This window comes from Amycolatopsis sp. NPDC028719, assembly GCF_055565395.1.
The window spans coordinates 984,731-1,032,697 of sequence record NZ_JBVHUL010000002.1 but is presented as its reverse complement, the minus strand read 5'-3'; the positions used below and the strand labels follow the sequence as shown (position 1 = coordinate 1,032,697).

Here is a 47,967-nt window from a genome sequence, read left to right as displayed (position 1 = left end):
CCCCACCCGCCCTCTTCCCCCCCCCCACACAAACCAACCCCCCCCCCCCCCCCCCCCCCCCCCCCCCCCCCCCCCCCGGTGCCGACCTACGGAACGGGCGCCGCGGTCGCCCGGGCAACCGCTTCCTCGCGGTCGGCGGGCAGGAGGTACCCGGCCCGCAGCGCCCGGTCCGCCGCGGCGGTGAACTTCGCGACGTACGTGGCGTGGTCGGGGTAGAGCTGCCGGATCCGCGCAGGTGACAACGGTGTCGTCGTGCCCAGCAGCAGGCAGGCGCCTGCCACGTTGCCGCCGCTGTTGTTCGGCGCGTACGCGGCCACCGGCACGTCGAGGTCGGGCAGCCGGACCCCGCCGAGGGCGTTCTGGTCGGCGTCACGGCGGATGAACAGGCCCAGCAGCAAGGAGATCGGCGTCGCGGCCGGCGGGGCCGCGCCACCGCGGGCCCAGCGGTCCAGGTACGCGAACGCGGCGTTCTCCGCGTACCGGAACGTCATGCTGTTCACCGGCTTGTCGCACGTCGTGGGCGCGCCGCCGTTGATCGACCCGTCCCGCGCGTTCGCCGCGTTGTAGAGGTCCAGTCCGTACTGGTCGGCGTGTGCCGTGCCCGCGACTTCCCAGGTTCGCACCCGGGCGGTGTCCTGCCGGACCGAAGCCGACGCGACGACGTCCGTCTCCGACTGCAGGACGAACACCGGAATGGCCAGATCGGTGCGGATGTGAGCGGTGAGCGGTCCGACGACGCCCTCGCCGATCGGGGCCGCCAGGGCCGCCCGGCCGTGGACCATGAGGCCGTCGTAGATTCCCCGCACCGGTTGAACAGCGTTCGCATAGGTTGTCAGCCGCAACGCGGACTGTGAGTGCCCGGTGCCGAGCACGACCGCCGGCGCCCGGCCGCCCAGCAGCTCCGGATGCGTCCGGACCGCCTGTGCGGCCTGCGAAAACACGTCGTACGAGAGCGCGTCGGAGCCGAGGTCCACCGCGCCGTACCGGCCGGGGTCGAGGTTCTTCAGCTTGTCGGCCCCGGCTTTCTGGGTCGTCACCCCGACGTAGGCGTAGCCCTCACGCAGGAAGTGCTCGTACGATTGGGAGAAGTCGACCGGGATGTCGACGCCGAAGCTCACGTTCAGCCATTCGACCACCACGGTGCCGGTGAACCGCGCCGGGTCGCCCGGCCGCACCACGATCATCCTTGTGGTGTAGGCGTTTCCGGTGCTCGCGACGCGGGTGTCCCAGCGGCCGTCGTCGGTCCACAGACCGTCCTGGGCGTAGGTGTCGGCCTGCCCGGACAGAAGATACTCCTGCTCGACGTACCCGCGGCCGGCGAGATCGAGGATGCCTTGGGCGCCGCTGACCGGCCGGCCTTTGCCGGCGTTCGCGGGCACTTCCGTCACCGTCGGTGCGGGGGCGGCCTCGGCCACCGCGGTGACCGAAAAGGCCGTGAGCAGCAAGGTCAGCAGAAGACACCGGACTCTGCGCATGGGGGAGACCTTCCTGGTGGCGGACGTCGACCGTCCACATCGGACACGGATGCGGTGGCCACCGCCCTTCGTCTCTACCCGCCGCGCGACGCCGCGGCAACGACGGGCCCCGGGGGCGGGACGAAACCCGGCCGGAGTGCTCAGTCACCTGACAAGACGCGGGTGCGGGATACTCACCGCGGAAGAAAATGGGCTTTCCGCGCCGAAACCTTGCGCCCGGCCCGTCGTTGGACGACTATCGCGTGACGTTCTGCACGTGCAAGCGCACGGGCAAAGGGGGAGGTGCGGGTGACCGAGGTGGCGCCGGCGGTGGCCGGGACGACGGACGTCCCGAGCGACGCGGCCTTGATCCAGGCGGTGCGCGGTGGGGACCTCGCCGCGTACGGCCAGCTCTACGACCGGCACCTGGCCGCGGCCCGGCGAGTGGCGGCCGCGATCGCGGCGGACGCGGCGGAGCGGGACGACCTCATCGCCGAAGGATTCACCCGAGTACTGCGGATTCTGCGCTCGGGCGAGGGACCGGACGAGGAATTCCGGCCTTACCTCCTGACCACCATCCGGAACACGATGATCAGCTGGCGCCGGCGCGATTCGGCGGTTTCGCTGGTCGCCGAGGTACCGGACGTCCTGCCGAGCGAGGGCAGCGACGAGCCGGTGGACAGCCGGCTGCGCGGCACCGTCGCCGCGGGCGCGTTCGCGAGCCTGCCCGAGCGGTGGCGGACGGTGCTGTGGCGGACCGAGATCGAGGGCGAGTCGCCGTCCCGGATCGCCGAAGACCTCGGGATGACGCCGAACGGCGTCGCCGCACTGGCCTACCGCGCCCGGGAAGGGCTGCGGCAGGCCTACCTGGACCAGCACGTCCCGGAGGCCCGGCGGCGCACCTGCCGGGTCGTCTCGGGCCAGCTGGCCCGCTGGGTGCGTGACGGTGTCGGGGACCACAAGGCGCACCGGATCACGACGCACCTCGACCGCTGCCCGGACTGCCGGAAGCTGGCCACCGGTCTCCGGGAACTCAACGAAGAACTGCCCGCCGCCGTCGCCCCGCTCATCCTGGGCATCCCGGTGGTGACGCACTGGCTGACCACCACCGGGTCCCTCGCTTCGTCCGGGGCGGCCGCGAGCACCGGCGCTTCCGCGCTCTCGTGGGCCACGGCGGCGAAGGTGGCCGTCGCGAGCGCGGCGCTGGTCACGACGGTGACCATCGGCGCGAGCACCTCCGACGTGGCACCGCCGCCCCCGGCGACCGGCGCCGACGGCTCGGCTTCGCAGCCGGTGGACCCGCCGTCCGCCGCGGGCGTTCCGGCCGGCAGCGACCAGCGGTCGACTTCCGACGCGCAGCTCACCTCGGTGCCGCCCACCGCGCCCGGCGAGACGGCGGCCGCGGAAGAGCCCGGGGTCGCCCAGGGCACCGGTACGGCCGCGGACGACAAGCAAGCGGCGAAAGAGTCGAAACAAGCCTCGAAGGAAGCCGCGAAGGAGTCGAAGGAAGCGGCGAAAGAGTCGAAGAAAGCGGAAAAGGAGTCGAAGAAGGCGGAGAAGACCAAGCAGCCCGGAGAATGACCCGGCCCCGTGGCGGGGCCGGGTCACCCGGTCAGCAGGGCTGCAGCAGCCAGCAGAGCCGGTACTTCGCCTGGTAGGTCGCGGAAGCCGCCGGAGCGACGATGTTCTGCGTCCGCGCCCCGCCGTGCGCCCAGCTCGTGAAGGCGTACTTCAGGTTGAGCGGTGGCAGGTTCTGCGGGCTGTCCGCGCTGATCGAGTTGGTCGAACCGGCGATCACCGTCCGCGAGAACGGCGTGCGCTGCTGCGTCCCGCCGACGGTGAGCAGCGCCTGGTTCGGGCTCGACGTGAAGTTCAGCGTCACCGTCTTCGGTTGCAGGTCCACGGTCTTCGAGCCGGTCCGGCCGGTCGAATCCGTCGCCGTCAAGGTGAGCTGCAGGTACGACGGGTACTCGTGGTCCGGCGCGACGAACGTGCCCGCGGCGACGCCCGGGAAGTCCTGGACGTTGTGCGTGTGGCAGGTGCCGTTGGCCGCGCAGTGCCGGATCGCGAGCCGCCACGACAGGGCCGAGGGCGGCAGGGTGCCGTCCTGGGCGTCGACCGCCCGGCCGGAGAACGCCACGGTCTGGCCCACCGCCCAGGTCAGCGACGCGGCGGGAGCGTCGATGACCGGCACCGGGTCGAGCCCGGCGGGCGTCCCGACCGTCACCCGGACCGTCGTGGTGGCCGCCGCGCCGTGGGAGTCCGTCACCCGCAGCCCGGCGTCGACCGCGGCGGCCGTGGTGTACGTCCAGGTCGGATCGGGAGCCGCGGAGTCGTCGTACGCGCCGTCGGCGTCGAGGTCCCAGGCGTAGGAGAGCGCGTCACCGGCGTCCGGATCGGTGGATCCGGTGCCGTCGAACCGGACGGTCAGCGGAGCCGGGCCGCTCGACGGCGTCGCCGTGGCCGCGGCGACCGGCGGGCGGTTGGTGCCGCCCGGGTAGCTCACGCGACGCAGTTCCCCGGCGCCCAGCGCCACGTAGAAGACGTCGCCACCGGGTCCGGTCAGCACCTGCACGGGCGTGTTCGCGCCGGTCACGAACGGGACCAGGAGACTTGGGCTGGGCTGGCCGTTCGCCGTCTGCATCGCCCAGATGCACCCGCGTGAGGAGTCGGCGAAGAACAGCGCGCCGGCGTACGCGGCGGGGTAGTTGCTGCCCGACTCGAAGGCGATCCCGCTGATCGACGAGCCGCCGGTGGGACACGGGTCGCTCGCCACGACCTTGGCGTTGTGGTTGTAGGCGTAGAACGGCGCGGTCTGCCCGCCGGCGGTGTACAGCGATTCGCAGCGGTCGAGGTTCGCGCCGTCGTAACCCGCTTGCCGCGCGGAACCTTCGAAGCAGGGCCAGCCGAAGTTCTCCGCCACCGCGTCTCCGGCGTTCGCGACGCGGTTGATCTCCTCCCAGGTGTTCCAGCCGACGTCCCCGGCCCACAGCTCGCCGGTCCCGGGCCGGAACCCGAACCGGAACTGGTTGCGCGCGCCGTAGGCGATCACGCGCCGGGCGTTGGCGTCGGAGCTGCTCGCGAACGGGTTGCCGGGCAGGCCTTCGCCGGTGTCGGGGTCGAGGCGCAGGAGCGTGCCGTTGAGCAGCACCGGCTGCCCGGCCGCGCGGCGCGGGGACTGCGACCGCAGCGCGCCGCCTTCGGCGTTCGGCGGGGCGAGGTTGGTGCCGGCCGGGGAAGGCGGGTCGGCGCAGGGGTTTCCGACCTGGCCGTAGTCGGCGAAGTTGAAGCTGGCGCCGTCCCCGCCGCCCGCGTAGAGCGCACCGTCCGGGCCGAAGGCCAGCGAGCCCACCGAGTGGCTCGGGTACTGCTGGCACCAGCCGGTCACCAGGGGTTTCTCGCTGACGGCGGTGCCGGCCGGGCCCATGGTGAGCTGGGAGATCCGGCCGGTGACGACGCAGCCCTGGTCGGTCGCGCCGGGCGGCGTCGGGCAGGTGTCGCCCCAGCGCGGCGCGGTGCCGCCGGGCAGGGCGTCGAGGGTGTAGGAGACGTAGACGTACGGCCGGGCGGGGAACGCGGGGTCGACGGCCAGGCCGAGCAGGCCGCGGTCCCAGAAGTCCTGGGTCGGGGTCCGCAGGTCCGCGAACACGGTCGCGGTCGGGTCGGCGAGGGAGTCGAAGACCTTGACCAGGCCGCTCTTCTCGGCGATGAAAACCCGGCCGTCGGGGGCGAACGCGGCGGCGGTCGGCGAGGTCAGGCCCCCGATCGCGACGGTGTCGGCGAACCCGGTGGGCACGGCGGCGGCTGCAGGTGTGGCGACGGCCAGTGCGCCGGCGAGCGGCACGACGACCGCCATGGCCAAGGCACGTCTGGATCTTCGGGAGAGCAGGGGACGACGGAAAGGCAACATGGGAACTCCTGGTGCGCGGGGACCGGGACCGCCCCGTATGGCGCCGGAAGTCCGATAGTTGTTACATCCGGACGGAAAGTGCACACGAACCGCTCAGTGGTGGCCGGGTGCCGGTGGTGGCGGTGGGGCGGGCGTCATGAACGAGTCGTTCACCGTGTCTGACGAGGTGAAAGGGTCGTTCATGACCTTCGCCGCGGCGGCCCGCCCGACTCGCGCCGCTCAGTGGCGGCCGAGCCATTCCGCGAGCAGAGCACGCTCGGTGGCGGTGAGCTTCGCGGTACCGCCGGACATGCTCTCCGGACAGCCACCGCTGCCGGGGCCTGGGCCGGTTGTGCGGGCCCGAACTCGACGCAGTGAATGACTCATTCCTGGCGCCGGACGCCAGGAATGAGTCATTCACTGCGTCGAGTGGCGTCCGGTGGCGGGTGGATGACATGAAAGGGTCGTTCATGTCGTCCGGCGAGGTGAACGACTCGTTCATGAGGTCGCCGTGGCGACCCCACCCGACCTGTGCCGCTCAGTCGCGGCCGAGCCACTCGGCGAGCAGGGCGCGCTCGGCGGCGGTGAGCTTCGCGATCTCCGCCGGGGTAGCGAGCGTTGCCGCCGCGGGAACTGGAGGGGCCGTCAGCTCTGCCAGCTCTGCCAGCTCTGCCGGCGCAGCGGGCCGAGCCGCGGGGGTCGCCGGCTCTGCCAGGGCTGCTGGGGGTGTGGGCGGGGCCGCCGGGGCAGGCGAGGCAGCTGCCGGGGCCGGCGTGTCGGTGAGGATTCGGTCCAGTACCGCCTCGAACATCGCCTCGGCGAGGCCGGGATCTCGCTCCTCCGGAGGGCGGGCCAGCAACGTGAGCACAGTGCCGGTCCCGGCGGCGTGGATGAGCTCGACCGCGAGGGGCTCGGGCACACGAAGCCGGCCGGTCTCCGCGATGCGGTGCACCCGGGCGCGCAGGACCGCCAGGCCCGCCTCGGCCGCCGGGGAGGTCCGGCCCGGCGTCACGAGCAGGCCGAACAGGGAAGCGTTGGCCAAGCCGAAGCCGATGTGCGCGTCCCAGCCGGTGCGCAGGTCCGCGACCGGGTCGCCGACCCGCGTGGCCGCCTTGCCGGTGACATACGTCGTGAAGACGTGCTCGGCGACGGCGTCGAGCAGCGCGTCCTTGTCCTCGAAGAACCGGTAGAGAGCCGGGGCCTGCACGCCGGCGGCCTGCGCGACCGCGCGGATCGTGAGCGCGGCCGCGCCTTCGGTGTCGAGGAGCCGTGCGGCGGTCTCGAGGATGTGCGCCCGCGTCTCGCTTCGGCTCTTCACCATGATTCCGATGATATCGCACTCTTGCTAGCGGTGGTGCTAACGTGGTTAATATCAACGTTAGTCAACGAGAGGACTTATCATGATCGTGATCACCGGGGGAAGCGGCAAGCTCGGCTCCCAGGTCGTCGAGCAGCTGCTGCGGCGTGTCCCGGCCGCGGAGGTCGGCGTCAGCGTCCGCGAACCCGTGAAGGCGAGTGCGCTGGCCGAACGTGGCGTCCGCGTGCGACGCGGGGACTTCGCCGACCCGGACTCGCTCGCCGACGCGTTCGAAGGCGCTACGCAGGTCCTCGTCGTCTCGACGGACGAGACCGGCGAAGCCGCGCTGCGGCACCACGCCGTGGCGATCGATGCCGCGCGGGACGCCGGTGCCAAGCGCGTGCTCTACACGAGCCACCAGGCCGCGGCCGACGACTCGCTCTTCGCGCCGATGCCCGACCACGCCGCGACCGAACGCCACCTGGCGGCGGCCGGCACCGCGTTCACCGCGCTGCGCAACGGTTTCTACGCCGGCACCGTCCCGCTGCTGCTCGGCCGGGCGCGGGAAACCGGCGAGCTGGTCGCGCCGGCCGACGGGCCCGTGTCGTGGACCGCGCACGCCGATCTCGCCGAAGCTGCGGCCGTCATCCTCGCCGGCGAGGGCCGGTTCGACGGGCCGACGCCGCCCCTGACCGCCCCGGTCGCGCTCGACCTCGAGGACGTCGCCGGCCTCCTCGGCGAGCTCACCGGGCGCACGATCCGCCGGGTGGTCGCCGACGACGACGAGTGGGTGGCGAGCCTGACCGGGCACGGCGTCCCGGCGGGTCAGGCCGCGATGCTCCTCGGCATGTTCCGCGCCGCGCGGTGCGGCGAGTTCGCCGCCACCGGCTCCGACCTCGAAGAACTCATCGAACGGCCGGCGACACCGCTGCGGGCGATCCTCGGCTGATCACTATGAACGGGGTGTATAAACTCCGGCTATACACCCCGTGTACTGTCGCCGCATGTCGATCGGACACACCCTGCTCGGCCTGCTGGAAACCGGCCCCCGGCACGGCTACGACCTCAAGCGCGCCTACGACGACCGGTTCGGGCACGACCGCCGCGTCCACTACGGCCAGGTCTATTCGACGCTGGCCCGGCTGCTCAAGCAGGGACTCGTCGAGACCGACGGCATCGAGGCCGGCGGCGGCCCGGAGCGCAAGCGGTACGCGATCACCGAGGCCGGGGTCGCCGACGTCGGCACCTGGCTGGCGACCCCGGAGAAGCCGGAGGCGTACCTGCAGAACACGCTCTACACCAAGATCGTGCTCGCCCTGCTCTCCGGCCGTCCGGCCGCCGACGTCCTCGACGTCCAGTGCTCGGCGCACCTCGGCGCCATGCGCGAGCTGACCCGCCGCAAGACCGGCGGCGACCTCGTCGACCAGCTGGTCTGCGACCACGCGCTGTTCCACCTGGAGGCCGACCTCCGCTGGCTGGAGCTGACCGCGGCCCGGCTCGACCAGCTGGCGAAGGAGATCGCGTGAGCACGCCGGACGTTCTGCTGGAGGCCGACGGGGTCCGGAAGGCGTTCGGGGCCACCGACGCGCTGACGTCGGCGAGCCTGCGGGTGCGCGCGGGGGAGGTCGTCGCCCTGATGGGCCCGTCCGGGGCGGGCAAGTCGACGCTGCTGCACTGCCTGGCCGGGATCGTCCGGCCGGACGAGGGCACCGTCCGCTACCGGGGCGCCGACCTCACCCTGTTGACCGACCGCGCGCGCTCGGCGTTGCGCCGCACCGACTTCGGCTTCGTCTTCCAGTTCGGCCGGCTCGTGCCGGAGCTGACCTGCCAGGAGAACATCGCCCTGCCGCTGCGGTTGCACGGCGAGCGGGGCCGGGTGGCGGCGCGGCGGGCCCGCGAAATGCTGGGGGAGCTCGGTCTCGCCGAGGTGGCGGGCAAGCGGCCGGGCGAGGTGTCGGGCGGGCAGGGCCAGCGGGTGGCGGTGGCTCGCGCGCTGGTGACCGGGCCGCGCGTCGTCTTCGCCGACGAGCCGACCGGTGCCCTGGACTCGCTCAACGGCGAGCAGGTCATGCAGCTGCTGACGACGGCGGCTCGGGAGCGGGACGCGGCGGTCGTGCTGGTGACGCACGAACCCCGGGTCGCGGCGTACTCCGACCGCGAGGTCGTCGTGCGCGACGGCCGGACGCGGGAGCTCGAGGTGACCCGGTGATCCGGCGCTGGGCCGCGGACCTCGCACTCGGGATGCGCCTCGCGCTGGGCGGCGGCGGGGCGCGGACCGCCCTGGTGCGGCTCACGCTGACGGCCGTCGGCGTCGGCCTCGGCGTCGCCGTCCTGCTCACCGCGACGTCGGTGCCGAACCTGCTCGCCGCCCGGGACGACCGGGCGAGCGCGCGGCTCCCCGCCCTCGGGGCGTCCGCCGAAGGCACCGACCCGGTCCACGTGGCCGGCCGGAACGACGAGTTCCGCGGTCGTGGCCTGCAGGGCTACCTCGTGCAGGCCACCGGGCCGCGTCCGCCCGCCGCGCCGGGTGTCGGCCGGCTGCCGGGGCCGGGGGAGGCGGTGCTTTCCCCGGCGCTGGCGGACTTGCTGCGGTCGCCCGGAAGCGAGCTGCTGCGGTCGCGGTTCTCCCAGCGGGTGATCGGCACCATCGGCGACGCCGGGTTGACCGGCCCGAACGAGCTCTTCTTCTACGTCGGCTCCGACACCGTCGCGCAGCAGCCGGACTCCGAACCGGTGAGCCGCTTCGGGTTCGCGGCCTCCCACCGCCCGCTGTCCGCGCTCGAACTGCTGCTGGTGGTGGTCGGCGCGACGACGTGCCTCGTGCCGGTGTTTGTCTTCGTCGTCACCAGCACCCGGCTCGCGGCGGCGGCGCGGGACCGGCGGCTCGCCGCGCTGCGGCTGGTCGGCGCGGACCGCGGCCAGGTGCACCGGATCGCGGCCGGGGAGACACTGCTCGGCTCGCTCGCCGGCCTGCTCGCCGGCCTCGCCTTGTTCCAGCTCATCCGCTTACTGGTCCCGGGAATCACCGTGGACGCTTTCCGTGGGGGCCTCTTCGGCGGCGACGTCGTCCCCGACTGGCGGCTCGGTGTGCCGGCTCTGCTGGCGCTGCCGGTGCTGGCGTGCGCGGCGGCCGTGTTCGCGCTGCGGCCGGTCGTCATCGAGCCGCTGGGCGTGGAGCGGCGGGGGACGCGGACCCCGCGGAAGCTGGCGTGGCGCCTGTTCCCGGCGGTCACGGGCGGTGTGCTGCTGCTGACCGGGCTCGGCGGCGACGGTGCCGACAATCCCTCCGTGACCGTCGGGGTGGTCCTGGTCCTCGCGGCCGTCCCCCTCGTGCTGCCGTGGGTGGTCGAGCGGGTCGCGGGGCTGCTCGGCGGCGGTTCGCCGGCCTGGCTGCTGGCCGTCCGCCGCCTCCAGCTGGACAGCGCGACGGCGGCGCGCCTGGTCAGCGGCGTCGCCGTGGTGCTGGCCGGATCCATTGCGCTGCAAGGCGTCTACGCCCGCACCGAGCTCGAACGCCCCGCGTCGCAGGACATCCGGGTGCTCGCGAGCTACTACGCCACGAGCGTCGCCGACGGCGAGGCGTTCACCGCCGCCTTCCACGCTCTGCCCGGGCTGGGGGGCGTGCCGGTGCGGACCGGCGTCATGCTGGAGACCGCGTCGGGAGAGCGGACCTCGGCCGTCGTCGAGAGCTGTGCGCGGCTGCGCGGCGCGATCGCGGACTGCCGTGACGGCGACGTCTACGCCGCGGCGACCGGGAGCGGCTACGTGCCCGAGCAAGGGGATCACGTGTGGTTCTCCGAGATCCGGCGGGCCCACCGGTCCGACCTTCCACAGTGGACGATTCCGGCGGTGCACCGGGTGCCGGTGGAGGGGGAGGAGCTGATCGTCACCCCGGCCGCGCTCGCAACGGCGTCGGGCGTCGGGCTGACGGTGTCCGCGACGCTGCCCGGCGCCGATCCGGACCTGGTGGAACGCGTCCGGAACGTGGTGGGCTGGAACGGATCCGTGGCCTCGCTCGGCACCGGGCGGGACGGCACCTCGGCGCTGATCACCCGGGTGCTGTCGGTCGGTTCGGTGCTGGTGCTGCTGTTCGTCGCGGGCAGCCTGCTGGTCGCCGCGTGGGAGCAGCTGCGGGAACGGCGGCGCAGCCTCGCCACGCTCGCGGCGAACGGCGTCGGACGCGGTGTGCTCGCCCGGTCACTGGTGTGGCAGCTGGCGATCCCGGTGGCGGTCGCGGTGCTCGTCGCCGTGCCGGCCGGGCTCGTCCTCGACTGGCTGGTGCTCACGTTCGTGGTACACCGCCCGATGACGGCGGACCTGCCGTCGATCGCGCTGCTGACGGCGACCGCGATCGCCGCGGTCCTGCTCGTCACCGCCTTGACACTGCCCGCGTTGTGGCGGACGACGAACCTGGAGAATCTGCGCGAAGAATGACCGGGTAAGGCGGCGGCTCCGGTTGTTTCCGGAGCCGCCGCGCGGAAAGCCCGCCCAGTGAGCCGGATTCGCCCGAAAAGGCGCCCTTTTCGCCGTTGTGCCGTAATCCTCCTTCCGCGATCGTGGACACGCCGATATCCGCCGCCCCACGATTTCGAGGCAAGCCGATGCGCACCATGTATGACGCCGTCACCGCGCGGAACATCCTCAAGAAGGACGGCCGGCCCGTGCTCGTGGCCGGGTACATCGACCGGATCAAGCTCGCGCCGTGGACCGCCGCCGACTGGGCGCTCTTCCCGGACGCCCTGAAGGTGCGGATCGTCAAGAAGGCGTCGACCAACGACGGGCATGTCCTGGACGTCGAGCCCGGCGACGCCACGCCGGAGGAGGCGCCGGGCTGGGCCCGGCGGCGGCGGGCGTCGGGGTTCGCGTACCCGGTCATCTACTGCAACCGGTCGACCTGGCCGAAGGTGAAGGCGGCGTTCAAGGCGCAGCGCGTCGAGCCGCCGTTGTACTGGATCGCCACGGCCACCGGCAAACGCGAAATCCCCGAAGGCGCGATCGCCGCGCAGTACCTGCTGGACGTCGCGCCCGGCATCGACATCTCCGTCGTGGCCGACTTCTGGCCCGGCGTGGACTCGCCGGGATCCGGAAAACCGACCGTCGAACCGGAAGTGGAACTCATGGAACGCATCACCGTCACCCCGCCCAACGCCGGGCAGAACACGGTCCGGCTGAACCTGTCCGGCAGTGCCGGCGCCGCCTTGGTCGTCCGGCCGCGGATCAACGGCCAAGGCGTGTCGAAGCCGATGTGGGTCGGCAACATCTTCGCGTGGGGCTCGGACAAGACGGGGGTCGGGCACAACCCCAAGTCCGACCCGAACTACGACGACCGGCTGACGTCCCACCGCCGCTTCGCCCTGCCGGGCGCGGTGTGGGCCGATCTCGAGTACAGCGCCGCGGAGCCGTTCGAGATCGACGTCGTCGGCTGAGCGGCGCTCAGGCGTTCAGCCAGTCGCTGCAGACGAACACCGGCTTCTTCGCGCAGACGCGGAAGATGCTCACCGGGTTGGCCGACGTGCCCGGAACCTTGGCGCTGCACCCGGAACTGCTGCCGTTGGCGTCGTCCACGTAGCCGCCTCCGCCGCTGCGGAGCAGGAACTGCGCGCGGAAGCCGTAGCCGTCACCGGCGGTGTCGCAGGCGTAGATGCGGGTGTGGCCGTTGGTCACGCCGCCGTAGCCGCAGCGGAACTGGCCCTGGTACTGGCAGCCGTAGACCTCGGCGACGGCGTCGTGCGCCGACGCCGCGGGGGCGAAGCCGACGGTTCCGGCGAGGGCGAGAAACGCCGCGGCGGCGACGGTGGGCAGTTTCCGGTTCGGCACGGTACCTCCAGGTGTCTGTGGTGCGCGGTCCACTCCGGACACCCGGAACCGGTTGGGCCCGGCGGGGGATGTCACCTGATCGGCGCAACGGCCGACCCGTGCCGGGCATCGGCACGCGGACCCAAAGGGTCGGCTCACGTACCTGGAGAGCCGACCGTCCGGGTACGGCGCTCGACCCGCTCCGTGACCGTCTTGCTGCTCTCCGTGCTGTGTTGACACGCTTGCTACCCGGGTGTCAGTATCGGGATTAATCCGATTGGAAACGTTTCCAAGCTCGCCTTCCGTAGTTGGAAACGTTTCCAAGAACGCACAACGAGGTAGCCGATGACGTCAACACGGGCCACGCTGCTCCAGGTCGCCGAGCGCGCCGGGGTTTCCCTGGCCTCGACCTCGCGGGCGCTGCACGGCTCCGGAGCCAGCCCGGCGATGGTCGAGCGGGTGCGCGCCGCCGCCGCCGAGCTCGGGTACAGCGCCGATGCCATCGGGCGGTCGCTGCGGCTCAAGAAGACCTTCCAGGTCGCCTTTGCCGTGGCCGACATCGGGAACCCGGTCTACGTCGAGATGATGCGGGCCATCCACGAAGTCCTCGCGCCGCACGGCTACCGGGTCGTCGTGATGAGCACCGGGGACACCGCGACGTCGACCACCGAGCTCGTGCGCAGCCTCAACAGCGGGTTCGTCGACGGCATGATCGTCAGCCCGCTGCGCACCGACGACCGGCTGATCCGCGAAATCCAGCAGGCCCCCGTCCCGGTCGTGGTGATCGGGCGCGCGCTGGACGACCGGGGCATCAGCTCGGTCTCCACCGACTCCGCGGGCGGCATCGGCGCGGCCGTCCGTCACCTGCACGCCCTCGGCCGCCGCCGGATCGGGTTCCTCAACGGCCCCCTCGACACCACGCCCGGCGCCGCGCGCCAGCGGGGGTTCGACGCCGTGGCCGCGGAAATCACCGCGGAGCGCGTCGACCAGGAGGTCGCCGGGGACTTCACCGTCACCGCCGGGCTGGCGGCCGCCCGCCGGCTGCTCGCCCGCGGCGCGCTCGACGCGCTCGTCGCCGCCAACGACCTGCTCGCCATCGGCGCCATCCGGGCCGTGCGGGAACTGGGCCTCTCGGTGCCGGAGGACGTCGCCGTCACCGGAATGGACGACACGGAGCTCGGCCGGGTCTTCCAGCCCAGCCTCACCAGCGTCTCCCTCGGCTCGACCGAACGCGGGCGCGCGGCGGCCCGGATCATGCTCCAGCTCGCCGACGACCCGGACCACGCGGCGCGGCAGGTCGCCGTCGGCCCGGAGCTGAGGGTGCGCGAATCGACCGGGGGTGCGCGATGACCGCCACGCTGACCCGCCCGGCGCCCCCGAGCGGGAAGAAGAAAAGGCCCGCCCTGGCGCAAAGCCGGCGCCGCGAGGCGATCGCGCTGGTGCTGCCGTCGCTGATCCCGATCCTCGTGCTGAGCGTCGCGCCGCTGGTCGTCGGGATCTTCCTGGCCTTCACCGACGCGCGGCTCGTGCGCCACCCGGACTACGGGTTCGCCGGCGTCGACAACTTCACGAAGCTCGCCGGCAACGACCTGTTCTGGGACTCGCTGCGGATCGGCATGATCTGGACCGTCGGCGTCACGGTGCTCCAGCTGGCCGCCGCGATGGGCCTGGCGCTGCTGCTCAACTCGGGCCTGCGGCTGCAGGGCCTGACGCGGGTGCTCGCGCTCGTGCCGTGGGCGATGCCGCCGGTCGTCGTCGCGATCATGTGGCAGATGATCTACTCGGCCAACGGCGGCCCGCTCAACGCCTTCCTCGGCAGCGTCGGCCTGCCCAGCGACATCAACTGGCTCGGCGACTTCTCGGTCGCGCTGCCCGCGGTGATCGTCGTGGGCGTCTGGGTCGGCATGCCGCAGACGACGGTGACGCTGCTGGCCGGGCTGCAGCAGATCCCCGCCGAACTGCAGGAAGCCGCCGCGGTCGACGGCGCGGGCGCGTGGCGGCGGTTCACCGCGGTGACCTGGCCGAGCCTGCGCCCGATCGTCACGTCGATCACGTCGCTGAACTTCATCTGGAACTTCAACTCGTTCTCGCTGGTCTACGTCCTCACCGCGGGCGGCCCGGGCGGCAAGACGATGGTCCCGGTGCTGTTCATCTACCTGGAGGCCTTCAAGAACCGCGAGATCGGCTACGCCGCCGCGATGGGCCTCGTGCTCGTCGTCGTGGTCGTCCTGATCCTCGCCGTCTACCTGCGGTCGCAGTTCCGCGACGACCGCGCCGTGAAGGGGCGCTGATGCGAAGCCTGGTGCGCCCGGCCCAGTACGTGGCCCTCGCGCTGTACATCCTGTTCCTCGGTTTCCCGTTGCTGTGGCTGATTTCCGCGTCGGTGAAGTCGTCCGGTGAGCTCAATTCCCTGACGGTCAGCCTGCTGCCGACCGAATGGCACTGGGACAACTACACCGAAGCCCTGGAAAAGCAGGGCCTGGTCCGCTCCGCCGCCAACAGCCTGATCGTCGCGCTCGCCTCGACCGCGCTGTCGGTCGTGATCGCCGTGCCCGCGTCCTACGTGCTCGCGCGGCTCAAGGGCAAGGTGCGCGCGGCCGGCGTCGGCTGGATCCTGGTCAGCCAGGTGTTCCCGGTCGTGCTCATCATCCTGCCGCTGTACCTCATCCTGCGGACGCTCGGCCTGGCCGACAACCTCGCCGGCCTGACGCTCGTGCACACGACGTACATGCTGCCGTTCGCGCTCTGGATGCTGCAGGGGTACGTCGCCGCGATCCCGGTGGAACTGGAAGAGGCCGGGGCGGTGGACGGCGCGAACCGGCTGACCGTGCTGCGCACGATCGTCTTCCCGCTGCTGGCCCCGGGCGTCGCCGCGACGGCGATGTTCAGCTTCGTCTCGTCGTGGAACGAGTTCTTCTTCGCGCTGGTCCTGCTGCAGTCGCCGGAGAACTACACGCTGCCCATCACGCTCAACATGTTCGTCGGCGGGGAGGGCAAGGTCGCCCTCGGCCCGCTCGCCGCCGGCGCCGTGCTCGCCGCCATCCCCAGCATCGTCTTCTTCAGCATCCTGCGGAGGAAGCTCACCAGCGGCCTGATGGCCGGGGCGGTGAAGGGATGACCCGCCAACCCCACACAGAAATCGCTCGAAAGGTCGGTCGATGAAGACACGACGCATGCTTGCCGCCACCCTCCTGTCGGTCGCCGGCCTGCTGCTCACCGCGTGCGGAAGCGGCAGCGGCGGGAACGGCGGGGACGGCCCCGTCACCCTCACCTTCCAGTCCCTGTCCGACCAGCCCGCCGCCATCGCCGCGACGCAGAAGATCGTCGGGGACTGGAACAAGGCTCATCCGGACGTGCAGGTCAAGGTCGTCCAGGCGGGCTGGGACGGCGTCTACGACAAGCTGATCACCCAGTTCAACGCGGGCACGGCGCCGGACATCGTGCACTACGAGGCGGCCGGCATCGCGCCCTTCGCCACCGACGGCTACCTCGCGGACCTGACGCAGTACCTGCCGGAGCAGAAGCGCGCGGACATCCCGAAGGGCGTCCTGGACTCGGTGACGGTCGACGGCAAGGTGATCGCCGCACCCACCGAGCTGCAGTCCTATGTGGTCTTCGCGAACAAGACCCAGCTGCAGCAGGCGGGCGTCACGATCCCGGCCGGCGCCACGATGAGCTGGGACCAGCTGCGCGACATCGCCAGGGCGACCACGAAGGACGGCAAGTTCGGCCTCGGCTGGGGCCTGTCGAGCCCGACGGCGGCGTTCGTCGCGCTGGCCCCCGGGTTCGGCGGCAAGTACTTCGAGGGCACTGGTGACAACGCGAAGCTGAGCGTCGGCCAGGGTGAGCAGGCGCTGCCGCAGCTCGTCGACGCCATGGCGCACCAGGACCACTCGATCCTGCCGGTCACGCTGACGCAGTCGGGCACCAAGGCGCTCGCGCCGTTCTACGCCGGCCAGGTCGCGATGACGGTCCAGGGTTCCTACCAGGCGGCCAACATCGCGAAGGACGCGCCGAAGGGGTTCGACTGGGTCGTCCTCCCGCCGCTGGCCGGTTCGGCCGGGCCGGCGCAGGCCGCCAACCCGCAGACGCTGTCGGTGAACAAGGACTCCGGCCACGTCAAGGAAGCCGCGGAGTTCGTCGACTTCTTCACCAGCACCGACAACCTCGCCGCCATCAACGAGGCCGACGCGCTGATCCCGCCGACGACGTCGGCGCGGCAGGCGCTCACGACCAAGCTCGGGGGGAAGAACGGCTGGAACGAGATCCTCGCCTCCGGCCAGTACCTCACCTCGGCGCCGTACCTGTTCGCCGGCAAGTACGCGCAGTGGAAGGACACCGTCGCGACCCCGGCGTACCAGCAGTTCCTCGGACAGAAGATCGACGCCGCCGGCCTCGCGAAGCAGCTCGAGGACGGCTGGAAGAGCGTCAGCAAATGACAGGAGCGGATTCTTGACCTGGCTGGAAGACCGGGCCGTCGCGGTGATCACCGGCGCGGCCGTCGGGGACGCCCTCGGCGGTGCCACCGAAGGGTGGACGCCCGAACAGATCGAAGAACGGCACGGCGGCCGGGTGACCGGCGTCGTCGGGCCGTGGTACCCGGACTGGCGGACGGCACGCCCCATCGCGCCGTACCACAAGGGCGACGGGCACATCACCGACGACACGCTCATGACGCGGGCGCTCGTCGAGGTGTACGCGAAGCGCCGCGCGCACCTCGACGCGTACGCGATGGCCGAGGACCTGGTGCCGCTCATGATCGGAGAGCCGCGCTGGGTGCCGGAGCTGGAGTCGACCGCGCTGCTGCTGCAGCGGGTCTTCCTGGCCGAGAAGTGGATCGTCGCGAGACTCCACTACGGACACGTCGATCCGCGTGAAGCGGGTGTGGGCAACGTGGTCAACTGCGGCGCGGCGATGTACATCGCGCCGGTCGGCGTCGTCAACGCGGGTGACCCGCGGGCGGCGTACGCCGAGGCGATCGACCTCACCGGCGCGCACCAGTCGAGCTACGGCCGCGAGGCGGCGGGCGTGCTGGCCGCGATGGTGGCGGCCGCCGTCGCCCCGGGCGCGTCGCTCGACGACGTCGTCGCGGCGGCCCTCGACGTCGCCCACGACGGGACCGCGGCGGCGCTGCGGGCCGTCGTCACGGAGTTCGGTGGCCGGACCGACCCCCCGGCCAGCGACGACGAAGAGCGGGCGCTCGCCGCGCTCGTCCGGGAGACGGTCGCGCCGTTCGACTCGGTGGGACCGCACTACCGGGAGATGTCGATGGACGCGAGGCGGCCTTCGCGGACGAAGTCCATCGAGGAGCTGCCCGCCGCGCTGGCGTTCGTCCTCGCGCACCGGGGCGACTTCCGCGGGGCGGTGCTCGCCGCCGTGAACTACGGCCGGGACGCCGACTCGATCGCCGTGATGGCGGCCGCGGTGTGCGCCGGCCTCGGCGGGACCGCCGTCGTGCCCGCCGAGTGGGTCGACGAGATCGGCGACGCGAGCCGGATGGACCTGCGCGAGACCGGGCACCTGCTGGCCTCGGCGGCCGCGGACATCCTCAAGGCCGACCGCGAGCGGGCCGCGGCCCGCGCCGCCTTCCTCGGGGAGCCGGTGTGAGACTGACCTGGGCGCAGCCCGAGGACCTGCTCCCGCACGAGCTGGTGCAGTCTCTCGCGGAGGGCAAGGACGTCTCCGCGGTGCGGGAGCGGTGGGTCACGGCGGGTGGTTCCGCGACGCCCGCCGTGAGCGGCGCGGGTCCCGCGATGCCTTCGCTGCGGCCGCTCGCACGGGAGCTGCTGGACGAGCTGGACGCGCCGGTCGCGGAGCCGTCGTGGAACTCGCTGGACCTGCCTGCGCCGCCTTCGCTGCCTCGCGGATCCCGTGGGCGTGAGCTGGCCGCGTGGACCGGCCGGGCCGCCGGGTGCCTGCTGGGCAAGCCCGTGGAGAAGATCCCGCGGGAGGGCATCGAGGAGATCCTCCGGGCGACCGGCCGCTGGCCGCTCACCGGGTGGTTCACGGCGGTCGGGCTGCCTTCCGACGTGGCCGCGCGGTGGCCGTGGAACCGCCGCTCGGCGCCGACGTCGCTGGAAGAGAACATCGACGGGATGCCCGAGGACGACGACCTCAACTACCCGATGCTCGCGTTGTCCCTGCTGGAGACCCACGGCCGGGAGTTCACCACCGAGGACGTCGCGCAGCTGTGGCTGGACAACCTGCCGGCCGGGCGGGTGTTCACGGCGGAACGTGCGGCGTACCGGAACCTTCTCGACGCCCGCCCGGACACCGCGACCTACCGGAACCCGTTCCGGGAGTGGATCGGCGCGTTGATCCGCGCGGACGTGTTCGGCTGGGTGTCGCCGGGCGACGTGGTTTCGGCGGCGCGGCTGGCGTGGACGGACGCCCGGCTCAGCCACACGCGCAACGGCGTGTACGGCGCGATGTGGGCGGCGGCGCTCGCCTCGGCGGCGATGGTGTGCGACACCGTGGACGAGGTCCTGGACGCCGCGTCGGCGGTGGTCCCGCCTTCGAGCGAGCTGGCTTCGGCGGTCCGCCTCGGCCGTTCGGCGGCATCGGAAGGAGACGTCCGAAGTGGACTCGACCGGCTGCACGCGGCTTACGGGCACCTGCACTGGGTGCACGTGTTGAACAACGCCTCGGTGATCGCGTATGCGCTGGCGAAGGGCGGGGGAGAGTTCGGGCCCAGCGTCTCGATCGCGGTGACGGCGGGCTGGGACACGGACTCGGCGGCCGCGACGGTCGGGGGAGTGGTGGGCGCTCTGCACGGCGTCGACGAGTATTGGGCCAAGCCCCTGGACGGCCGCATCGCGACCTCGTTGCCCGGCGGGGAACGACGGATCGCGGACCTCGCGGCCCGGACAGCGGCGCTCGCGGAGGGACGGGCATGACCGGGCGAGTCGTCGTGGTGGGCTCGGCGAACGTCGACCTCGCCGTGGACGTTCCCCGGCCGCCGAAAGCCGGGGAGACCGTTCTCGGGGGCCGGCTTCGCCGCAGTCCCGGTGGGAAGGGCGCGAACCAGGCCGTCGCCGCCGCCCTCGCCGGAGGTGCCGACACCACCTTCGTCGGCGCCCTCGGTGAAGACGAAGCCGCCGACCTCCTCCTCGTTTCCCTCGGGAGCGCCGGGGTCCGGACCGACCTGGTCGACCGGGCCGACGCGCCCACCGGGACCGCCTTCATCACCGTCGCCCCCGACGGCGAGAACACCATCGTCGTCGCGCCCGGCGCGAACGAGCACGTGAAAGTCGGCGCCGCCCAGGCCGAACGGATCGCCGACGCCGACGTCGTGCTGGCCCAGCTGGAAATCCCCCTCGACGTCGTGGCGGCCGCCGCCGCGGCCCGGAACGCGAACGCCCTGATGATCCTCAACGCCGCGCCCTCGCGGGAGCTGCCGGATTCGCTGTGGGAAGTCCTCGACCTGCTCGTCGTCAACGAGCACGAAGCCGCCGACCTCGCGGGCGAGCCCGAGAAGCTGCTCGAGCGGGTACCCGCCGTCGTGGTCACCCTCGGCGGCGAAGGCTGTGTAATCCTCCGCAGAGGCCACGAACCCCTGCGAATTCCCGGCTTCCCGGTCGACGTCGTCGACACCACCGGCGCCGGCGACACCTTCTGCGGCGTGCTCGCGGCGGCGCTGGCCCAGGGCGAAGACCTCCCCGAAGCCGTAGGACGAGCGGCCGCGGCCGGCGCGCTCGCCGTCACCCGGCCCGGCGCCCAGGCCGCCGTCCCCACCCAAGACGAGGTCGCAGGAATGACGTCATGACCTATCAGTTCGACCCGCTCGTCCCGCGGCCGATCGACCGGCCCACCGAGGTGCGCGGCCCGCTGTCCGAACTGGACGACGCGAAGGTCTTCGCCGCACCCGCCCGTCCCCGGGATCGCCCCGCGTGGCGGGCGAAACTGCACGAATGGCGCGAGGACGCGCGAAGCCGGCACGCCTACACCGGCAAGGGCTACGAGCGCCCGGGAGCGGCCTGGGCGCAGACCTGCCGCACGGTCGCCCAGGTGTGGCTCTGGGACGAGCTGCTCTACTCCTTCGACGAGCACCGGTTCACCCCGGAGCGCTTCCTCGCCGACGCCCACCAACGCTTCGGCGGCCTCGACGCCGTCGTCCTCTGGCACGCCTACCCGGTGATCGGCCTCGACGACCGCAACCAGTGGGACTTCTACCGCGACGTCCCCGGGCTCACCGAGCTGATCGACACCCTGCACGACCGCGGCCTGCACGTCTTCGTCGACTACAACCCCTGGGACGCCGGCACCCGCCGCGGCGAGGACGACCTCACCGAACTCGCCTCCCTGGTCGCCGACCTGCAAGCCGACGGCGTCTTCCTCGACACGCTCAAGAAGGCCGAGCCGGACTTCGTCGACCGGCTCGAAGCGGCCCGGCCCGGCATCGTCCTCGAAGGCGAGTCCAAGCTGCCGGTCGAGCGGATCGAGGACCACGCGGCGTCGTGGGCCCAGTTCTTCGCCGACTCGCCCGTGCCCGGCGTCCTGCGCGCCCACTGGTACGAGCGCCGGCACATGCAGCACCACGTCCGCCGCTGGCACCGCGACCACAGCGAGGAACTGCAGTCGGCGTGGCTCAACGGCGTCGGCGTCATGGTGTGGGAGGTGGTCTTCGGCGTGTGGGTCGGCTGGTCGCCCCGCGACGCCGCGACCGTCCGCCGGATGGTCACCCTCCAGCGTGCGGCCGAAGACCTGCTGCTCGACGGCGAGTGGACCCCCCTGGCCGAGCTGCCACCCGAGGCCGAGGCGGCCGGCGTCTACGCGTCCCGATGGGAACTCGACGGCAGGACACTGTGGACTCTCGTCAACCGCGGTGACCACGACTACCACGGCCCGCTGCCCGGTACCGACCTCCTGGGTGGCGTACCGGCGCGGGGGATCGGCGCCGCGGTGGAGGGGTGGCTGCCGGATCTTCCGGAGCTGCCGCACGATCCGGACTCCCGCTTTCCCCACCGGCTCGCGACCCGGGTGAGTCCACAAAGGACCAGTGGCGAGCCTGACGAAGACGCCGTCGTCGTCCCGGCCGGGCCGTACGTGCTGACCGTGCGGTACCGCGCCCGCGAAACCGGGATGTACCAGGGCGCGCCCTATGTGGACGAATGGAAGCCGCTGCCGCCCCGCCTGCACGACGCGCGCACACTGCAGCGCGAGGGCGAACTGGCCACGGCCGTCGCGGTCGGCGCCACCGAGGTGACCAACGCGCAGTTCGCGGAGTTCCTCGCCGCCACGGGCTACGAGCCGAAGCTCGAGCACCGGTTCCTCGCGCACCCGGGAGCCCCGGACGAGCCGGTCACCTACGTCGACCTGGACGACGCCCGCGCGTACTGCGCGTGGCGCGGCGGCCGCCTGCCGACCGAGGACGAATGGCAGCTGGCCGGCGAGCGCCTCGAGCGTGGCACCCCGGCCGTGTGGAACTGGACCGAGAGCGAACACTCCGACGGACGGACGCGCTTCGTGATGCTCAAGGGCGGCAGCGACTACGCGGCCGAAGGCTCCGAATGGTACGTCGAAGGCGGCGTGAAAGCCCCGGACTACACCGTGAAGCTCCTGCTGCCCGGGCTGGGCCTCGCACGCAGCGCGACCGTCGGCTTCCGCTGCGCCTGGGAGGTGACGACGTGACCGTCTCCCGCGACCGGTCGACCGGCGCGCTCGCCGGGTTGCGCGTCGTCGACGCGTCCACGCTCTTCGCCGGTCCGATGGCCGCGATGCACCTCGGGGACATGGGCGCCGAGGTGATCAAGGTCGAGCACCCGCGCAAACCCGACCCCTCGCGCACCCACGGAGCCGCGAAGGACAGCGTCAACCTGTGGTGGAAGACGCTGGGGCGCAACAAGCGCACGATCACCGCCGACCTCGGCAGCGAAGGCGGCCGCGAGGTGTTCCTCGCCCTGGCCGCCACGGCGGACGTCGTCATCGAGAACTTCCGCCCCGGCACGCTCGAACGCTGGCGCCTCGGGTACGACGAGCTGGCGAGCCGGAACCCCGGACTCGTGCTGGCCCGCGTCACCGGCTTCGGGCAGCTCGGCCCCTACCGGAGCCGGCCGGGCTTCGGCACGCTCGCCGAGGCGATGAGCGGGTTCGCGGCGACCACCGGCGAACCGGACGGGCCGCCGACGCTCCCGCCGTTCGGGCTCGCCGACGGGGTCGCGTCACTGGCCACGGCGTACGCGATCATGGTCGCGCTCGCGTCGCGCGGGACCACCGGGCACGGGCAGGTCGTCGACACCGCGATCATCGAGCCGATGCTGGCCATGCTCGGCCCGCAGATCACCCGCTGGGACCAGCTGCGGACCGTCCAGCCGCGCACCGGCAACCGGTCGACGAACAACGCGCCGCGCAACACGTATCGCACGGCCGACGGCCAGTGGGTCGCCGTGTCCACTTCGGCGCAGTCGATCGCCGAGCGCGTGGTCCGCATGGTCGGGCGGCCGGACCTGGCCGAGGAGCCGTGGTTCGCCACCGGCGCCGACCGGGCCCGCCACGCCGACGAGCTCGACGAAGCCGTCGGCAAGTGGATCGGGCAGCGCACGCGCGACGAGGTCGTCGCCGCGTTCGAAGAAGCGCAAGCCGCCGTCGCGCCCATCTACGACGCCGCCGACATCGTCGAGGACCCGCAGTTCCGCGCGCTCGGCACGATCCACGAGATCGAGGACGCCGACCTCGGCCCGATGCTCATGCAGGGCCCGCTGTTCCGGCTGTCCGGCCACGACGGCGTCATCGGCTTCACCGGCCGGCCGCACGGTGCCGACACCGACGCCGTGCTGGCGGAACTCGGGTTCTCGCCCGAGCGGGTGGCCGAGCTGCGCGAGCGGGGTGCGGTGTGAGCCCGCCGCTGACGTTCCTCTACACGCCCGCCGACCGGCCGGACCGGGTCCGCAAGGCCCTGGCGTCCGAGGCGGACGTCGTGCTCGTCGACCTCGAGGACGCGGTCGCCCCGGCGCGCAAGGACGAAGCTCGCGAGAATGTGCTGGAGCTGCTCGCCGCGGTGGCCAGGCCGGTGCAGGTGCGCGTCAACCACCCGAGCACGCCGTGGCACGACGCCGACCTCGCCGCGCTCGCCCGGCTGCCGCTCCCGGTGGGCGCGCGGCTGCCGAAGGTCGAAGCGCCGGCGGAGATCCAGGCCGCCGAGGCCGTACTGCCGGGCCGGGCGCTGCACCCGCTGATCGAGTCGGCGCTCGGGGTGGAACGGGCCCTGGACATCGCGACGGCGTCGCCGCGGATCGCGTCGATCGGGCTCGGCGAGGCCGACCTGCGCTCGGACCTCGGCGTCGCCGACGACGCCGGGCTCACGTGGGCGCGCAGCCGCGTGATCGTGGCGGCCCGGGCGGCCCGGCTCGCGCCGCCCGCGATGTCCGCCTACGCGAACGTCCGTGACCTCGACGGGCTCGCGGCGTCGTGCCGGGCGGGCCGCGCCCTCGGCTTCCGCGGCCGGACCGCGATCCACCCGGTGCAGCTCGAGACGATCCGGACCGCGTTCCTGCCGACGCGTGAGGAGGTGTCGCGGGCACGCGAGGTCATCTCCCGGGTCGCCGGCGCGACGGCCGCCGGCGTCGGCGCGATCGCGTTGCCCGATGGCACCTTCCTCGACGTGGCCATGGTCGAGCAGGCGCGGACGGTGCTTTCGCTGGTGGACTGATACAAGCGCCGTACAACCGGTGTACGGATCTTGGATCCGCCTCTGGCGCAATGGCGCCATGCGAACTCCGAAAGTGCTCCTCCTCGCGCTGGCCGTGGTGGCCGGCGCGCTGGCGCTGCCCGGGACGGCCAGTGCCGCCTACAGCGACCCGCTGACGACCACGACCAAGCAGAACCTGGTCTGGCACGCGACGCCGGCCGCCGCGTTGACGGCGCTGGACGACGCGCTGCCGAACGTCAGCCTCAACACCGTCGTCAACGACCCCAGCTACGCGATGACCGGCTGCACCAGCGCGGAGAAGGCCGCGCTGCCCAAGGCCCCGGCCGCCACGAAGTCGTTGTGCTGGGACTCCGAACGCGCGGGCAGCACCACCTGGGTCCCCCAGGGCATCACGACCTCCGGGGACGCCGACGACGACGGCATGTGGGGCGCGGACAAGGTCATCCTCTCCGGCTGGCACGGCACCGACGCGCTCGGCCGGTACAACGACGCGCGGATCCAGGCCGTCAACTACAACGACCCCGCCGCGGCCGCCCACCGGATGATGTACCTGGCCGTGCCGAACAGCACCGGCAGCAGCTTCTCCGCGGCGAAGGCCCACCTGGGCGGCATGGCCTGGCTGGGCGACAAGATCTACGTGACCGCCGTCGGGAACACCTCGACCGCGATCCGGGTGTTCAGCACCAAGCACATCCTGCAGCTGACCGACACGACGTCGAACGCGATCGGCAAGACGTCCGGCGGGTACGCGGCCTACACGTACAAGTACGCGATGATGCAGATCGGCTACTACACCTACGCGGGCGGCACGTGCAGCATGGCGTCCGACACGGGCGTGCCGTGCTTCTCGTCGCTCTCGCTGGACCGCAGCACGAGCCCGGCCAGCATCGTGACGACCGAGTACTTCTCCGACCAGAGCCTGCACGGCCGGCTCTACCGCTTCCCGATGGGCACCGACTACCTGCTGACCGGGACCGCGACCGAAGCGTTCCGCAGCTCCGTCGGCAACATGCAGGGCGTCCTGTCCCACGACGGCAAGTGGTACGTGGCCCACAGCTCGGCCACGATCAACGGCCAGCTCTGGGCCCAGACGACCGCGGCGAGCACCTCGGCGACCTGCGGTTCGACGTCCGCGTGCTGGGCGGTCCACCCGGAGGCGCTGACGTACGACTGGTCGACGGGCCTGGTCTGGTCGCAGTCGGAGTGGTCGACGGCCGACTGCCAGGCGCAGAACCAGACCTGCGGTCGCTCGGTGTTCGCGGTGCCGCTGTCTTCGCTGGGCTAACCGGTGAGCAGGGCCGCTCCGAGCGCCGTGATCAGGTAGAGCACCTGGCGCCCGGAGCGTTCCCGTTCGACCAGCCCGTTCTCCCGCAGGACGGCCAGGTGCTGCGACACCGCGCTGGGCGTCACGCCGAGGGCGCGGGCCAGCTCGGTCGTGCCGGCGGGGGAACGCAGCGCCTCGAGGAGCCCGGCTCGCGCGCGGCCGAGCAGCCGGACCGTGCCGCCCGCCGGGGGCCGGGTGCCCGCCGTCCACAGGACGCCGCGCCCGCGGGCCGGGTAGCGGACCGTCGTCTGCGTGGACGTGTTCCGCTTGATCAGGACGTGCGGGCCGCCGAGCACGACCGGGATGAGGACGAGGCCGCCGGGACCCCGGTTCACCGGGCGATCGCCGGTGAGGAACAGCTTTCCGGCGCGCCAGCGCAGATCCGGGTGCAGGCCGGCGAACAGCCGTTCCGCGCCGCCCGCGGCCAGCGTCCGCGCGCGATGGGCGACGTCGGCGTCGAGGACGGCCCGGATCCTGGGCCAGTGCGGGGCGAGCAGCCGGTCGTGCGCCCGGAGCAGTTCCCCGGCGATCGCCTTCAGCCCGGCCGCCGGCCGCGCGGCGAGCTCGGCGACGGTCCCGCGGAGGCCGGCGCCGAACACGCGCCCGAGGCTGGTCCGGACCTGGCGCGCGGTCGTCCGCCGCAGCGCGGCCAGGTCGTCCTCGATGGACGGACCGGCGCCGCGCGGCGCCGGTACCAGGAACTCCGGCCAGTTGGGCCGGTCGTTCACGATGAGCGGCCACGTCCACGGGAGGTCCAGCGGCTCGCGGGCCAGCTCGTCCTCCGCCCAGCGCAGCCACGGCAGGGCGCTCGCCTGCCGCTCGCGCCCGCCCAGCTGCTGCAGGCACGCGACCGTCTCCGACAGCGGGGAGATCGCGAAGCGGGTCGCCGCGAGCTCCGCGACGCCGAGTTCGATCGTCAGGGCCATGGCTCCGAGTATGTAGCCCGGAGCTAAATGCTGTCCGCGAAGCCGCGGTGGGCCAAAGGATCGGGTCATGATCGGACCGGACTTCCGGCGGCTCCTGTGGGCGACCGGCATCGACAACCTCGGCACCGGCGCGTTCACCGCGGCGGTGCCCCTGCTGACCGTCACGGTCACCCACGACCCGCGGCTCGTTTCGCTGGTCTCGGCCGCGGCCTACCTGCCGTGGCTGCTGCTGTCGCTCCCCGCCGGCGCGCTGGCCGACCGCCACGACCGGGCCGGCCTGATGTGGCGCGCGCAGGCGGCACAGGCCGTGCTGGTCGCCGTGACCGCCGTCCTGGCCACCTGCGGGGCGATCGGCATCCCGGCCCTCGTCGTCACGGCGTTCGGGGTCGGCGCGGGCGACGTCGTCTTCGGGACCGCGGCCCAGGCGATCGTGCCGGAGCTGGTCGCGGCGCCGCTGCTGCCCCGCGCCAACGGCCGCCAGCAGGCGATCACCACGGTCACCGGGCAGTTCGCCGGCCCACCGCTGGGCAGCCTGCTGTTCGGCGTCGCGGCGTCGCTCCCGTTCGGGCTCGACGCCGTCTCGTTCGCGGTGTCGGCCGTCCTGGTGGCGACGCTGCCCCGGCGGGCCGGTGGTGCCCGGACGCGCTCGGCGATCCGGGACGGCCTGGCGTGGCTCCTGCGGCACCGGCTGCTGCGCACGCTCGCGATCCTGGTGGGCGTCAACGCCTTCTGCGGCCAGCTCGCCTACGCGACCCTGGTCCTGCTCGCCACCCAGGTCGTGCACCTCGGCGCGCGCGGCTACGGCCTGCTGCTCGCCGGGGCCGCGCTGGGCAGCGTGTTCGGTGGGCTGGTCAACGCGCGGGTGGTGGCCCGGATCGGGCCGCGGGCGGCAGTGCTGACGGCGCTGGCGGTGAACATCGGCGCGTTCGCGGGCATCGGCCTGAGCCGCGACGCCGTGGTGCTCGGCACGTTCCTCGCCGTCAACGGGTTCGCGACGACCTTGTGGAACATCGTCACCGTCGGTCTGCGGCAGCGGTTCGTGCCGGCCGCGCTCCTCGGCCGGGTTTCCAGCGCGTACCGGCTGCTCGGCTGGGGCCTGATCCCGCTCGGGACCCTGACCGGCGGCCTCCTGGCGCACGGGCTGGGGCTGCGGGCGCCGTACCTGGTCGCGGCCGTCGTGCGCGGGCTCGCCCTGGTGGCCGCGCTGCCGGTGCTGGTCCGTCCATTGTGGACCGATCAGCGCCGCGTGTAGACGAAGCCCAGCTGGTCCACCTCGTCACCCGCGCGGCCGTGGAACCCCGCGATCTGCCAGCCGTCCGGTGCCGTCGCGGTCGTGCAGTCCGCGGTCGTCGTTCCGCCGGCGAGCGTGCCGCCGCGGTCGGTCGTGATGCGGGCGGAGAAGATCCGGGTGTGGCCGTTGTAGCTGCCTCGGCACAGCTCGGCGGAGACCGCGTACTCGCCGTCGGCCAGCTGGTAGGTCCGTGCGGTGCCACCGGTTCCGCCGTGGCTGACCGTCGTGCCGTCCGCCGACGTCGAGCCGATCCGGTCGACGCGGCTGCCCGCGCTCAGGGTGAACGCCGACACCCGCGCGGCCGGCGAAATCCGGTCCAGGTCGGTGAACGGCGTGCCGTGCGGGCCGCCGAACCGGTCGCTCAGCCGGAACGCCGGGTTGTCCGCCCAGCTGAACCGCACGGTCACCGGGTCGTGGTCCGACAGCATCGCGCCGGACGCGTCGAGGAACGCGCGGTGGTCGTTGTTGTAGTACGTCGCGTCGAGAGTGATCTGCTTGCTCCCGCGGTAGAGCACCTTGTCGACGACTTCGCACGCGTTGGTGACCGCGCTTTCGTCGCACACCAGGGGATCGCTGCCCGCGGCGGGCGGGACACCGCCGCGTTCGAGCCGGACCCACGCGTCGGTGAGGCCGTTGGCGGCGGCGAACGCCCGAATCGTGTCGGCCGCCCGGGTGTAGCGGGTGTTGGTGTCGCCCATGACGAGCACGGCGTTGCCCGCCGAGTGCGTGGTGATGAACGCCGTGAGCTGCTCGAGGTTCGCGGCGCGCGACGCCTGGTCGCCGGCGTTGGTGCCCGCGTTCGTGTGGAGGTTGTAGGCGTCGACGTAGACGCCCTCGGCGAGCCGGAGCCGGGTGAAGGTGAAGCCCTTCGGCGTCAGGCAGTCGCCCGAGTCGAACTGGCACGAGGTCCAGCGGACGCGCTCCAGCTCGTCGTTCGGCAGGGTGGACAGGCTGTTCAGGCCGCTTCCGATCCCGGCGCCGCCGCTGGTCGGCGTCCGGTACGGGTGGGCGTCGGCCGCGTACAGGTTGGCGTGGTAGTTGAAGTCCTCCTGGACGTGCACCAGGTCGTACGGGCCGAGGCGCTGCCCGATGGCGGTCGTGCTCGGCGCGCGCGGGGTGGGGGCGCTGGAAATGGCCTCGGGCAGCCCAGCGACGTTGTAGGACAGCACGCTGAAGGTGCCGCCGCCGGCGGCGTGCGCGGCGGGAGCGGTGAGGGTGAGCCCGGACGCGGCCAGCACAGCCGTCGCGAAGGCGGTGAACACTCGGCGCAAGGCGGCGTTCCTTCCAGGACGGCACCATTGTGAAGAATTCTCACGTTAGCCCGCTGTTCGCGCTCACACAACCGCCCTTCAGGCGCCGGGGTGGCCGCAGGCGTAGACGTTCGCCGAGGCCAGCCGCACGCAGGCCGGGCACGTGTTCACCGGCCGGTCGCGGCGGCCGTGGTAGGAGTGGCGGGCGCCGCACAGCGCGACGAGCACTTCACCCGGCTGCGGATCGGGGTGGCACCGCGGGCAGAAGGCGTGCGCGGCGCGTTCGACGTCGGTGCTCATGCCCGGTCGGATACCCGCGCTCCCGGCGCGCCAACCCGCCGGAACCAGGCGGTGACCGACCGGCCGCCGGTGAAGCACCAGATCGCGATCACCGGGTCGCAGAACGCGCAGCCGAACGAAGAGTCGTGCGCGAACGGCAGGATCGGCTGGCCCTTCAGGTGGTGGACTACGTCCCAGCCGGTGTGCAGCAGCCAGCCGATGCCGATGAACGTCCACGAGTCGAGCCCGCGGAACGCGACGTACGTCAGCACGGCGCAGAACACCAGCTCCCACGGCCCGAGCGCGCCGCCAGAAAGGTAGGCCGCGCCGGCACCGCCCACCATGACGGCGTTGAACTTCCGCCGGTGGGGCTCGGCGATCAGGGAGCTGAGCACGACGTAGAGGAGGCCGATCAGGATCGGCGCGAGCACTGCGATCATGATCGACGACGCTAGGAACGCACCGCCCGCGCCGCCAGTGGCTGTAGTGCCACGTTCCGCCGGTTTCTCGCCGGCGCGGTGGGCTCCGTAAGGTGGGGGCCCGGTGGATGATCAGGCTGACCAGGTGGTTTCGGAATGAACGTGAAGGCGGCCCGCGCGAGTGCGACGCGGGAGAGCATCCTCGTGACGGCGGAGCGGTTGTTCGCCGAGCACGGGGTGCAGGTGGTGTCCAACCGGCACATCAGCGAGGCCGCCGGGCAGGGCAACAACGCCGCCGTCAACTACCACTTCGGCACCAAAGTCGACCTGGTCCGCGCGATCGTCCGCAAGCACACCGGGCCGATGGAGCGGCTGCGCGCGGAGCTCGTGGAGGCCACCGGCGAGGACGCCGGGCTGCGCGACTGGGTGGCCTGCCTGGTCCGCCCGAGCACGACGTACCTGCGGGAACTCGGCGCGCCGACGTGGTTCGCCCGGTTCAGCGCCCAGGTGATGACCGACCCGGCGCTGCGGAAGATCATCGCGGAGGAGTCGCTCGCGTCCCCGGCGCTCGCCCGCGCGGTCGAGGGGCTGAACCGCTGCCTGGACGGCCTGCCGGCGGACGTCCGCGCGGAGCGGGGCGACATGGCCCGGCAGCTGATGATCCACATGACGGCGGAGCGCGAGCGGGCCCTGGCGGAGGGCACCCCCACGCCGAGGGCGACCTGGGACGACGCGGGGACGGGCCTGATCGACGCGATCACCGGCCTGCTCCTGGCCCCGGTCACCCCGGCCTGACCCCGGTTCGTCCGCGCGGCTGAACCCTGCCGCCCCGATTCGTCGCCGCGGACGAACGGCCTCGCCGGAAATCCTCCTAACGTCAGCCCGATCGGCGACGACGAGGAGGCGGACGGGTGCACACACTTCTGCGGGGCGGCCGGGTCGTGGACCCCGGGAGCGGGTTCGACGGCGTCGCCGACGTCCTGCTGAACGACGGCGCGGTCGAAGCCGTCGGCCCGGACCTCGACGCCCCGGATGCGAGGGAAGTCGACGTCACCGGGCTCGTCGTCGGGCCCGGGTTCGTCGACCTGCACAGCCACGTGCACTCCGTCGCCGGGCAGCGGCTGCAGGCCATGGACGGCGTCACCACCGCCCTCGACCTCGAAGCCGGGCTCATGCCGATCGAGCGGGCCTACGCCGAAGCCGCGAAAGCCGGACGTCCGCTGCACTACGGCTTTTCGGCGTCCTGGGGCGCCGCCCGGGCGCAGGTGCTCGCGAACATCGCCCCCGACGCGAGCATCGACAGCGGGCTCGCGATCCTCGGGAACCCGCAGTGGCAACGGAGTTCCTCGAAGAAGGAACTCGCCGCGTGGCTCGCGCTGCTCGAAGCCGAACTGGCCGGGGGAGCCCTCGGCATCGGCATCCTGATGGGCTACGCGCCCGCCACCGATCCCGGCGAGTTCATGGCCGTCGCGCACCTCGCCGCGAAGGCCGGCGTGCCCACCTACACCCACGTGCGCGAGCTGGTCGAGGTCGATCCGGCGATCCCGGTCGACGGCTCCGTCGAGGTCGCCGTCGCCGCGGGCGAGACCGGTGCCGCGATGCACCACTGCCACGTCAACAGCACCTCCGGCCACCACATCGACCGCGTCCTCGCCACCCTGGACACCGCCCGCCGCGAAGGCTCGCGCGTCACCGTCGAGGCCTATCCGTACGGTGCGGGCAGCACGGCGGTCGGCGCCGCCTTCATCGAGCCGGAACGGCTGCGGCTCAAGGGCTTGAAGCCGTCGAATGTCGTCATCCTCGAAACCGGGGAGCGGGTCCGCGACGAAGGACGTCTCCGGCAGCTGCGGCGGCAAGACCCGGGCGCGCCCTGCCTCCTCGAGTTCCTCGACGAACGGGACCCCCGCGATCGCGGGCTGCTGCACCAGGCGCTCGCCTTTCCCGACGCCGTCGTGGCCAGCGACGCCATGCCGGTCTACTGGCCGGACGGCCGCACCGAGAGCACCGAGTGGCCGCTGCCCCCGGGCGGCACGACGCACCCGCGGACCGCGGGGACCTTCGCGAAGACCCTGCGCTTGATGGTCCGCGAAACCGGGGCGTGGAGCTGGCTCGAAGCCTTCCGCCGCTGCTCCTACCTGCCTTCGCGGCTCCTCGACGACGTCGCGCCCGGCGCCCGCTGCAAGGGTCACCTCGGCGTGGGCGCGGACGCCGACCTCGTCGTCCTCGACCCGGCCCGGATCACCGACACCGCGACCTACCCCGACCCGACCCGGCCGTCCGTCGGCGTCCGGCACCTCTACGTCGCCGGGGTTCCCGTGATCAGCGAAGGAAATCTGAACACCGACGCGCTGCCCGGCAAGCCATTGCGGGGTGAGCCGCGGTGATCGACGACATCGAGACGCTCGTCCGCTGCGAGTCGCCCTCGGCCGACCACGAAGCCGTCGCGCGCAGCGCCGAGGTCGTCGCGGGGGTCGGCCGCCGCCTCCTCGGCGTCGAGCCCGAACGCATCATCACCGACGGCTGCACGCACCTGCGCTGGCGGTTCGGCGACGGCCCGCCTCGGGTCCTGCTGCTCGGCCACCACGACACCGTGTGGCCGCTGGGATCCCTGCGCACGCACCCCTTCGAAGTCCGCGACGGGATCCTGCGCGGACCCGGCTGCTTCGACATGAAGGCCGGGGTCGTGATGGCCCTCCACGCCGCCGCCGCGCTGCCCGGCCGCGACGGCCTCTCGATCCTCGTCACCGGCGACGAGGAGATCGGCTCGCCGCTGTCCCGCACCCTGATCGAGGAGGAAGCCAAGAGCTGCGACGCGGTCTTCGTGCTCGAGGCCTCGGCCGACGGTGGCGCGCTGAAGACGCGCCGCAAAGGCGTTTCCCTGTACCGCGTCGAGGTCGAAGGCCGCGCCGCACACGCCGGGCTTGAACCGGAGAAGGGCGTCAACGCGGGGATCGAGGTCGCCCACCAGATCCTCGCGATCGCCGCGCTCGCCGACCCGGCGAGCGGCACCACCGTGGTCCCGACCGCGCTCACGGCCGGGACCACGACGAACACCGTGCCCGCCAAGGCGAGCGTCGCCGTCGACGTCCGCGCGTGGGACGCGGCCGAACAGGACCGGGTCGACCGTGCCATCAGAAGCCTCACCCCGGTGCACGGAAAGGCCCGGATCCACATCGCCGGCGGCGTCAACCGCGCGCCGCTGGACGCGCGAGCCTCGTCGGAGCTGTTCGTGCTCGCGAACGAACTCGCGGGCGGGACGCTCACCGAAGCGGCGGTCGGCGGCGCGTCCGACGGCAACATCACCGCCGGGCTGGGCATTCCGACGCTCGACGGCCTCGGCGCGGTCGGCGGCGGCGCCCACGCCGACGACGAGCACGTCGTCGTCGCCGAGCTGGCCCGCCGCACCGCACTCCTCAAGGCACTCACCGAAACCGTGCTGACGCAACGGAGTTCGTCCGCCCCGACGAACGCGCGGGGCGAATCCGGTGCGGGACAACGGTGACCCGCCGGCGGCCTCCGGACAGGATCGGAGGCGTGACAGAAGTCGTGACGAACACAGCCCCGCCGCTGCGGGACGAGGCGGCCGCCAGCGCGGTCGCCGCCGCCACGGCCTCGGGGGTCCAGGTCCGGGCCCTGGCCGAGGTCGCCGACCTGATCGCCGTGACCCGGCTCTTCGAGTCGATCTGGCGCCCGGCCCCCGGCAACCAGCTCGTGACGCCCGAACTGCTGCGCGCCATGGTTTCGGCGGGTAACTACGTCGCGGGCGCGTTCGACGGGCCCGACCTCCTCGGCGCGTGCTTCGGGTTCTTCGGCGGGCCCGCGAAGGGGGGACTGCACAGCCACATCGCCGGGGTCGCGACCGCCGGGTACGGCCGCGGCATCGGCTTCGCGCTCAAGCTGCACCAGCGCGCGTGGGCCCTGCGCCAGGACGTCCCGGTGATCTCGTGGACGTTCGACCCGCTGGTGCGGCGCAACGCCCACTTCAACCTCACCAAGCTCGCCGCCCGCGCGGAGCAGTACCTGCCCGACTTCTACGGCCCGATGGAGGACGGCATCAACAGCGGGGGCGACACCGACCGGCTCATGGCCGTCTGGGACCTGGCGAGCCCGGCCGTGCGGGCGGCCGCCGAGGGCGAGCCGGCCCGGCTCGACGCGGCCACGCTGAAAGCCCGGGGCGCCGCCGTCGCGCTGGCCGCCGGCCCCGGCGGTGACCCGGTCACCGGGCCCGCCGACGCGCCGGTCGTGCTCGTGGCCGTGCCGCCGGACATCGAGGCGCTCCGGCGCGCCGACCCCGGCCGGGGCCGGGCGTGGCGAGTCGCGTTGCGGGAGGTGCTCGGCGGCCTGCTGGCCGGCGGCGCCTCGGTCGTCGGATTCGATCGTGCCGGCTGGTACGTGGTCGCGAAGGAGCAGTCATCGTGAAACTCACCGGGGTGGAACTCCTGCGTGTCCGGATGCCGCTGGTCGCGCCGTTCCGGACGTCGTTCGGCACGCAGGCCGAACGCGAACTGCTGCTCCTGCGCGCGGTGACGTCCGAAGGCGAGGGCTGGGGCGAGTGCGGCGCGATGGTCGACCCGCTCTACTCGTCCGAGTACGTCGACGGCGTCGAGCACGTGCTGCGGACCTTCCTCGTGCCCACGCTCCTCGCGGCCGGCGACCTCACCGCGAACAAGGTCGCGCCGCTGCTGGCGAAGTTCAAGGGCCACCGGATGGCCAAGGCCGCACTGGAGATGGCGGTGCTGGACGCCGAACTGCGCGCCCACGGCGTGTCCTTCGGCACGGCGCTGGGATCCACCCGGGACTCCGTGCCGTGCGGGGTGTCGGTCGGCATCATGGACACGATCCCGAAGCTCCTCGACGTCGTCGGCGGCTACCTCGACACCGGGTACCTGCGGATCAAGCTGAAGATCGAACCCGGCTGGGACGTCGAGCCGGTGCGCGCGGTCCGGGAGCGCTTCGGCGACGACATCCTGCTGCAGGTCGACGCGAACACGGCGTACACGCTCTCTGACGTGCCGCAGCTGCAGCGGCTCGACCCCTTCGAGCTGCTGCTGATCGAGCAGCCCCTCGAAGAGGAGGACGTGCTCGGCCACGCCGAGCTGGCCAAGCACATCCGGACGCCGATCTGCCTGGACGAGTCCGTCGTCTCCGCCCGCTCGGCCGCCGACGCGATCAAGCTCGGCGCGTGCCGGATCGTCAACATCAAGCCGAGCCGCGTCGGCGGGTACCTGGAGGCGCGGCGGGTGCACGACGTCTGCGCCGCGCACGGCGTCCCGGTGTGGTGCGGCGGGATGATCGAGACGGGGCTGGGCCGGGCGGCCAACGTCGCGCTCGCGTCGCTGCCCGGCTTCACCCTGCCCGGCGACACCTCGGCGTCGGACCGGTTCTACACCGACGACATCACCGAACCGTTCGTGCTGGAAGGCGGCCGGCTGCCGGTGCCGTCCGGGCCCGGCCTCGGCGTCACCCCGATCCCGGCGCGGCTCGCCGAGGTCACCACCGCGAAGTCCTGGCTCGCGTCATGACCACAGTGGACACGATGATCGCGCGGGCCCGGCAGTACGCGGTCCGGGCGGCGGTCACCACGTCGAAGGTCCGGATCCGGGTCGCCGTGGGGTACGCGGCGGCCCGGTCCGCCTTGCCCCGGCGGCTGCGGCCGCGGTGATTCGTCCGCCGCGATGAAAGTTTCGCCGGTTCTCGTCGGTTTCGACGAATCGGCCGCCCCGGTCGCCGTCCTAGCATCCCCGCATCGCCGGTTCCCCATCGTCGGACGAGAGGCAACCATGTCGAAGCTCACCGAACTCTCCGCCTGGCTGGAAAGCCGGCTCCCCGCGCTGCTGGCCGAGTACCAGGTGCCCGGCGCGGCCGTGGCCGTGTACGCCGGCGGCGAGATCATCGACCACGCGGCCGGGGTGCTCAACAAGGGCACCGGCGTCGAAGCCGACACGGACTCGCTGTTCCAGATCGGGTCCATCACCAAGATCTGGACGACGACACTGGCACTGCAGCTCGTCGACGAAGGCCTGCTCGATCTCGACCAGCCGGTGCGGAAGTACCTGCCGGACTTCCGGCTCGCCGACTCCGGCGCCGCCGCGCGGATCACCGTCCGGCAGCTGACGTGCCACACCGCGGGCTTCGAGGGCGACATCTTCACCGACACCGGCCGCGGCGCCGACTGCGTCGAAAAGTACGTCGCCACCCTCGGCGACGTGCCCCAGCTCTTCGCCCCCGGCGAGATGTTCTCCTACAACAACGCCGCGTTCTGCGTGCTCGGCCGCGTCGTGGAAGTGCTGCGCGGCAAGCCCTACAACGACTGCCTGGCCGAGTACCTGTTCGTCCCGTTGGGACTGACGCACGCCGCCGCGAGCCCGTACGAGGCGATCCGCTTCCGGGCCGCGCTGGGTCACGTGGCACGGGAACCCGGCGCCGAACCCGAACCCGCCGGCATCTGGGCACTGGCGCCGTCCAACGCCCCGGCCGGAGCGATGCTCGCCATGCGCGCCCGTGACCTCGTGACGTTCGCCGGCATGCACCTGCGGGACGGCGAAGGCCCGGACGGCACCCGCGTGCTGAGCGCGGACAGCGCCCGCGCCATGCGGGAGCGCGTGGTGGAGCTGCCCCACCTCGGCCTGATGGGCCGGGCGTGGGGCCTCGGCTGGTCGCTCTTCGGTTTCGACGACGGCGGGGTCGTCGGCCACGACGGCGGCACGATCGGCCAGTCGTCGTTCCTGCGCCTCGCGCCCGGACACGACGTCGCCGTCGCGCTGCTGACCAACGGTGGCCACCCGATCCCGGTGTACACCGAGGTCGTCGGCCACCTCCTGAAGGAGTTGACCGGCATCGAGCTCGCCGTGCTGCCGGTGCCGGCTCCGGACGCACCGCGCGTCGACGCCACGCGGTACGTCGGGGAGTACGCGTCGTCCGTCGCGGACATCACGGTCAGCCAGGACGGCGACGGCCGCGTCTGGGTCGAGCGCGTCCCGAAGGGGATCTTCGCGGAGCTGGCCAAGCCGGAGAAGACCGAGCTGGTCGCGATGAACGGCGACACGCTGATCCTGGCCGAGCCGATGCAGGGGATGTACCTGCCGCACGCCTTCGTCGGGGACGACGGCACCGGCCGGGCGCTCTACCTGCACACCGGCCGGGCCGACCGGCGGGTCAGCGCGTGAGTCCCGTCGAGACGGCGATCGCCGACGTCTTCGTGGGGGCCGGCGCGCGGGGTTTCCTGCACGCGCGCGAGGTCGGCGGCGGGCCGGAGGTGGCCGTCGGCGCGGACGACCCGGTGGTGCTCGCGTCGGTGTTCAAGATCCCGGTCGCCGTCGCCTACGCCCGTGAGGTCGTCGCGGGCCGGCTCGACGAGACCGCCCGGACCCGCGTCGGAAAGCGGTACCGCATCGGCGGGATCGGCACGGCGGGGTGCGCCGACGACGTCGAGCTGAGCTGGCGCGACCTCGCGCTGTTCATGCTGACGATGAGCGACAACGCCGCCACCGACGTCGTCTTCCACCGCGTCGGCCAGGAAGCCGTCGACCGCGTGCTCGCCGACCTCGACCTGCGCCACACCCGGCTGATCGGCTGTTGCGAGGACCTCTTCGCCTCCGTGCTGGCGGACCTCGGCGCGGCCGAAGACGCCGACCTCGACGCCGTGTTCGCCGGCGCGACGCCGGAGCAGACCCGGAAGCTGGCGGTGCTCGACCCGGAGCGCACGTCGGCGTCCACGCCCCGGGAGACCACCACGCTGCTCGACGCGATCTGGACCGACCGCGCCGCGGAGCCGGCCGCGTGCGAACGGGTGCGGTCGATGATGGCGCGGCAGATCTGGCCCCACCGGATCTCGTCCGGCTTCGGCTCCGACGTCGCCGTCGCGGCCAAGACCGGCACCCTGCCCGCGGTGCGCAACGAAGCGGGCGTCGTGTCCTACCCGGACGGCCGCCGGTTCGCCGTCGCCGTCTTCACCCGCGCGGACTCCCTCGCCGAGCGGCAACCCGCCGTCGACGCCGCGATCGGCGAGGCCGCCCGCCTCGCCGTGGACCACCTGCGGAAGGAAACACCATGACCAGGACTCGGACGGCGGGGGTCGTGCTCGGGGTGCTCGCCCTGGCCGCGACCGCCTGCGGGGGATCGGGCAGCGGCCCGGGCGCCGGCGACGGCACCCCGGTGGACGGCAAGACGTTCAGCCTCGGCATCGGCTCGGACCCGGGCACCATCGACCCGCACATGACGGTGTTCTCGGTGGCGATCCAGCTCGACCTGTTCCTCTACGACTCGCTGCTCGGGCAGTCCGCCGACGGCAAGCCGGTCGCCGGGCTGGCGGAAAAGTGGGACGCCACCACGACGACGACGGCGAGCTTCACCCTGCGCCCCGGCGTCACCTGTTCCGACGGCGCCCCGCTGACCGCCGCCGACGTCGCCGCCAACGTGAACTTCATCGGCGACCCGGCCAACAAGTCGCCGATCGCCGGTCTTTACATCGCCCCCGGCACGAAGGCGACCGCCGACGAGGCGACCCGGACGATCACCGTCACCAGCGGGAAGCCGGACGCGTTCCTGCTCCGCAACATCGGTGGCGTGCCGATCGCCTGCGCCAAGGGCCTGGCCGACCGCAAGCTGCTGGCCAAGGGCGAGAGCGGCACCGGCATGTTCGCGATCAGCGAGGTCGTCCCGAACGACCACTACACGCTGACCCGCCGCAAGGACTACACGTGGGGTCCCGGCGACTGGAAGGCCGAGACCGGCCTGCCGGACAAGGTCGTCGTCCGGGTCATCCCGAACACCACCACCGCCACCAACCTGCTGCTGTCGGGCGAGCTGAACGCGGCGGCGATCAACGGGCCCGACCGGCAGCGCCTGGAGGGGCGCAAGCTGTTCCACGCGGACTACCTCGCCCCGCTCGGCGAGATCTTCTACAACCAGGCCACCGGCCGGCCCGGCCAGGACGAGGCCGTCCGCCGCGCGCTCACCCAGGGCCTCGACCTGGCCCAGCTGGGCAAGGTGCTGACCGCCGGCGCGGGCAAGCCGTCGCAGGGCATGATCACCGCCGAGCCGAAGGTCTGCACCGGGGACACCGTCACCGGCAACCTGCCCGCCCACGATCCCGCGACCGCGGCCTCGGCACTGGACGCCGCGGGCTGGAAGAAGGGGGCGGACGGCGTCCGCGCCAAGGACGGCAAGCGGCTCACGCTCACCGTCCTCTACGGCACGCAGCTCGGCCCGACGATGGCGCCCACCGCCGAACTGCTGCAGCAGATGTGGAAGTCGCTCGGCGCCGAGGTCACGCTGAAGGGCGTCGACAGCCCGGGCCTCAACCAGGCGCTCTTCGGCACCGGCGAGTGGGAGGTGTCCCTCGGCCCGGTCGGCTTCGCGCTGCCCAGCCAGCTGGTGCCGTTCGTCTCCGGCCCGGCCGCCCCGGACGGCACGAACTTCGCCCACATCGCCAACCCCGGCTACGACCAGGCGGTGCAGCAGGCGGCGTCGAAGCCCGGCGAGGCGAGCTGCCCGGACTGGAACGCGGCGGAGACCGCGCTGGTCAAGCGGGTGGACGCGGTGCCCTACTTCGACTCCGTCGTCCCGACCTACGGCAGCGGCGCGAAGTTCACGTTCAGCCAGGGCAGCCTGATGCCGTCCTCGATCCGGATGCTCGCGAAGTGACCACCGCGGCGGCGCCCGCCCGCCTGCGCGGCGGTCCGTGGCCGGCGTTCGCCGCACGGCGGCTGGCCCGGTTCGCCGTCTCGCTGTGGGCGCTGCTCACCGCGGCGTTCCTGATGATCCACCTGGTCCCCGGCGACCCGGTCCGGGCGGCGCTCGGCATGACCGCGCCCGCCGACCTGGTCGCCGCCCGGCGCCAGGCGCTCGGGCTGGACGACCCGCTGTGGGTGCAGTACGGGCACTACCTGCGCGGTCTGGTCACCGGCGACTTCGGGACGTCGATGGTGAGCGGGCAGCCGGTCGCGCAGGTGATCGGCGACCGGCTGCCCGCCACGCTGCAGCTGGCCGTGCCGGCCTTCGCCGTCGTGGTGCTCGTCGCGGTCCCGCTCGGCGTCTGCTTCGCGGTGCTCACGCGCGGCGGCCGCCGCCGGGGCGCGGAGCTGGGCTTCACGTCGATGAGCGTGCTCGTCGCCGCCATTCCCGAGTTCCTGGTCGGAGTCGGGCTGGTGGCGCTGCTCGCCGTCGGCCTCGGCTGGTTCCCGGTGGCGGGCGCCGACGACGTGAGCGCGTACGTGCTGCCGGTCGCGGCCCTGGCGATCGGGCCGGCGGCGGTGCTGGCCCGGATCATCCGGGTCGAGCTGCTTTCCGTGCTGGGCGCCGACTTCGTCCGCACGGCGCGGGCGAAGCGGCTGCCCGCGCGGCTGGTCTACGTCCGGCACGCGCTGCCGAACGCGCTCACCGCGACCCTCACCCTGGGCGGGCTGATGCTGACCGGGATGGTCGCGGGCACGGTCCTGGTGGAGAACGTGTTCGCCTGGCCCGGCCTCGGCTCGACGATCGTGCAGTCGATCGTGACGAAGGACTACCCGCTGGTGCAGGGGATCGTGCTGGTCTACGGCGTCGGCGTGCTGCTGGTCAACCTGCTGGTCGACGTCCTGCTCGGGCTGCTCGACCCCCGCTCGGCGATCCGGGAGGCCTGAGATGGCTCGACGACGGGGCTCGGCGTGGGTGGCGGCCGTGCGCACCCCGGTGGGCGCGTGCTCGGCGGTGCTGCTGGCCGTGGTGGTCCTGCTGGCGGTCCTCGCCCCGCTCGTGTGGGGCGACGGCGCCGCGGCGATCGACACCGACGCCATCGGCCAGGGCCCCTCGGGCGCGCACCCGTTCGGCACCGACTCCCTCGGCCGCGACCTCCTGCTCCGCACCCTGGTCGCGACCCGGCTGTCGATCGGGCTCGCGGTCCTCGCGACCGCGATCGGCGTCGGCACCGGGGTCGTGCTCGGCACGCTGCCCTCGGTCCTGCCGCGGTGGGCGGGCCGGCTGGTCATCGCGGCCGTCGACATCGCGGTCGCGTTCCCCGGCCTGCTGCTGGCGCTGTTCTTCGCGGTGATCTTCGGCGTCGGCACGCAGGGCGCGGTGCTGGCGATCGCGTTCGCGATGGCGCCGGCGTTCGCCCGGCTCGTGCAGACGCTGTCCGCGTCGGTGAGCGGACGCGACTTCGTCGCCGCGGCCCGGGTGTCCGGCGTCGGGCGGATCCGGCTGCTGGCCCGGCACGTCCTGCCCAACATCGGGGAACCCCTCGTCGTGAACGCGACCATCGGGGCCGGTTCGGCGTTGCTGGCCTTCGCGGGCCTGTCGTTCCTCGGGATCGGCGTGCAGGCACCGGACTTCGACTGGGGCCGGCTGCTGCGCGAAGGACTGGACGGCATCTACGTCAACCCGGTGGCCGCGCTCGCGCCCTGCGGGGCCGTGGTGCTGGCCGGGCTCGCGTTCAACCTGGTGGGGGAAACGGTGGCCGGCGTGGTCGGGGTCCGGACGCGCGCGTCGCGGCGGGCGGCGGGCCCGCTGCCGGCCCCGCGGCCCGCGGCCGCCGGCGAGGTCCCGGACGACGCCGTGCTGGTCGTCGAGAACCTCCAGGTGGCGTTCCCGGGCCCGGCCGGGTGGACGGTGCCGGTACGCGGAGTGAGCTTCAGCGTCCGCGCCGGGGAAGCGGTCGGCGTCGTCGGCGAGTCGGGCTCCGGCAAGAGCCTGACCGCGCTGGCGGTGTCGCGCCTGATCGAAGCGCCCGGCGTGGTCACCGCGGACCGGCTGGAGTTCGACGGCAAGCCCGTGGACAAGGCCTCGGACCGCGAGCTCGGCACGTCGCTCGCCATGGTGTTCCAGGACCCGATGACGTCGTTCAACCCGGCTCGCCGGGTCGGGCGGCAGCTCGCCGAGGTGTCCGAACAGCACCACGGCCTGTCGCGGCGAGCGGCGTTCGCCCGCGCGATCGACCGCTTGACCGCGGTGCGCGTCCCGGCCGCGGCCCGGCGGGCCCGCCAGTACCCGCACGAGTTCTCCGGCGGCATGCGGCAGCGCGCGATGATCGGCATGGGCCTGATGGGGCGGCCGAAGCTCGTCATCGCCGACGAGCCGACGACCGCGCTCGACGTCACCGTGCAGCGCCAGGTGCTGCGCCTGCTCGCCCGCACCCGCGAAGCCGAAGGCGCGGCGATCCTGCTCATCAGCCACGACATCGCCGTCGTTTCCCAGACGTGCGAACGGATGCTGGTGATGTACGCCGGGCGCGTGGTCGAGGACCTGCCCACCGGAAGCCCGCCGCAGCACCCGTACACGCGGGCGCTGCTGGCCACGACCGTCGACCTCGACACCGACCGCGACGCGCCCCTGGAAGTGATCCCCGGCCGCCCGCCGGAGCCGGACCAGGTGCCGGCCGGCTGCGCGTACGCCGCCCGGTGCCCGCTGGCGACCGACCGCTGCCGGGACGAGGACCCGGTGCTGGCACCGGCCGCCGGCACGCACCGGGTCGCGTGCTGGCACCCGCAGGTCAGTGTCCTTTCCGGACAGTCACGGGAGGAAGGTGCCGCATGAGCGAGCCTGCGAGCGAATCGATCGACACCGCGCCGTCCGCTCAGGCCGGGCCGAGCGTCAGCGAGGCGTGCGCATGAGCGCGCTGGAGTTCGATGCGGTGAGCGTCCGCTACGGCAAGCTGACCGCGGTCGACGGCGTCAGCCTGACCGTCCCGTCCGGACAGGTCGTCGGCCTCGTCGGCGAGTCCGGCTCGGGCAAGTCGACGCTCGCCCGGGCCGCCGTCGGGCTCGCTCCGGTCAGCGGGGGCCGGGTGCGGCTCGGCGGCGTCGACGTCCGGAAGCTGCCCCGGCGCCGCCCGCTGCAGATGGTGTTCCAGGATCCGTATTCGTCGCTGGACCCGCGGATGGCGATCGGCGAATCGATCACCGAAGCCATGCCCCGGGACATTTCCCGCGGAGCCCGGCGGGACGAGGTGGCGAGGCTGCTCGACCTGGTCCAGCTCGACCCGGAACGGGCCACGATGCTGCCCGGGCAGCTCTCCGGCGGGCAACGCCAGCGCGTCGCCCTGGCCCGGGCGCTGGCCGGGCGGCCCCAGGTCTTGATCGCCGACGAGATCACCTCGGCGCTCGACGTCTCGGTGCAGGGCGCGGTGCTCAACCTGGTCCGGGACGTGCAGCGGCGGCTGGCGCTGTCGATGCTGTTCATCTCCCACAACCTCGCGGTGGTGCGGTACGTCAGCGACGTCGTCGCGGTGATGTACCTCGGCCGGATCGTCGAGGCCGGGCCCGCCGAGCAGGTCCTCACCGACCCGCGGCACCCGTACACGCGGGACCTGCTGGCCGCCGCGCCGTCGGCGCACCGCGGCCTGCTCGACGACGTGGGCGGCGACCCGCTCGCCGACACCGAACCCGCCGACCCGCACCACCCGCCGCCCGGCTGCCGCTACCACCCGCGGTGCCCGATCGGCCCGCTCGTGCACACCGACCGCACGCTCTGCGTCAGCGCCGACCCGGCCGACGACGCCGCCCACCGGCCGCACCACGCGGCCTGCCACTTCGCCGCGTGAGCCCGTCATCCCACAAGGAGATCCGCATGACCCGCCGTATCGGCATCGACGACCTGTACGCCCTGGAGTTCCCCGAGCAACCGGCGATTTCCCCGGACGGCACGCGGATCGTCTACGCGCTGCGCACCGCCGACCGCGAGAAGGACGAGGACACCCGGTCGCTCTGGCAGGTCGCCGTGGCCGCGCCGGGCGAGCCGCGCCGGCTGACCCGCGGCACCGCCGACGCGGCCCCGGTGTGGTCGCCGGACGGGACGCGGATCGCGTTCCTGCGCGCCCACGACGGCCCGGCGCAGCTGTGGCTGCTGCCCGCCGACGGAGGTGAGCCCGAGCAGGTCACCACGCTGCCGCTGGGCGCGGGCACCCCCGTGTGGCGCCCGGACGGCGCCGAGATCGCCTTCAGCGCCCCGATCGACCTCGCCGCCGAGGAAGGCGAAGACGACGGCGCGCAGGGCCGCCGCGCGAGCGCCCCGGTGGTCGCCGACCGGCTGGACTTCAAGGCCGACGGCGCCGGGCTGCTGCGGACCCTGCGCAAGCACGTCCACGTTCTCGACGTCGCCACGGGCGAGGTCCGCCGGGTGACGTCGGGGGACTGGCACGCGGGCGATCCCGCCTGGTCGCCGGACGGCTCGAAGCTGGCGTTCCCGGGTGCCCTCGACGCCGACCCCGACCTGACTTTCCGTTCGGGCGTCTACGTTCTCGAGCCCGGTGACCGGACCTCGGAGCCGCGCCTGGCCGGCTCGGCCGACGGGATGAGCGGGACCGTCACCTGGACCGCGGACGGTACGGCCCTGCTCGTCATCGGCCGCCGCGACACCGCGCCGGGCCACGCCGGTCTGCTGCGCGTTCCCCTGGACGGCGGCGAGACCGTCGACCTCGCCGCGTCCCTCGACCGCAACGTGATGGCGGGCGGCCCGGGCTACCCCGGCGCGGTCCCGCGGCTCTTCGGCGACGGCTCGGCGGTGCTGTTCTGCGTCCGCGACCGCGGCTGCACGCACCTGTACGCCGTCGACGTCGCGGGTGGCGAGCCGCGGCGCGTCCTCGGCGAGGCCGGAACCGCCGTGGACGGGCTGAGCGTCGCCGGGACCACCGCGGCGGTCGTGCTGAGCACGCCGGCGTCGTTCGGCGAGATCGCGACGGTCGACGTCACCGGGGGAGCGGCGCGGGTGCACACCGCCCACGGCCCCGGCGACGTAGAGTTGTTCACGCGCGAGGAGCGGGAGTTCACCGTCTCCGACGGCACCGTCGTGCACGGCTGGCTGCTGCGCGACCCCGCCCGCACCGGCCCGCTCCCGCTGCTGCTGGACATCCACGGCGGCCCGCACAACGCGTGGAACGGCACCGCCGACGCCGTGCACCTCTACCACCAGCGGCTCGCCGCGCGCGGGTGGGCGGTCCTGCTGCTCAACCCGCGCGCCAGCGACGGCTACGGCGAAGCGTTCTACACCGCCGCGGTCGGCGCCTGGGGCGTGGCCGACGCCAAGGACTTCCTCGAGCCGCTGGACCAGCTCGTCGCGGAAGGGACGGCGGACGCGGGACGGCTGGCGGTGACCGGCTACAGCTACGGCGGCTTCATGACGTGCTACCTCACCAGCCGCGACGACCGGTTCGCCGCCGCGGTCGCGGGCGGGGTCGTCAGCGACGTGGTCAGCATGGCCGGCACGTCCGACAGCGGCCACTACCTCGGCGTCGCCGAGCTCGGGGCCGTCCCGGCGGAGAACCGCGCGCACTACGCGGCGCTTTCCCCGCTGGCGCAGGTGGAAAAGGTGCGCACGCCGACGCTGGTCGTGCACGGCGCCGCCGACGACCGGTGCCCCGCCGGGCAGGCCGAACAGTGGTTCACCGGCCTGCGCGAGCAGGGCGTGCCCACTCGGCTGGTGCTCTACCCGGGCGCGTCGCACCTGTTCATCCTCGAGGGCCGCCCGTCGCACCGCGCCGACTTCAACCGCCGCGTCGCCGACTGGGTGGAGCAGCACGCGGGCGAGCCGGGCCAGCCGGTCCGGGTGCCGATCGACGCCGCGCACTGGCGCCGCCGCCTCGCCGAGCTCGCGCGCAAGCACCGCGTTCCCGGTGCGGCGCTGGGCATCCTGCGCCTCGACGGCGACGAGGTCGTGCAGGTGAGCCACGGCGTGCTGAACAAGGCGACCGGGGTCGAGGTCACCGACGACTCGGTGTTCCAGATCGGCTCGATCACCAAGGTGTGGACGGCGACCGTCGCGATGCAGCTGGTCGACGAAGGGCTGCTGCAGCTCGACGCGCCGATCGCCGACGTCCTGCCCGAGCTGCGGCTCGCCGACCCCGACGTCACGAAGAAGGTGACGCTGCGGCACCTGCTGACGCACACCAGCGGCATCGACGGCGACGTCTTCACCGACACCGGCCGCGGCGACGACTGCCTCGAGAAGTACGTCGCGATCCTCGACCAAGCCGCGCAGACGCACCCGCTCGGCGCGACGCTGTCCTACTGCAACTCGGGGTTCGTCCTCGTCGGCCGGGTGATCGAGAAGCTGACCGGCAAGACCTGGGACGCGGCTCTGCGCGAGCGCCTGTTCACGCCGCTCGGTCTCGAGCGGACGAGCACCCTGCCGGAGGAAGCGCTCCTGCAGCGCGCGGCGATGGGCCACGTCGCGGCCGGGGACGCCGAGCCGGAGCCGGCGCCGGTGTGGGGGTTGCAGCGCTCGGCGGGCCCGGCCGGGCTCATCACGGCATCGACCGACGACGTCCTCGCGTTCGCCCGCCTGCACCTGACCGGCGGCCTCGGCCCGGACGGCTCGCGCGTGCTCTCGGCCGAATCCGCGCAGGCGATGACCGAAGAGCAGTTCGAGATGCCGGACAAGGACACCCTCGGCGATTCGTGGGGCCTCGGCTGGATCCGCTTCGGCTGGGACGGCCACCGCGTCTACGGCCACGACGGCAACACGATCGGGCAGGCGGCCTTCCTGCGGATCCTGCCCGGGCACGGGCTGGCGATCACGCTGCTCACCAACGGCGGCAGTACCCACGACCTCTACGAGGAGCTCTACCGCGAGCTCTTCGCCGAGCTGGCGGGCGTGGCGATGCCGCGGCCGCTGGAACCGGCCGTGCCGGCTCCCGACGTCGACGCCTCGGAGTTCCTCGGCGTCTACGAGCGGGAGTCGGTCCGCACCGAAGTCCTCACCCGCGAGGGAAAGCTGTGGATCCGGCAGACCGTCACCGGCCCGCTCGCCGAGCTGGTGCCGGAGCCGACGACCGAGGACGAGCTGGTGCCGGTCGGTCCGGCGCACTTCGCGTACAGCCCGGCGGGCATGCGCGGCTGGGTGTCGGTGACGTTCTACACGCTGCCGACGGGGGAGCGGTACCTGCACTCGGGCGTGCGGGCGACGCCGAAGGTCAAGGAGCTCCAGGGGTGATCACGACGCGCTGAGTCGTTCCGGTGTCCGCCAGGCGGTTTCGACGTCCTGGAGGGGCACCGGACGCGCGTCGGTCCGGAAGCGGCCGATCCCGGTGACGAGGGCCCGCAGCTCGGCGACGGTGTCCCGGGTGGGCACCGAACCCCGGCCGCTGCCGACGAGTTGCAGGCGCGCCGATCTCCACCCACGTCAGCGGACGGCCCCGGTCGGCGCGTTCGGTGACGATCGTGCGCAGGTCTCGCGGGCGATGGCCCCGCTGACGTCCGGACCGGCCGCGGCGGACCGTGCGCGGCTGGGCGTTTTCTTGGGGCCGGATGCTGGCATGAGCCCGGTCACGTCGGGGAACACCGGCGGGCGCGGGACGTTGTAACGGGTGTCGGTACGGAGGAGTCCCCGGGCCTCACCCACTGCCTTCACGGCTCTGTCTTTGAAGAGTGCCAGTTCGGCTGGAGCCGTGTCGAGCCACTCGCCGCGAGGCGACCCCCGTACCGGCCCCGAACTCCCGCTTTCGCTCGCAGGTCTCCCCCAGCCTTCGCTGAGCGGAAGCGGGACTTTCTCCGTCCGAAGTGGACCGATTTCCGCACGTGTCGCACGCAGTGAATGACTCATTCCTTGCGCCGGACGCCAGGAATGAGTCATTCACTGCATCCGGGCCGCGGCCCGCCGTCAGTGCGTCGGAGTCGCCTTGGCGCCGGACTTCGAGCGGATCAGCCAGGTCCCCGCGAAGGAGACCAGCCCGATCACGCCGGCCACCACGAACGCGGCCCGCAGCCCGGCAGCGTCCGGCCCCGCCGCCGCGCCGTCCGCGCTCCACAGCGTCGCCACGCTCACGAACACCGCCGTCCCCAGCGCGCCCGCCACCTGCTGCAGCGTCGCCAGGATCGCGCTCCCGTGCGAGTACAGGTGATCCGGCAGCGAACCCAGCGACTCGGTGAACAGCGGCGTCATCATCAGCCCGAGCCCGGTCATCAGCAGCACGTGGATCCCGATCACCGCGATCAGCGGCGAGCCCGCCCCCAGCATCGTGAACAGCCACAGCGACACCGCCATCGCCGCCGCACCCGGGATCACCAGCGGGCGCGCGCCGACCTTGTCGAACAGCGACCCCACCGGACGACCCAGCAGACCCAGCACCAAGCCGCCGGGCAGCACCGCCAGACCGCTCACGAAGGTGCTCGTGTGCAGCACCGTCTGCAGGTACAGCGGCAGCAGGATCGCCGCCGCGCCGATCAGGCACACGAACAGCAGCGCCATCAGCACCACCGCCACCACGAAACTCCGGTGCGTGAACGGCCGCAGATCCAGCAACGCCCGGTCACGACGCTGCAGCCGCAGCTGCCGCCACGTGAACACCACCAGCGCGACCACGCCGACCACGATCGGCACCCACATCGGCACCAGCGGCTCCGCGCCGGCCTGCTCACCGGACGACGACAGCCCGTACAGCACACCGCCGAACCCGATCGCCGACAGCAGCACCGACGGCACGTCCA

Annotated in this window: 41 protein-coding genes (1 of these 41 running past the window's edge); 31 read left to right on the top strand and 10 right to left on the bottom strand. The window is 72.9% G+C overall.

The window, feature by feature from the left end:
- Positions 1–86 precede the first annotated feature (86 nt).
- Positions 87–1,475, bottom strand: coding sequence for an alpha/beta hydrolase domain-containing protein (locus tag ACZ4TR_RS12850; protein WP_465287173.1), 1,389 nt, complete (start codon positions 1,473–1,475; stop codon positions 87–89).
- Positions 1,476–1,763: 288 nt separating this feature from the next.
- On the opposite strand from ACZ4TR_RS12850, the gene ACZ4TR_RS12845 reads away from it, so the two are divergent.
- Positions 1,764–3,035: an RNA polymerase sigma factor gene (locus tag ACZ4TR_RS12845; protein WP_465287171.1), complete on the top strand. Its 1,272-nt coding sequence runs from the start codon at positions 1,764–1,766 to the stop codon at positions 3,033–3,035.
- Positions 3,036–3,066: 31 nt separating this feature from the next.
- On the opposite strand, the gene ACZ4TR_RS12840 is transcribed toward ACZ4TR_RS12845, so the two are convergent.
- Both ACZ4TR_RS12840 and ACZ4TR_RS12835 read right to left on the bottom strand, forming a co-directional pair.
- Complete coding sequence (locus ACZ4TR_RS12840; protein WP_465287170.1) at positions 3,067–5,310, bottom strand: PQQ-dependent sugar dehydrogenase; 2,244 nt, start codon at positions 5,308–5,310, stop codon at positions 3,067–3,069.
- A 571-nt stretch (positions 5,311–5,881) separates the two neighbouring features.
- The gene (locus ACZ4TR_RS12835; RefSeq protein WP_465287169.1) at positions 5,882–6,664 is read right to left on the bottom strand and encodes a TetR/AcrR family transcriptional regulator; all 783 of its coding nucleotides are present in this window, start codon (positions 6,662–6,664) and stop codon (positions 5,882–5,884) included.
- 79 nt (positions 6,665–6,743) lie between these two features.
- On the opposite strand from ACZ4TR_RS12835, the gene ACZ4TR_RS12830 reads away from it, so the two are divergent.
- The 5 genes from ACZ4TR_RS12830 (at position 6,744) to ACZ4TR_RS12810 (ending at position 12,066) form a co-directional block, all read left to right on the top strand.
- A complete protein-coding gene (locus ACZ4TR_RS12830) occupies positions 6,744–7,589 on the top strand; it encodes an NmrA family NAD(P)-binding protein (protein ID WP_465287168.1) in 846 nt (281 codons plus the stop codon).
- Between the two features lie 55 nt (positions 7,590–7,644).
- Positions 7,645–8,166, top strand: a complete 522-nt coding sequence (locus ACZ4TR_RS12825) for a PadR family transcriptional regulator (RefSeq protein ID WP_465287167.1) — start codon at positions 7,645–7,647, stop codon at positions 8,164–8,166.
- Positions 8,163–8,849 (top strand): ABC transporter ATP-binding protein, encoded by a 687-nt coding sequence (locus ACZ4TR_RS12820; protein ID WP_465287166.1) that lies wholly within the window; start codon positions 8,163–8,165, stop codon positions 8,847–8,849. Before ACZ4TR_RS12825 ends, ACZ4TR_RS12820 begins: the two co-directional genes overlap by 4 nt.
- On the top strand, positions 8,846–11,074 hold the full coding sequence (locus ACZ4TR_RS12815; RefSeq protein ID WP_465287165.1) for an FtsX-like permease family protein: 2,229 nt from the start codon (positions 8,846–8,848) through the stop codon (positions 11,072–11,074). Before ACZ4TR_RS12820 ends, ACZ4TR_RS12815 begins: the two co-directional genes overlap by 4 nt.
- A gap of 167 nt (positions 11,075–11,241) precedes the next feature.
- Positions 11,242–12,066, top strand: coding sequence for a hypothetical protein (locus tag ACZ4TR_RS12810; RefSeq protein ID WP_465287164.1), 825 nt, complete (start codon positions 11,242–11,244; stop codon positions 12,064–12,066).
- Positions 12,067–12,073: 7 nt separating this feature from the next.
- Here ACZ4TR_RS12810 and ACZ4TR_RS12805 read toward each other — a convergent pair whose 3' ends face one another.
- Positions 12,074–12,457, bottom strand: coding sequence for a hypothetical protein (locus ACZ4TR_RS12805; protein WP_364529396.1), 384 nt, complete (start codon positions 12,455–12,457; stop codon positions 12,074–12,076).
- 324 nt (positions 12,458–12,781) lie between these two features.
- Here ACZ4TR_RS12805 and ACZ4TR_RS12800 point away from each other — a divergent pair, with 324 nt between their 5' ends.
- The 11 genes from ACZ4TR_RS12800 to ACZ4TR_RS12750 are packed head-to-tail and all read left to right on the top strand — an operon-like array spanning position 12,782 to position 25,368.
- Positions 12,782–13,786, top strand: a complete 1,005-nt coding sequence (locus ACZ4TR_RS12800) for a LacI family DNA-binding transcriptional regulator (protein WP_465287163.1) — start codon at positions 12,782–12,784, stop codon at positions 13,784–13,786.
- Entirely contained in the window at positions 13,783–14,727 is a 945-nt protein-coding gene (locus ACZ4TR_RS12795) for a carbohydrate ABC transporter permease (RefSeq protein WP_465287162.1), read from the top strand. Before ACZ4TR_RS12800 ends, ACZ4TR_RS12795 begins: the two co-directional genes overlap by 4 nt.
- The gene (locus ACZ4TR_RS12790; RefSeq protein WP_465287161.1) at positions 14,727–15,554 is read left to right on the top strand and encodes a carbohydrate ABC transporter permease; all 828 of its coding nucleotides are present in this window, start codon (positions 14,727–14,729) and stop codon (positions 15,552–15,554) included. Before ACZ4TR_RS12795 ends, ACZ4TR_RS12790 begins: the two co-directional genes overlap by 1 nt.
- Before the next feature lie 40 nt (positions 15,555–15,594).
- The gene (locus ACZ4TR_RS12785) at positions 15,595–16,875 is read left to right on the top strand and encodes an ABC transporter substrate-binding protein (protein WP_465287160.1); all 1,281 of its coding nucleotides are present in this window, start codon (positions 15,595–15,597) and stop codon (positions 16,873–16,875) included.
- Positions 16,876–16,888: 13 nt separating this feature from the next.
- Complete coding sequence (locus tag ACZ4TR_RS12780; protein WP_465287159.1) at positions 16,889–18,043, top strand: ADP-ribosylglycohydrolase family protein; 1,155 nt, start codon at positions 16,889–16,891, stop codon at positions 18,041–18,043.
- On the top strand, positions 18,040–19,332 hold the full coding sequence (locus ACZ4TR_RS12775; RefSeq protein WP_465287158.1) for an ADP-ribosylglycohydrolase family protein: 1,293 nt from the start codon (positions 18,040–18,042) through the stop codon (positions 19,330–19,332). The genes ACZ4TR_RS12780 and ACZ4TR_RS12775 overlap by 4 nt, the downstream gene beginning before the upstream one ends.
- The gene (locus ACZ4TR_RS12770; RefSeq protein ID WP_465287157.1) at positions 19,329–20,201 is read left to right on the top strand and encodes a ribokinase; all 873 of its coding nucleotides are present in this window, start codon (positions 19,329–19,331) and stop codon (positions 20,199–20,201) included. Before ACZ4TR_RS12775 ends, ACZ4TR_RS12770 begins: the two co-directional genes overlap by 4 nt.
- Complete coding sequence (locus tag ACZ4TR_RS12765; RefSeq protein WP_465287156.1) at positions 20,198–22,066, top strand: formylglycine-generating enzyme family protein; 1,869 nt, start codon at positions 20,198–20,200, stop codon at positions 22,064–22,066. Before ACZ4TR_RS12770 ends, ACZ4TR_RS12765 begins: the two co-directional genes overlap by 4 nt.
- Positions 22,063–23,271, top strand: a complete 1,209-nt coding sequence (locus ACZ4TR_RS12760; protein ID WP_465287155.1) for a CaiB/BaiF CoA transferase family protein — start codon at positions 22,063–22,065, stop codon at positions 23,269–23,271. The genes ACZ4TR_RS12765 and ACZ4TR_RS12760 overlap by 4 nt, the downstream gene beginning before the upstream one ends.
- Complete coding sequence (locus ACZ4TR_RS12755; protein WP_465287154.1) at positions 23,268–24,083, top strand: HpcH/HpaI aldolase/citrate lyase family protein; 816 nt, start codon at positions 23,268–23,270, stop codon at positions 24,081–24,083. The genes ACZ4TR_RS12760 and ACZ4TR_RS12755 overlap by 4 nt, the downstream gene beginning before the upstream one ends.
- Before the next feature lie 58 nt (positions 24,084–24,141).
- Positions 24,142–25,368: a hypothetical protein gene (locus tag ACZ4TR_RS12750; protein ID WP_465287153.1), complete on the top strand. Its 1,227-nt coding sequence runs from the start codon at positions 24,142–24,144 to the stop codon at positions 25,366–25,368.
- On the opposite strand, the gene ACZ4TR_RS12745 is transcribed toward ACZ4TR_RS12750, so the two are convergent.
- Positions 25,365–26,333 (bottom strand): ArsR/SmtB family transcription factor, encoded by a 969-nt coding sequence (locus ACZ4TR_RS12745; protein ID WP_465287152.1) that lies wholly within the window; start codon positions 26,331–26,333, stop codon positions 25,365–25,367. The two genes, ACZ4TR_RS12750 and ACZ4TR_RS12745, sit on opposite strands and share 4 nt — an antisense overlap.
- Before the next feature lie 67 nt (positions 26,334–26,400).
- Between ACZ4TR_RS12745 and ACZ4TR_RS12740 the strand changes: the two genes are divergently transcribed.
- Positions 26,401–27,585, top strand: a complete 1,185-nt coding sequence (locus ACZ4TR_RS12740; protein WP_465287151.1) for an MFS transporter — start codon at positions 26,401–26,403, stop codon at positions 27,583–27,585.
- Here the strand turns inward: ACZ4TR_RS12740 and ACZ4TR_RS12735 are convergent.
- The 3 genes from ACZ4TR_RS12735 to ACZ4TR_RS12725 form a co-directional block, all read right to left on the bottom strand.
- Positions 27,570–28,886 carry a jacalin-like lectin gene (locus ACZ4TR_RS12735; RefSeq protein ID WP_465287356.1) on the bottom strand — a complete coding sequence of 439 codons (1,317 nt, stop codon included), beginning with the start codon at positions 28,884–28,886 and terminating at the stop codon, positions 27,570–27,572. The genes ACZ4TR_RS12740 and ACZ4TR_RS12735 overlap by 16 nt on opposite strands.
- 87 nt (positions 28,887–28,973) lie before the next feature.
- A complete protein-coding gene (locus ACZ4TR_RS12730; RefSeq protein WP_465287150.1) occupies positions 28,974–29,174 on the bottom strand; it encodes a hypothetical protein in 201 nt (66 codons plus the stop codon).
- A complete protein-coding gene (locus tag ACZ4TR_RS12725) occupies positions 29,171–29,593 on the bottom strand; it encodes a DUF6010 family protein (RefSeq protein WP_465287149.1) in 423 nt (140 codons plus the stop codon). The genes ACZ4TR_RS12730 and ACZ4TR_RS12725 overlap by 4 nt, the downstream gene beginning before the upstream one ends.
- Before the next feature lie 135 nt (positions 29,594–29,728).
- Between ACZ4TR_RS12725 and ACZ4TR_RS12720 the strand changes: the two genes are divergently transcribed.
- From ACZ4TR_RS12720 to ACZ4TR_RS12660, 13 genes are all read left to right on the top strand, one after another.
- Positions 29,729–30,367 carry a TetR/AcrR family transcriptional regulator gene (locus tag ACZ4TR_RS12720; protein WP_364517874.1) on the top strand — a complete coding sequence of 213 codons (639 nt, stop codon included), beginning with the start codon at positions 29,729–29,731 and terminating at the stop codon, positions 30,365–30,367.
- 116 nt (positions 30,368–30,483) lie between these two features.
- Entirely contained in the window at positions 30,484–31,956 is a 1,473-nt protein-coding gene (locus ACZ4TR_RS12715; RefSeq protein ID WP_465287148.1) for an amidohydrolase family protein, read from the top strand.
- A complete protein-coding gene (locus ACZ4TR_RS12710; protein ID WP_465287147.1) occupies positions 31,953–33,074 on the top strand; it encodes a M20 family metallopeptidase in 1,122 nt (373 codons plus the stop codon). The genes ACZ4TR_RS12715 and ACZ4TR_RS12710 overlap by 4 nt, the downstream gene beginning before the upstream one ends.
- Positions 33,075–33,106: 32 nt before the next feature.
- On the top strand, positions 33,107–33,991 hold the full coding sequence (locus ACZ4TR_RS12705) for a GNAT family N-acetyltransferase (protein ID WP_465287146.1): 885 nt from the start codon (positions 33,107–33,109) through the stop codon (positions 33,989–33,991).
- Positions 33,988–35,094: an o-succinylbenzoate synthase gene (gene menC, locus ACZ4TR_RS12700; protein WP_364517867.1), complete on the top strand. Its 1,107-nt coding sequence runs from the start codon at positions 33,988–33,990 to the stop codon at positions 35,092–35,094. Before ACZ4TR_RS12705 ends, menC begins: the two co-directional genes overlap by 4 nt.
- The gene (locus ACZ4TR_RS12695; RefSeq protein ID WP_364517865.1) at positions 35,091–35,234 is read left to right on the top strand and encodes a hypothetical protein; all 144 of its coding nucleotides are present in this window, start codon (positions 35,091–35,093) and stop codon (positions 35,232–35,234) included. Before menC ends, ACZ4TR_RS12695 begins: the two co-directional genes overlap by 4 nt.
- Positions 35,235–35,352: 118 nt before the next feature.
- Entirely contained in the window at positions 35,353–36,738 is a 1,386-nt protein-coding gene (locus tag ACZ4TR_RS12690) for a serine hydrolase domain-containing protein (RefSeq protein ID WP_465287145.1), read from the top strand.
- Positions 36,735–37,625 (top strand): serine hydrolase, encoded by an 891-nt coding sequence (locus tag ACZ4TR_RS12685; protein WP_465287144.1) that lies wholly within the window; start codon positions 36,735–36,737, stop codon positions 37,623–37,625. The genes ACZ4TR_RS12690 and ACZ4TR_RS12685 overlap by 4 nt, the downstream gene beginning before the upstream one ends.
- Positions 37,622–39,217, top strand: a complete 1,596-nt coding sequence (locus ACZ4TR_RS12680) for an ABC transporter substrate-binding protein (RefSeq protein ID WP_465287143.1) — start codon at positions 37,622–37,624, stop codon at positions 39,215–39,217. Before ACZ4TR_RS12685 ends, ACZ4TR_RS12680 begins: the two co-directional genes overlap by 4 nt.
- Complete coding sequence (locus tag ACZ4TR_RS12675; protein ID WP_465287142.1) at positions 39,214–40,194, top strand: ABC transporter permease; 981 nt, start codon at positions 39,214–39,216, stop codon at positions 40,192–40,194. The genes ACZ4TR_RS12680 and ACZ4TR_RS12675 overlap by 4 nt, the downstream gene beginning before the upstream one ends.
- 1 nt (position 40,195) lies before the next feature.
- On the top strand, positions 40,196–42,082 hold the full coding sequence (locus tag ACZ4TR_RS12670; protein WP_465287141.1) for a dipeptide/oligopeptide/nickel ABC transporter permease/ATP-binding protein: 1,887 nt from the start codon (positions 40,196–40,198) through the stop codon (positions 42,080–42,082).
- Positions 42,083–42,155: 73 nt separating this feature from the next.
- Positions 42,156–43,088 (top strand): ABC transporter ATP-binding protein, encoded by a 933-nt coding sequence (locus ACZ4TR_RS12665; protein ID WP_465287140.1) that lies wholly within the window; start codon positions 42,156–42,158, stop codon positions 43,086–43,088.
- Positions 43,089–43,114: 26 nt separating this feature from the next.
- Complete coding sequence (locus tag ACZ4TR_RS12660; RefSeq protein ID WP_465287139.1) at positions 43,115–46,474, top strand: serine hydrolase; 3,360 nt, start codon at positions 43,115–43,117, stop codon at positions 46,472–46,474.
- Here the strand turns inward: ACZ4TR_RS12660 and ACZ4TR_RS12655 are convergent, their stop codons facing one another.
- Both ACZ4TR_RS12655 and ACZ4TR_RS12650 read right to left on the bottom strand, forming a co-directional pair.
- Positions 46,475–46,612: a hypothetical protein gene (locus ACZ4TR_RS12655; protein ID WP_465287138.1), complete on the bottom strand. Its 138-nt coding sequence runs from the start codon at positions 46,610–46,612 to the stop codon at positions 46,475–46,477. It lies immediately after the preceding gene.
- A 528-nt stretch (positions 46,613–47,140) separates the two neighbouring features.
- A protein-coding gene (locus ACZ4TR_RS12650) for a DHA2 family efflux MFS transporter permease subunit (protein WP_465287137.1) crosses the window boundary here: on the bottom strand, positions 47,141–47,967 show its 3' portion. 619 nt of this gene lie beyond the right edge of the window; only the last 827 of its 1,446 coding nucleotides appear in the window; its start codon lies beyond the right edge, outside the window; it ends in the stop codon at positions 47,141–47,143.

Bases quoted from the DNA above. Each gene is read 5' to 3' on its own strand.
- ACZ4TR_RS12730 (WP_465287150.1), bottom strand. From the start codon at position 29,174: ATGAGCACCGACGTCGAACGCGCCGCGCACGCCTTCTGCCCGCGGTGC.
- ACZ4TR_RS12725 (WP_465287149.1), bottom strand. From the start codon at position 29,593: ATGATCGCAGTGCTCGCGCCGATCCTGATCGGCCTCCTCTACGTCGTG.
- ACZ4TR_RS12670 (WP_465287141.1), top strand. From the start codon at position 40,196: ATGGCTCGACGACGGGGCTCGGCGTGGGTGGCGGCCGTGCGCACCCCG.
- ACZ4TR_RS12745 (WP_465287152.1), bottom strand. From the start codon at position 26,333: ATGGCCCTGACGATCGAACTCGGCGTCGCGGAGCTCGCGGCGACCCGC.
- ACZ4TR_RS12765 (WP_465287156.1), top strand. From the start codon at position 20,198: ATGACCTATCAGTTCGACCCGCTCGTCCCGCGGCCGATCGACCGGCCC.
- ACZ4TR_RS12835 (WP_465287169.1), bottom strand. From the start codon at position 6,664: ATGGTGAAGAGCCGAAGCGAGACGCGGGCGCACATCCTCGAGACCGCC.
- ACZ4TR_RS12680 (WP_465287143.1), top strand. From the start codon at position 37,622: ATGACCAGGACTCGGACGGCGGGGGTCGTGCTCGGGGTGCTCGCCCTG.
- ACZ4TR_RS12785 (WP_465287160.1), top strand. From the start codon at position 15,595: ATGAAGACACGACGCATGCTTGCCGCCACCCTCCTGTCGGTCGCCGGC.
- ACZ4TR_RS12790 (WP_465287161.1), top strand. From the start codon at position 14,727: ATGCGAAGCCTGGTGCGCCCGGCCCAGTACGTGGCCCTCGCGCTGTAC.
- ACZ4TR_RS12660 (WP_465287139.1), top strand. From the start codon at position 43,115: ATGACCCGCCGTATCGGCATCGACGACCTGTACGCCCTGGAGTTCCCC.
- ACZ4TR_RS12770 (WP_465287157.1), top strand. From the start codon at position 19,329: ATGACCGGGCGAGTCGTCGTGGTGGGCTCGGCGAACGTCGACCTCGCC.
- ACZ4TR_RS12850 (WP_465287173.1), bottom strand. From the start codon at position 1,475: ATGCGCAGAGTCCGGTGTCTTCTGCTGACCTTGCTGCTCACGGCCTTT.
- ACZ4TR_RS12825 (WP_465287167.1), top strand. From the start codon at position 7,645: ATGTCGATCGGACACACCCTGCTCGGCCTGCTGGAAACCGGCCCCCGG.
- ACZ4TR_RS12695 (WP_364517865.1), top strand. From the start codon at position 35,091: ATGACCACAGTGGACACGATGATCGCGCGGGCCCGGCAGTACGCGGTC.
- ACZ4TR_RS12690 (WP_465287145.1), top strand. From the start codon at position 35,353: ATGTCGAAGCTCACCGAACTCTCCGCCTGGCTGGAAAGCCGGCTCCCC.
- ACZ4TR_RS12750 (WP_465287153.1), top strand. From the start codon at position 24,142: ATGCGAACTCCGAAAGTGCTCCTCCTCGCGCTGGCCGTGGTGGCCGGC.
- ACZ4TR_RS12795 (WP_465287162.1), top strand. From the start codon at position 13,783: ATGACCGCCACGCTGACCCGCCCGGCGCCCCCGAGCGGGAAGAAGAAA.
- ACZ4TR_RS12720 (WP_364517874.1), top strand. From the start codon at position 29,729: ATGAACGTGAAGGCGGCCCGCGCGAGTGCGACGCGGGAGAGCATCCTC.
- ACZ4TR_RS12665 (WP_465287140.1), top strand. From the start codon at position 42,156: ATGAGCGCGCTGGAGTTCGATGCGGTGAGCGTCCGCTACGGCAAGCTG.
- ACZ4TR_RS12800 (WP_465287163.1), top strand. From the start codon at position 12,782: ATGACGTCAACACGGGCCACGCTGCTCCAGGTCGCCGAGCGCGCCGGG.
- ACZ4TR_RS12830 (WP_465287168.1), top strand. From the start codon at position 6,744: ATGATCGTGATCACCGGGGGAAGCGGCAAGCTCGGCTCCCAGGTCGTC.
- ACZ4TR_RS12840 (WP_465287170.1), bottom strand. From the start codon at position 5,310: ATGGCGGTCGTCGTGCCGCTCGCCGGCGCACTGGCCGTCGCCACACCT.
- ACZ4TR_RS12810 (WP_465287164.1), top strand. From the start codon at position 11,242: ATGCGCACCATGTATGACGCCGTCACCGCGCGGAACATCCTCAAGAAG.
- ACZ4TR_RS12740 (WP_465287151.1), top strand. From the start codon at position 26,401: ATGATCGGACCGGACTTCCGGCGGCTCCTGTGGGCGACCGGCATCGAC.